Genomic DNA, 56,800 nt, shown 5'->3' on the forward strand with positions numbered 1-56,800 from the left:
GGCCTCGACGGTGACGTGCAGGTCTCGGATTTCAAGCGTTGCCATGGTGGCCTCAGGACTCCTGGGTGAGGGAGACGAGCACATCGTCCCCTTCGATCTTGACGGGGTATACGGGGACGGGGCGCGTCGCGGGAAGGCCGGACGGCTTGCCGGTGCGGAGGTCGAACGCGGAGCCGTGCAGCCAGCACTCGATCTGGCAGTCCTCCACCTCGCCCTCGGAGAGCGAGACGTTCGCGTGGGAGCAGATGTCGTGGATGGCGAACACCTCTCCCTCGGTCCGGACGACCGAGACCGGCGTGCCGTCGAGCTCCACCCGCTTCGGGGTGTCGTCCTCCAGCTCGCTCAGTCCGCAGGCGCGTACGAAGGCCATCAGACGGTGGCCTCCAGCTCGGCCTCGATCTTCGCGAGCAGACGCTCCTCGATGTCCGGGACACCGATCTGCTGGACCAGCTCGGCGAAGAAGCCGCGGACCACCAGACGGCGGGCCTCGTCGGCCGGGATGCCGCGGGCCATCAGGTAGAAGAGCTGCTCGTCGTCGAAGCGGCCGGTGGCGGAGGCGTGGCCGGCGCCGACGATCTCGCCGGTCTCGATCTCCAGGTTCGGCACCGAGTCGACGCGCGCGCCGTCCGTGAGGACCAGGTTGCGGTTCATCTCGTAGGTGTCGGTGCCCTCGGCCGTGGCCTCGATCAGCACGTCGCCGATCCACACCGCGTGCGCGTCGTCGCCCTGGAGGGCGCCCTTGTAGACGACGTGGGACTTGCAGTGCGGGACGTTGTGGTCGACCAGCAGGCGGTGCTCCTGGTGCTGGCCGGCGTCGGTGAAGTACAGGCCGAACAGCTCGGCCTCGGCGCCGGTGCCGGCGTAGGCGACGCGCGGGTGCAGACGTACGACGTCGCCGCCGAAGGTGACGACCACGGACTTGAAGCTCGCGTCCCGGCCGACGAGGGCGTTGTGCTGGGCCACGTGCACGGCCTTGTCGTCCCAGTCCTGGACGGAGACGACGGTGAGCTTGGCGCCGTCGCCGAGGACGTAGTCGACGTTGGCGGCGACGACCGCGTCACCGGTGTGGTCGATGACGACGACGGCCTCGGCGAAGGCCCCGAGCTGGATCACCTGGTGGCCGAAGGAGACCCCGCCCTCGCCGTGCACCGCGATGCGGATGGGCTCGGTGAGGACCGTCTCCTTGGGGACGGTGATCACGCCGGCCTTCTCGAACGCCGAGTAGGCCTGGGCGGCGATCCGGTCCACGGGGGTGCCCGCCCTGCCGAGGCGCGGGTCGTCGCGGTCGACGAGTTCGACGGTGACGCCCTCGGGTGCCTCGACGGCGACCTTGACGCCCTCGCCGGTGGCGACGGCGGTGCCGTCGTGCAGACCGCGCAGGCGCTCCAGCGGGGTGAACCGCCACTCCTCCTCGCGGCCGTGCGGGACCGGGAAGTCCGCGACGTCGAAGGACGGGGGCGCGCTCATGCGCGTGGCGACGGTCGACTCGGCGGCGACCGCGATCGCGCCCGCGGTGGTCGACCCCGCGGGGATGTTCTGAGCCTCAGCCATGGCTGTCGTAATGCTCGCTTTCCGTTACGTAAGGGGGCTGATGGGGTGCGGACCGGTGATTAGCCGACCGCGCCTTCCATCTGCAGCTCGATCAGCCGGTTGAGCTCCAGCGCGTACTCCATCGGCAGCTCCTTCGCGATGGGCTCGACGAAGCCGCGCACGATCATCGCCATCGCCTCGAACTCGGAGAGACCGCGGCTCATCAGGTAGAAGAGCTGGTCCTCGGAGACCTTGGAGACGGTCGCCTCGTGGCCCATGGACACGTCGTCCTCGCGGACGTCCACGTAGGGGTAGGTGTCCGAGCGGGAGATGGTGTCGACGAGCAGCGCGTCGCACAGCACGTTGGACTTGGAGCCGTGGGCGCCCTCGCCGATCTCGACGAGCCCGCGGTAGGAGGTACGGCCGCCGCCTCGCGCCACCGACTTGGAGACGATGTTGGAGGAGGTGTTCGGCGCCATGTGGACCATCTTGGAGCCGGCGTCCTGGTGCTGGCCCTCGCCCGCGAAGGCGATGGAGAGGGTCTCGCCCTTGGCGTGCTCGCCCATCAGGTAGACGGCGGGGTACTTCATCGTCACCTTGGAGCCGATGTTGCCGTCGATCCACTCCATGGTGGCGCCCTCGTAGGCGACGGCGCGCTTGGTGACCAGGTTGTAGACGTTGTTGGACCAGTTCTGGATGGTCGTGTAGCGGCAGCGGGCGTTCTTCTTGACGATGATCTCGACGACCGCGCTGTGCAGGGAGTCCGACTTGTAGATCGGGGCCGTACAGCCCTCGACGTAGTGCACGTAGGCACCCTCGTCGACGATGATCAGGGTCCGCTCGAACTGGCCCATGTTCTCGGTGTTGATCCGGAAGTAGGCCTGGAGCGGGATCTCGACGTGCACGCCCTTCGGCACGTAGATGAAGGAGCCGCCGGACCACACGGCCGTGTTCAGCGCGGCGAACTTGTTGTCACCGGCGGGGATGACGGTGCCGAAGTACTCCTTGAAGAGCTCCGGGTGCTCCTTCAGGGCGGTGTCGGTGTCGAGGAAGATGACGCCCTGCTCCTCCAGGTCCTCGCGGATCTGGTGGTAGACGACCTCCGACTCGTACTGGGCGGCGACACCGGCGACGAGGCGCTGCTTCTCGGCCTCCGGGATGCCCAGCTTGTCGTAGGTGTTCTTGATGTCCTCGGGCAGGTCCTCCCAGGACTCCGCCTGCTTCTCCGTGGAGCGCACGAAGTACTTGATGTTGTCGAAGTCGATGCCGGAGAGGTCGGAGCCCCAGTTCGGCATGGGCTTCTTCTCGAAGAGCTTGAGGCCCTTGAGGCGGAGCTTGGTCATCCACTCCGGCTCGGACTTCTTCGAGGAGATGTCGGTGACGACCTCCTCGTTGATGCCGCGCCGCGCAGAGGCACCGGCGGTGTCGGAGTCGGCCCAGCCGTATTCGTACTTGCCCAGGCCCTCGAGTTCGGGGTGGGCAGTCTCCGTGGGGAGAGTCATGCGGGGTTCCTCCCGGCCGTGCTTGCAGATGCGTTGTGGGAAATCTCGGGAATCTTGGGGATGAACGTCGTGCAGACCCCGTCGCCGTGGGCGATGGTGGCCAGTCGCTGGACGTGCGTTCCGAGCAGCTTGGAGAAGACCTCGGTCTCGGCCTCGCAGAGCTGCGGGAACTTCTCCGCCACGTGGGCGACCGGGCAGTGGTGCTGGCACAGCTGCTCGCCGACCGGTGCGCTGCGCGCCGTAGCAGCGTACCCGTCGGCGCTCAGGGCCCTGGCCAGGGCTTCGGTGCGCTCCTCGGGGGCGGCCGCCTCGATGGCCTCGCGGTAGGCGCCGGCCTGCTCGGCGATCCGCGCGCGGGCGAAGGCGACGACGGCCTCGTCCCCGCCGAACTGCTGCTGGATCCAGCGCAGGGCGTCGGCGGCGAGCGTGTCGTAGGACTGGTCGAAGGCGTCCCGGCCGCAGTCGGTGAGGGCGAAGACCTTCGCCGGCCGGCCGCGGGTGCGCGCTCCGTAGACCCGCTGCTCGCGGGGCTGTACGACGTCGTCGGCGGCCAGCGCGTCGAGGTGGCGGCGGACGGCCGCGGGGGTGAGTCCCAGGCGGTCGGCCAGCTCGGCGACGGTCGACGGCCCGTGGTCCAGGATGGACCGCGCGACGCGGTTGCGGGTGGACCGCTCACCGGTCGCGAGCTCCTCATGAGGAGTCCCCGTGGGGGTCTCCCGAGCCTCGCCGACGTTTTTCACAACGCCATTGTTGCGTAATTCCTCGAACACAGGCAAGCCGCGCCCGGTCCGCCCCGCGGTGCCCTGCGTCACTTAGGCATACCTAATCTGACCTGCGGAAACGATCACTGATCGATCAAAGCCCCGATTAAACCAGTGGCCCCGGCAGCCCGCTCCGGGGACACTGCAGGACCATGCCCACACCCCCTCCGACCGGCCCACTTGTCACTCGGGAGACCCTGGCGGCGCAGCTGCGGGACCTGGGTGTCGAACCGGGCGAAATCCTCCTCGTCCACTCCTCCCTCAGCTCCCTCGGCTGGGTGTGCGGAGGCCCCGTCGCGGTGGTCCAGGGCCTCCAAGACGCCCTGGGGCCGAACGGCACGCTCGTGGTCCCGACGCAGACCGGCGAGCTGTCCGATCCGGCGGAGTGGAGCCGTCCGCCGGTGCCGCGGGAGTGGTGGGAGACGATCCGCGCCACCCTGCCCGTCTACGACCCCCTGGTCACCCCCAGCCGGGGCCTCGGGGTGATCCCGGAGACCGTGCGCACCTGGCCCGGAGCGCTGCGCAGCGCCCATCCGCACACGTCGTTCGCGGCGCTCGGCCCACGGGCCGCGGAGATCGTCGAGGGGCACGCCGTCGACTGCCGGCTGGGCGAGCGCAGTCCGCTGGCCCGGCTGGAGCGGCTGGGGGCGCGGGTGCTGCTGCTGGGGGCCGGGTACGACGCGTGCACCAGCTTCCATCTCGCCGAGTACCGGATCCCGGCCCCGCTGGTGGAGGTCGGCCGGCCCGGCCCGCACGGGTGGGAGTCGGTGACCGAGGTGTCGATCGACTCCGACCGGTTCGACGAGCTGGGGCACGACTTCGAGCGGGACCGGCCCGTCGTACGGGGGAAGGCGGGCGCCGCCGACGTACGGCTGTTCCCGGTCGCGGACGCGGTCGCCTACGCCGAGCGCTGGCTGACGCTGCACCGCCCGCACGAGGAGGAGTTCTGACCCCCGGCCGCCCGGTGCGCGGTCGCTTTCGGCCGGTTCCGGTACCCGGCGGTCGGAGCGCCCGGCGGCGAACCTAGACTCTGGGGCCATGCGAACTGAGCCTGTCGTCCGGGTCCAGGCCCTGGTGAAGCGGTACGGGACGAAGACCGCGGTGGACGGCCTGGAGCTGACGGCCCGGGCGGGCGTCACCGCCGTCCTCGGACCCAACGGCGCCGGCAAGACGACCACGATCGAGATCTGCGAGGGGTACCGCACGGCGGATTCCGGCACCGTACGCGTGCTCGGCCTCGACCCGGTCGGACAGGCGTCCGAGCTGCGGCCCCGGATCGGGGTGATGCTGCAGTCCGGGGGCGTGTACTCGGGGGCGCGGGCCGACGAGATGCTGCGGCACATGGCGAAGCTGCACGCGTATCCGCTGGACGTGGACGCGCTGGTCGAGCGGCTCGGGCTCGGCTCCTGCGGCCGGACGACGTACCGCCGGCTCTCCGGCGGCCAGCAGCAGCGGCTCGCGCTGGCGATGGCGGTCGTCGGCCGCCCGGAGCTGGTCTTCCTGGACGAGCCCACCGCCGGTCTCGACCCGCAGGCCCGCCGCGCCACGTGGGACCTCGTCCGGGACCTGCGCACGGACGGCGTCTCGGTCATCCTGACCACGCACCACATGGACGAGGCCGAGCAGCTCGCCGACGACGTGGCGATCATCGACGGGGGCCGGGTCATCGCCCAGGGCTCCCCCGAGCAGCTGTGCCGCGGCGGCGCCGAGAACACCCTGCGCTTCAGCGGCCGCCCCGGCCTGGACGTCGCCTCCCTGCTCAAGGCGCTGCCCGCCGACTCCTCCGCGGCCGAGCTGACGCCGGGCTCGTACCGGGTGGTGGGCAAGGTCGACCCACAGCTGCTGGCGACCGTCACCTCGTGGTGCGCGCAGCACGGGGTGATGCCGGACCGGATCTCGGTCGAGCGGCACACCCTGGAGGACGTCTTCCTGGAACTGACCGGCAAGGAGCTGCGCTCGTGACCGCCACCGGCACCTACACCCCCCGGCCCGGCGCGGCCCCGCTCCCCCGCATGATCGCGGCGCAGGCGGCGCTGGAGACGAGGATGCTCCTGCGCAACGGTGAGCAGCTGCTGCTCACCGTGGTGATCCCGACGCTGCTGCTGGTGCTGTTCAGCAGCGTGGACATCGTGGACACCGGCGCGGGCGAGGCGGTGGACTTCCTCACGCCCGGGATCCTCGCCCTGGCCGTCATGTCCACGGCCTTCACGGGCCAGGCCATCGCGACGGGCTTCGAGCGCCGCTACGGCGTCCTCAAGCGGCTCGCGACCTCCCCGCTCCCCCGCTGGGGGCTGATGGCGGCGAAGACCGTGTCCGTGCTGGTCACCGAGGTGCTCCAGATGATCCTGCTGACGGCGATCGCCTTCGCGCTGGGCTGGGACCCGCACGGGAGCCCGCTCGCCGTCCTGCTCCTCCTCGTCCTCGGCACGGCGGCCTTCTCCGGCCTGGGCCTGCTGATGGCGGGCACCCTGAAGGCGGAGGCGACCCTGGCCGCCGCGAACCTGGTCTTCCTGCTGCTGCTCGTGGGCGGCGGGGTCATCGTCCCGCTGGACAAGTTCCCGCCCGCCGCCCAGGACGTCCTCGCCCTCCTCCCCGTCTCGGCCCTCTCCGACGGTCTGCGCGACGTCCTCCAGCACGGCGCGGCCATGCCGTGGGGGGACCTGGGGATCCTGGCGGTGTGGGCGGTGGCGGGGCTCGCGGCGGCGGGGCGCTTCTTCCGCTGGGAGTGAGGCGCCCGCGAGGGAGCCGGATCCGCTCGTGCAGGCGACCCTCGTGAAGGCGACCCTCGTGAAAGTGTGCACAAGCGGCGGCCTACGATGGTGGGCGTGCCAAACGTGACCCGTGCCGACGCCGTAGCGGCGCTGCGCAACCCGCTCGCCTTCATCGCCGAACGCTGGACCCCCGCACCCCGGACGGTTCAGCGGGCTGCCCTGTCCGCGCTGGTGATGTCGGTGATCATCGTGGTCACCGGCGGTGCCGTGCGCCTCACCGGCTCCGGCCTCGGCTGCCCGACCTGGCCCAAGTGCACGGCCGACTCGCTCACCGCGACCAGCGCGATGGGCTTCCACGGCGCCATCGAGTTCGGCAACCGCATGCTGACGTACGTCCTGTGCGCCGCCGTCGGCTGGGCGATCATCGCCGCGCGCTCGGAGAAGCCGCGGCGTGCGGGGCTGACCCGGCTGGGCTGGGCGCAGTTCTGGCTGGTGATGGGCAACGCGGTGCTCGGCGGGATCGTGGTGCTGGTCGGCCTCAACCCGTACACGGTCGCCGCGCACTTCCTGCTCGCCTCGGCGCTGATCGCGGTCGCCGTGGTGATGTGGGTGCGCACGCGGGAGGGCGACGGGGAGCCCCGGCCGCTGGTCGGCAAGCCGGTGCAGCAGCTGGTGTGGTTCCTGGTGCTCGCCTCGGCGCTGCTGATCGCGGTCGGCACGGTGGTGACCGGCGCGGGTCCGCACGCGGGTGACTCCAGCGAGGTCGAGCGGATGCCGCTGGACTGGGAGACGGTGGCCAAGCTGCACGCGGTGCTCGCGTGGATCGTGGTGACGCTGACCTTCGCCCTGTGGTTCATCCTCAAGGCGGTCGACGCCCCGCGCGGCCCGCTGAACCGCACCCGGGAGCTGTTCCTGGTGCTGCTGGCGCAGGGTGTCATCGGGTACGTCCAGTACTTCACGAACCTGCCCGAGGTGCTGGTGGGCCTGCACATGCTCGGGTCGGCGCTGGTGTGGATCTGGGTGCTGCTGGTGCTGCTGGCGCTGCGGGAGCGTCCGGCGGCGACGGCCGGGCTGCCGGGTCCGGCGGCTCAGGCCTCGGTCGGCTCGCACGCCTGACGTTCGGCTCAACTGCCGTTCAGCTCAGCCCGTAGACCCGGCGGGCGTTGCCCGCCGCCAGCATCCCCGCCACCCGCTGGGCGTCCGTCAGGGACCACGCGCCCTCGGCGACCCAGCCGCCCAGGACCCGGCCGAGGGCCTCGCGGAACAGCCGGGCGCCGACCACGTGCAGCTCGGGCAGCGCCTGTGCCCCGCTGGAGAACAGGATCTTGCCGAAGGGGGCCAGCTCCAGGATCTCCGCGAGGACCGTCGCGGCGCGGGCGCCGGTGCGCACGAGCGCGGCGCCGGAGTCGGTGTGGACGTGCGGGAACACGGCGGCGAGGTGGGCGGCCTGGCGGTGGTAGGGGTAGCCGTGCAGCAGGACCAGGTCGGTGCCGAGGCCGGCGGTGGCGCGCACGAAGCCGGTCAGCAGCACGGGGTCGGTGCGGTCGATGCGCAGGCCGGGTTCGCCCAGGCCGGCGTGGAGCTGGAGGGGCCGTCCCGAGGCGACGGCGATCCACAGCAGGTGCCGTAGCAGCACGGGGTCGCGCAGCTCGCCGCCGACGCGGCGGGCGGCCAGCCAGCGACCTGCCGCGCCCCGCACCTCACCGGGGCCGGGCGGCTCGGGCGCCAGGGCGAGGCCGTGCCGGACCCCGGCGACGGAGGTGAAGGCGACGGCGCCGACGGCGGCCGAGTGGACGGCCTCGGCGAGATTGGCGAGAAAGGCCTCGACGGTGCCGGAGGTGTCGGCGACCTGTTCGGCCAGCAGTTCGAGGCGGACGATCTCACGGGCGTCGGCGGCCCCCGCGGCGGCCAGCTCCTGGGGGTGGGTGAGGTCGCCGGGCAGTCCGGTGTCGACGAGGTACGTCGTGATGCCGCTGCCGCGCAGCAGTCTGCGGCCCGACTCCAGTACGCCGAGCTCACGCCGCCGGGCGAGATAGCGGGCGGGTGTGCAGTGCGGTTCCAGGCCGAGCAGCGGGGGGCACCAGCGGCGTACGGCGAATCCGGTCTGGGTGTCGAAGAGGGTCGTACCGGGGGCGGGCGGGCCCTCGGTACGGGCCAGCTGGGCCTCGAAGGTGCCGAGACCCAGCTCGGTTCTGAGCACGCCGTGGCAGTACTGGTCCACCAGGGACGGCGTTTCGATCATCGGGACTCCCGCGACTGGACCTCGTACCGATGAAGGTCCTAACGGGTGAACCCGGTGTCAGGTGTTGGGTCGGTCAGCCGTTGCTCGGTCCGCCCACCTGGATTCCGGCCATGCGGGTCCATTCGTACGGCCCGGTGCGCACCTTGGCCGCGAACTCGCCGTCGAAGGACTCGTGGACGGTGATGCCGGCCTTCTCCACGGCCTTCCCTGCGATCTCCACCGAGGGCGCCACCAGGTCGCCCCAGCCGCCGTCCTCGCCGACGAGGACGATCCGGGCCCCGCGTTCGCCGATGTACGCGACCTGGCCCTCGGCCCCGCCGTGCTGCTTCGAGAAGGCGCTGATCTGCTTGGCGAGCCGGGCGACCCTGCGCTCGTCCTTCGCGTCAACCTGCTGCGTGTCTGCCGTGTCTGCCATGGTCAGGATGCTACCGACGGGTAGATCGATCGGCGACGGCCGGGGTGAGTGACGCTCACCTCAGGGCTCATCTCAGGGCTCACCTCAGGAAGGGGTCCACCGCGATCGCCACGAACAGCAGCGAGACATAGGTGATGGACCAGTGGAACAGCCGCATCTCCTTCAGCTTCGCGCCCGTGACCTCGTCCTTCGCGCGGTTCTGCAGAGCGTGCGCCTCCCACAGCCACCAGCCGCCCGCCACCAGCGCGACGGAGGTGTAGAACCAGCCGGTGTAGCCGAGCGGGGTGAGCAGCAGCGACACCGCGACCATCACCCAGCTGTAGATCACGATCTGCTTGGCGACCACCTTGTTGGAGGCGACGACCGGGAGCATCGGGACGCCCACGCGCGCGTAGTCCTCACGGACCTTCATGGACAGCGGCCAGTAGTGCGGCGGCGTCCAGAAGAAGATGACCAGGAAGAGGATCAGCGGGGCCCAGGACAGCGAGTTGGTCACGGCCGACCAGCCGATCAGCACCGGCATGCAGCCGGCGATGCCGCCCCACACGATGTTCTGCGCGGTGCGCCGCTTGAGGATCATCGTGTAGACGACGACATAGAAGAGGAGCGCTCCGAGCGACAGCCAGGCGGACAGCCAGTTGACGGTCAGCCCGAACAGCAGGGTCGAGACCACCGCGAGGGTGACGCCGAAGGCCAGGCACTCGCGCGGCGAGACCATGCCGGTGACCAGCGGGCGCTGCGAGGTGCGGTCCATCAGGGCGTCGATGTCGCGGTCGATGTACATGTTCAGCGCGTTGGCGCCGCCCGCGGACAGATAGCCGCCGAGGCAGGTGAGCAGCACCAGGCCGAGGTCCGGCACACCCTGCTGCGCCAGGAACATCACCGGAACGGTGGTGATCAGCAGCAGCTCGATGATCCGCGGCTTGGTCAGCGCCACGAACCCCATGACCCGGGCCCTCAGCGGCCGCCGGCTCGGGCTCTGGCTCGTCCCGATCATCCCCACAGGACGGGATTCAACGGCCGTCACGCACACCCCTGACAGAGACTCCCAGCAAGCCTCCCCATGTGAATGCGGGGTAAAGGCTCGCGCGTACCACGCCACTGTAGACGTTGCCCATACCCCGGCCTTCGCGGGGGTGGGGTCGTGTTGGCAGGGGCCCCGGGGAGGGGTGTGCGGGGGGCTTCCGATGAGTCGTACTGGGGCTCGATTGAGCAGTCAGATGAGCGGCTCCGTATTCAAGTGCCAAGTGCGGTTCCGGCCAGCCGGCAGGCGGATCGCAGCAAGGCCCGGCAGTCTGGAATGACTCGAAAAAACGCACGTCCCCGCAGGGGTAGGCTCGACAGCGGCCGGTGGGCATCCAGTCCCCCGGCAGCCGGTGGGCGCGTGCCCGGAACAGCCGGTATTCGACATGTGGAGAGGAGCCCTGACCCAGGGTGAGCACCAAGCCGACCACCACAGACCTCGAGTGGACCGCATTGGACCAGCGGGCCGTCGACACCGCGCGTGTCCTGGCCGCCGACGCCGTACAGAAGGTCGGCAACGGCCATCCCGGTACGGCGATGAGCCTGGCGCCCGCGGCCTACACCCTCTTCCAGAAGGTGATGCGGCACGACCCGGCGGACGCCGACTGGGTGGGCCGCGACCGTTTCGTGCTGTCCGCGGGCCATTCGTCCCTGACCCTCTACACCCAGCTCTACCTGGCCGGTTTCGGCCTTGAGCTGGATGATCTGAAGACCTTCCGTACGTGGGGTTCGAAGACCCCGGGTCACCCCGAGTACGGCCACACAGTGGGCGTCGAGACCACCACCGGCCCGCTGGGCCAGGGTGTCGCGAACGCCGTCGGCATGGCGATGGCCGCCCGCTACGAGCGCGGTCTGTTCGACCCCGAGGCCCCGGCGGGCGAGTCCCCCTTCGACCACTTCGTGTACGTGATCGCGGGTGACGGCTGCCTCCAGGAGGGCATCTCCGCCGAGGCGTCCTCGATGGCCGGCCACCAGAAGCTGGGCAACCTGGTCCTGCTGTGGGACGACAACCACATCTCGATCGAGGGCGACACCGAGACGGCCGTCTCCGAGGACACCGTCAAGCGGTACGAGGCCTACGGCTGGCATGTGCAGCGCGTCGCCCCGAAGCCGGACGGCGACCTCGACCCGCACGCCCTCTACAACGCGATCGAGGCCGCGAAGCAGGTGACGGACAAGCCGTCCTTCATCGCGATGCGCTCGATCATCGCCTGGCCCGCCCCCAACGCGCAGAACACCGAGGCCGCGCACGGCTCGGCGCTCGGCGACGACGAGGTGGCCGCGACCAAGCGCGTCCTCGGCTTCGACCCGGAGCAGTCCTTCGAGGTCGCCGACGAGGTCATCGCCCACACCCGCGGGGCGCTGGAGCGCGGCGCGCAGGCGAAGGCCGAGTGGGAGAAGTCCTTCCAGCTGTGGCGCGACGACAACGCCGAGCGCGCCGCCGAGTTCGACCGGATCGCCGCGGGCGCGCTGCCGACCGGCTGGGAGGAGAAGCTCCCGGTCTTCGAGCCCGGCAAGGGCGTCGCCACGCGTGCCGCCTCCGGCAAGGTGCTCCAGGCGCTCGGCGCGGTGATCCCGGAGCTGTGGGGCGGCTCGGCCGACCTCGCGGGCTCCAACAACACGACGATCGACAAGACGTCGTCGTTCCTCCCCGCGGACAACCCGCTGCCGGAGGCGAACCCGTACGGCCGCACGATCCACTTCGGCATCCGCGAGCACTCCATGGCCGCGGAGATGAACGGCATCGCGCTGCACGGCAACACCCGTATCTACGGCGGCACGTTCCTCGTGTTCTCCGACTACATGCGCAACGCCGTCCGGCTCTCGGCGCTGATGCACCTGCCGGTGACGTACGTGTGGACGCACGACTCCATCGGTCTCGGCGAGGACGGTCCGACCCACCAGCCGGTCGAGCACCTGGCCTCGCTGCGCGCCATCCCCGGCCTGAACGTGGTCCGCCCGGCCGACGCCAACGAGACCGCGATCGCCTGGCGCGAGATCCTCAAGCGCCACACCAAGGTCTTCGGCAAGGGCGCCCCGCACGGCCTCGCGCTGACCCGCCAGGGCGTGCCGACGTACGAGCCCAACGAGGATGCCGCTCGTGGCGGTTACATCCTCTTCGAGGCGTCGAACGGCACGCCGGAGGTCATCCTCATCGCCACCGGTTCCGAGGTGCATGTGGCCGTCGGGGCGCGCGAGGCGCTGGAGGCCGACGGGGTGCCGACGCGTGTGGTGTCCATGCCGTCCGTGGAGTGGTTCGAGGAGCAGGACCAGGGGTACCGGGACGGCGTCCTGCCGCCGTCCGTGAAGGCCCGTGTCTCGGTCGAGGCGGGGATCGGTCTGACCTGGCACAAGTACGTCGGGGACGCCGGCCGCATCGTTTCCCTGGAGCACTTCGGTGCTTCGGCCGACGGCAAGGTCCTCTTCCAGGAGTACGGCTTCACTGCCGAGAACGTGGCCGCGAAGGCGCGGGACTCGCTTGAATTCGTCCGCGGGCTCGCCGACGCCCGGCGCTGACGCTCATATACGACACGTAGGAGATGTAATTCCATGACAGACGCACTGAAGCGCCTCTCCGAGGAGGGCGTCGCGATCTGGCTGGACGACCTGTCGCGCAAGCGGATCACGTCCGGCAACCTGGCCGAGCTGATCGACCAGCAGCACGTCGTGGGCGTCACCACCAACCCGTCGATCTTCCAGAAGGCGATCAGCGGCGGCGACGGCTACGAGCAGCAGCTCGCCGACCTCGCGGCCCGCAAGGTCACCGTCGAGGAAGCCATCCGCATGATCACCACGGCGGACGTCCGGGACGCGGCCGACATCCTGCGCCAGGTCTTCGACGCCACCGGCGGCCAGGACGGCCGGGTGTCGATCGAGGTCGACCCGCGCCTGGCGCACGAGACCCGGGCGACGGTCGCCGAGGCCAAGCAGCTGGCCTGGCTGGTGGACCGCCCCAACACGCTGATCAAGATCCCGGCCACCCGGGCGGGTCTGCCGGCGATCACCGAGGTCATCGGCAACGGCATCAGCGTCAACGTCACGCTGATCTTCTCGCTGGAGCGCTACCGCGAGGTGATGGACGCCTACCTGGCCGGTCTGGAGAAGGCCAAGGAGAAGGGTCTCGACCTCTCGCTGATCCACTCGGTGGCGTCCTTCTTCGTGTCCCGGGTGGACACCGAGATCGACAAGCGCCTGGACGCGCTGGGCACCGACGAGGCGAAGGCCGCGCGTGGCAAGGCCGCTCTCGCCAACGCCCGGCTCGCCTACGAGGCGTACGAGGAGGTGTTCGCCTCTGGCGACAATTCGGCACAGCCGACCGAGCGCTGGAGCAAGCTGGAGAGCGCCGGCGCCAACAAGCAGCGTCCGCTGTGGGCCTCGACCGGGGTGAAGGACCCGGCGTACAAGGACACCCTGTACGTCGACGACCTGGTCGCGCCGAACACGGTCAACACCATGCCGGAGGCCACCCTCCAGGCGACCGAGCAGCGTGGCGAGATCACCGGCAACACCGTCGCCGGGACGTACGAGCAGGCCCGTGCCGACATCGCGGCCGTGGAGCGGCTCGGCATCTCGTACGACGAGGTCGTGCAGCTGCTCGAGGACGAGGGCGTCGAGAAGTTCGAGGCTTCCTGGAACGACCTCCTCAAGTCCACCGAGGCGGAGCTGGAGCGCCTCGCTCCTTCGGAGGGCTGAGTCCTTGCCTCCCCTTTCCGGTTCCGGAGCGAATCCGCTGCGTGACCCCGCCGACCGACGGCTCCCGCGTATCGCGGGGCCGTCGGGCCTGGTCATCTTCGGCGTGACGGGCGACCTGTCCCGCAAGAAGCTGATGCCCGCCGTGTACGACCTCGCCAACCGGGGTCTGCTGCCGCCGGGTTTCTCGCTGGTCGGGTTCGCCCGCCGCGAGTGGGCGCACGAGGACTTCGCGCAGGAGGTCCACGACGCCGTCAAGGAGCACGCCCGCACGCCCTTCCGTGAGGAGGTCTGGCAGCAGCTCATCCAGGGCATGCGCTTCGTGCAGGGCACCTTCGACGACGACGACGCCTTCGAGCGGCTGCGCGCGACGATCGAGGAGCTCGACAAGGCCCAGGGCACGGGTGGCAACTTCGCCTTCTACCTGTCGGTGCCGCCGCGTTCCTTCCCGGTGGTCATCCAGCAGCTGAAGAAGCACGGGCTGGCCGACCAGACGAAGGACTCCTGGCGGCGCGCCGTCATCGAGAAGCCGTTCGGGCACGACCTGGCCTCCGCGGAGGAGCTCAACAAGGTCGTCCACGAGGTCTTCGCCCCGGACCAGGTCTTCCGCATCGACCACTACCTGGGCAAGGAGACCGTCCAGAACATCCTGGCGCTGCGGTTCGCCAACACGATGTTCGAGCCGATCTGGAACCGGTCCTTCGTGGACCACGTCCAGATCACGATGGCCGAGGACATCGGCATCGGCGGCCGGGCGGGCTACTACGACGGCATCGGCGCCGCCCGTGACGTCATCCAGAACCACCTGCTCCAGCTGATGGCGCTGACCGCGATGGAGGAGCCCGCCTCCTTCGACGCCGACGCGCTGGCCGCGGAGAAGACCAAGGTGCTCGGGGCGGTACGGCTGCCCGAGGACCTGGGCCGGGACACCGTGCGGGCGCAGTACGCGGCCGGGTGGCAGGGCGGCGAGAAGGCCATCGGCTATCTCGAAGAGGACGGCATCAACCCGCAGTCGAAGACCGACACCTACGCGGCCATCAAGGTCGAGGTGGACAACCGCCGCTGGGCGGGCGTCCCCTTCTATCTGCGCACCGGCAAGCGGCTCGGCCGCCGGGTCACCGAGATCGCGGTCGTCTTCCAGCGCGCCCCGCACTCCCCCTTCGACCACACGGCGACGGAGGAGCTGGGCAAGAACGCGATCGTCATCCGCGTCCAGCCCGACGAGGGCGTGACCGTCCGCTTCGGCTCCAAGGTGCCCGGCACCTCGATGGAGATCCGGGACGTGTCCATGGACTTCGCCTACGGCGAGTCCTTCACGGAGTCCTCGCCCGAGGCGTACGAGCGCCTCATCCTCGACGTCCTGCTGGGCGACTCGAACCTCTTCCCCCGCACGGAAGAGGTGGAGCTGTCCTGGAAGATCCTCGACCCGATCGAGCGGTACTGGGACGAGAACGGCCGGCCCGCGCAGTACCCGGCCGGCACCTGGGGGCCCGTCGAGGCGGACCAGATGCTCGAACGAGACGGACGGAGCTGGCGCCGGCCATGAAGATAGATCTCACGGACACCACCGCCAGCAAGATCAACAAGGCGCTGGTGCAGGGCCGCCGGGCGATCGGCACCCCGGCCGTGGGCATGGTGCTCACACTCGTCATCGTCACCGACGAGGAGAACGCGTACGACGCGCTCAAGGCCGCCAACGACGCCTCCCGCGAGCATCCCTCGCGCACGCTCGTGGTCATCCGGCGCGTCTCGCGCACGCCCCGCGACCGCACGCAGTCCCGGCTGGACGCCGAGGTGCGGGTGGGCGCGGACGCGGGCACCGGCGAGACGGTCGTGCTGCGGCTGCACGGCGAGGTGTCCGACCATGCCCAGTCGGTCGTCCTGCCGCTGCTGCTGCCGGATGCCCCGGTCGTCGTGTGGTGGCCGGTGAACGCGCCGCTGGACCCGGCCGCCGACCCGCTCGGCGCGCTGGCCCAGCGCCGGGTCACCGACACCTATGCCTGCGAGCAGCCGGTGCGCGAGCTGGGCGCCCGCGCCGACACCTACACCCCCGGTGACACGGACCTGTCGTGGACCCGCATCACGCCCTGGCGTTCGATGCTGGCCGCGGCGCTGGACCAGGTCACCTGCGAGGTGGAGTCGGTCGAGGTGGAGGGCGAGGAGTTCAACCCGAGCTGTGAGCTGCTGGCGATGTGGCTCGCGGACCGGCTGGACGTCCCCGTCCGGCGCTCGCTGTCCGGCGGGCCGGGGCTGACGGCCGTGCGCATGGCCACCAGCAGCGGGCCGATCACCCTGGACCGGGCCGACGGTTCGCTGGCCACGCTCTCCATCGAGGGCCAGCCCGACCGCGCGGTGGCGCTCAAGCGCCGCGAGACGGCCGAGCTGATCGCGGAGGAGCTGCGCCGGCTGGACCCGGACGACACCTACGCCTCCGCCCTGCGCTTCGGGGTGGAGCGGCTGAACGCGTCGGCCTCGGTGGCGGTGCCGGAACCGGCCGGGGTCGAGAAGGCCCGGGCCGCCCTGGAGAAGGCGGAGGCGGCGCTGGTGCAGGCCGGGGCCGCCGTGGAGCAGGCCGAGGTGGACGCCGAGGTGGACGCCGAGCCGGCCAAAGGAGAACCGGACGCCGGCGAAGGCCTTGCGGAAGCTCCCGGGGCGGAAGGGGCGACGCAGGCACCACTGACGTCGGCACCACTGAAGGCGGTCCCCTCCGGGCTGACCGGCAAGGCGGCGCGGTGAACGCCCCGCAGCTGGTCGTGCACCGCGACAAGGAGCTGATGGCGCAGGCCGCCGCGGCCCGCCTCATCACCCGGATCGTGGACGCGCAGGCCTCCCGGGGCTACGCGTCCGTGGTCCTCACCGGCGGCCGCAACGGCAACGGTCTGCTGGCCGCGCTGGCGTCCGCGCCGGCCCGGGACGCGATCGACTGGGGCCGGCTCGACCTGTGGTGGGGCGACGAGCGCTTCCTGCCCGAGGGCGACCCGGAGCGCAACGTCACCCAGGCCCGTGAGGCCCTGCTGGACGCCGTACCGCTGGACCCGAAGCGCGTGCACGCCATGCCCGCGTCCGACGGTCCGTACGGCGCCGACGTCGAGGCGGCCGCGGAGGCGTACGCGCAGGAGCTGGCCCGTGCGGCCGGCCCCGAGAACCATGGCACCGTGCCCACCTTCGACGTCCTGATGCTGGGCGTCGGCCCGGACACCCATGTGGCCTCGCTCTTCCCCGAGCTGCCGGCCGTTCGGGAGACCGAGCGCACGGTGGTCGGGGTGCACGGCGCGCCCAAGCCCCCGCCGACCCGGGTCACGCTGACCCTGCCGGCCATCCGGGCGGCCCGTGAGGTGTGGCTGCTCGCGGCGGGCGAGGACAAGGCGAACGCCGCGGCGATCGCCCTGTCGGACGCGGGGGAGATACAGGCACCGGCGGCGGGCGCCCGCGGCCGGGCCCGCACCCTGTGGCTGCTGGACCAGGCGGCGGCCTCTCAGCTGCCCAGGTCGCTGTATCCGCCGGCGTCTCCCTGAGATGCCGCGCTCACGGAACCCGTACGGTCAACCGCCGTACGGGTTCTGTGCGTTGTGGGCGTACGGCACGGTCGTCGGCGTCGGCCGCGGGGCCAGGTGGGCCGGGTGGACCGTCAGGCGGATGCCGTAGCGCTTCCGGAGGCGACGGGCCTCCAGCAAGGCGATCGCCGTGACCGTCACCGGTGCGCCCAGGATGAAGGCGACGCCCAGGCCCAGGCCCAGGCCGTGCAGGTCGCTGGTGACGAGGTCGGGGACGGCCATCAGCCAGGTCGTCACGGTGGCGAGCAGGGGCGGCAGGCACCGGTGGACGGCGGCGGTGCCGAAGAAGTTGCCGGTGAGCCGGACCGCTCCCGCGATCACGAAGAACGCCGTCCACAGGCCGAGGGCACTCAGGACGATCTTCGGGACGGTCCCGAGCATGTCCCCGGCGGCGAACAGCCCGAGGGCGGCGAACACCGCGGCGATGAAGAGTGCCAGCAGCTTGAGCGAGTCGAGGAGCCGCGTTCTCAGCCGGCGCACGGGGCCCCCGCGCCGCCACACCAGAAGCATCACGCCGACCGTGAGCGGGGTGATGCAGAGCAGCACCAGCGACGCGATCGCCGCGTTCCTCAGCAGCTCGTCGAAGGCGAACCCGCCCGCGGCGAAGGAGTAGACGCCGAGGGCCGCGACCGCCCCCATCACGACCCTGGCACGCTTGAGCCGCTCCACGGTCGGGTCCAGGGACTCCGGGATCCACGACGGGTGGAACACGGCCCGTGCCACGCGATGGGGCTTCAGGAAGGAGCCGGCCGTCAGACTGCCGTCGGTCCAGTTCCTGCGGTGTGCGCTGCCCACGTGACGGCCCCCGAGCGATCGTGTTCCTGACCGCCCGGGAGTCTACACACGGGATGTTGTCGGTTAACTGCCGCGCAGTTCGCGATACTTGGCCACGAGTGCGCGGGTGGAGGCGTCCAGGCCGGGGACGTCCGCGCCCTCCGTCAGCGCGGGTTCGACGCGCTTGGCGAGGACCTTGCCGAGCTCCACGCCCCACTGGTCGAAGGAGTCGATGTTCCACACGGCCCCCTGCACGAACACCTTGTGCTCGTAGAGGGCGACGAGCTGGCCGAGGACCGACGGGGTCAGCTCCGCGGCGAGGACGGTGGTCGTCGGGTGGTTGCCCTTGAACGTCTTGTGGGCCACCAGCTCCTCCGGCACCCCCTCCGCGCGCACCTCCTCGGGCGTCTTGCCGAAGGCCAGCGCCTGGGTCTGGGCGAAGAAGTTCGCCATCAACAGATCGTGCTGGGCCTTCAGTTCACCGCTCAGCTCGTCCACCGGGCGGGCGAAGCCGATGAAGTCCGCGGGGATCAGCCTGGTGCCCTGGTGGATCAACTGGTAGTAGGCGTGCTGCCCGTTGGTGCCGGGCGTGCCCCAGACGACCGGGCCGGTCTGCCAGTCGACCTCCTTGCCGTCCCGGCCGACGTACTTGCCGTTCGACTCCATGTCCAGCTGCTGGAGGTAGGCGGCGAACTTCGACAGGTAGTGGCTGTAGGGCAGGACGGCGTGGGACTGGGCGTCGTGGAAGTTGCCGTACCAGATGCCCAGCAGGCCGAGCAGCAGCGGCACGTTGGACTCGGCGGGGGCGGTGCGGAAGTGCTGGTCGACGAGGTGGAAGCCGTCGAGCATCTCGCGGAAGCGGTCCGGGCCAATGGCGATCATCAGGGAGAGGCCGATGGCGGAGTCGTAGGAGTAGCGGCCGCCGACCCAGTCCCAGAACTCGAACATGTTGGCCGTGTCGATGCCGAAGTCCGCGACCTTCTCGGCGTTGGTCGACAGCGCCACGAAGTGCCGTGCGACCGCCTTCGCCTCGCCGTCGAGGCCGTCGAGGAGCCAGGTGCGGGCCGAGGTGGCGTTGGTGATCGTCTCGATCGTGGTGAACGTCTTGGACGCGATGATGAACAGCGTCTCGGCCGGGTCCAGGTCGCGGGTGGCCTCGTGCAGGTCGGCGCCGTCGACGTTCGACACGAAACGGACCGTGAGGTCGCGGTCGGTGTAGCTGCGCAGCACCTCGAAGGCCATGGCCGGGCCGAGGTCGGAGCCGCCGATGCCGATGTTGACCACGTTGCGGATGCGCCGGCCGGTGTGGCCGGTCCAGGCCCCGGAGCGGACCCGGTCGGCGAAGTCGCCCATCTTCGCGAGCACGGCGTGCACGTGAGGCACGACGTTCTCCCCGTCGACCTCGATCACCGCGTCGGCCGGGGCGCGCAGCGCGGTGTGCAGGACCGCGCGGTCCTCGGTGGTGTTGATCTTCTCGCCACGGAACATGGCGTCCCGCAGGCCGAAGACGTCGGCTGCCGCGGCCAGTTCCCGCAGCAGCCTGAGCGTCTCGTCGGTGACGAGGTGCTTGGAGTAGTCGATGTGCAGGTCGCCGACCTGCAGGGTGTATCCGCTGCCGCGCTCGGGGTCGGCGGCGAACAGCTCGCGCAGCTGTACCTCGCCGAGTTCCTCCCGGTGCTTGGCCAGAGCCGTCCACTCGGGCGTCTGGTTGAGCCTCGTACGGCCGTCTGCGTTCATGTCGGACTTCAGCCCTTCCTTGCCTGTCCGTGCTGCTGTGCACGTGGTGCCCCGCCGGTTCCAACCTAGTTGATCAGCGCGTCACGCGAGCGGACGCGGAACCGTCCCGCGGGACAACAACAGGTACGTCAGCCCGGCCCGCGGGTATCAACGCGGCGACCGCGAGGGCGAAGAGCACGGCCGCGAGCAGCGCCGGAGTGTTCAGCCCGAGGGCGTCGGCGGCGGCTCCGCCGAGGAGCGCGCCGGTCGGCGCGCCGGACGTGGACGCCGTCCGGAACGCCGAGGCGATCCGGCCGGTCATGTGCTCGGGGCTGCGCTGCTGGATCAGGGTGACCTGGTTGACGTTCCACACCATGGTCATGGTCCCGAGCAGCAGCATGCCGGCGAGGAGCGCGCCGAGGCTGCGGACGGTGCCCAGGAGCAGCAGGGCGGCGGTCTGGACGGCGCCGGCGAGCAGCAGGGCGCGCGCCCGGCCGGTGCGCAGCGCGATCCGCTGGGCGACCAGGCCGCCGGCCAGGCCGCCGAGGGCGTAGGCCGTCATGGCGGCGGCGTATCCGGTGCTGTCCGCGTGCAGCCAGCGCGTCACGTGCAGGACCAGGGTGGCGATGAGGGCGCCCATGCCGATGTTGCACAGGAGGGTGGCCGAACAGATCGCGCGCAGGACGCGGTCCTGCCAGAGGTGGCGCAGTCCGTCGCCGATGTCCTTGCGCAGGGTGCTGCCCGAGGGGCGCGGCTCGCGCTCGGGCGGCCGGGTCCGCAAGGAGGCGACCAGGGCGGCGGCCAGCAGATAGGTGCCCGCGTCGGCGGCGAACGGCAGGAAGGCGCCGACGCCCAGCAGCAGGGGGACGAAGGGTCCGGCCAGCAGGCCGCCGGCCAGTTGCTGGCCGGTCATCAGCCGGGCGTTGGCGCCGCCGAGGGCCGCGCGGGGCACCAGGGAGGGCAGCAGGGCCGTGGCGGCGTTGTCGAAGAGGGTCTGGAGGGTGGTCAGCAGGAAGGCGAGGGCGAGCAGCAGCGGGACGGAGGCGTGGCCGAGGCCCACGGCGAGAGCGAAGGCGGCGACGAGCAGTCCCCGTACGGTGTCGACGGCCCACATCGCGCGCCGCTGGTCCACCCGGTCGGCGACGGCCCCGCCGACCAGGCCGAAGAGCAGCCAGGGGAGCTGGGCGCAGGCGGTGACGGAGGCGACGGCCAGCGGCTCGTCCGTGAGCCGCACGGCGAGCAGCGGCAGGGCGGTGGTCCGCAGCGCGTCCCCGAAGCGGGAGATCACGGCGGCGCTCCACAGCCGTCCGAAACCGCCGCGCCATGCGGGCGCCCGCACCTCCCCCGTCATGACTCCCCCTCCGGTTCCCCGGGTCACCGCGGAGAACGGGAACCCATGAGAAAACCGTAGAGGAGACCACTGACAACGGGTCCGGCCAGGCGCCTGTCGGGCACCCGGCCGGTGTCAACTCCTAGATCTCGCCCCGCAGTTTCGCGAGCGCCTCGGCGAGGATCGCCTCGCCGTCCGCGTCGCTGCGCCGCTCCCGCACATAGGCGAGGTGCGTCTTGTAGGGCTCGGTGCGCGGCGGGTCCGGGGGGTTCTCCCGGTCCTGTCCGGCCGGGAAGCCGCAGCGCGGGCAGTCCCAGGTGTCGGGAACCTGCGCGTCGCTGGCGAAGCTGGGCTGCGTCTCGTGCCCGTTGGAGCACCAGAAGGAGATGCGCAGACGGGGCGCGGACTCGCCCCGCTCGGCCTCGCCCATCGGCCCCGCCCCGACCCGGCTTCCTCGGATCGCGTTGCCACTTGCCACGGTCGTAACTCCCTGCGTGATGGTGCCGCAAAGCGAGTCGGCGTTTTCGCTTCGCTGCGAGCGCCTCAGTCTACGTAAGGCCCAACGCGCGTCCAGTGATTGGAGTTACAGCTCCCGCACCTAGACGCAAGCCCCATGATAGGCCGCGCTCAGCTGCGCGTACCGAACATGGGGCCTTACGTACGGATTGTGCGTGCCTGTGAGAGGCTGATCAGCTGCTCGTCTTCATCAGCATGCCCAGGACGATGATGCACGCGAACCAGAGCACACCGATCACCACGGTGATGCGGTCGAGGTTGCGCTCGGCGACCGAGGAGCCGCCGACGGAGGACTGCATGCCGCCACCGAACATGTCGGAGAGGCCGCCGCCCTTCCCCTTGTGCATCAGCACCAGCAGCATCAGCAGCAGGCTGAAGACGATCAGGGCGATCGAGAACCCCAAAACCACGGCTGGACCAACTTCCTCGGATCGGATAACGACAGTCGGACAACGACAGTCGAGTAACGACGGGGGCACGGCACCAGGGCCATGCCCCCGCAAGGGTACGACGGATCGCCGCTACCGCCTACTCACAGCTCGGCTCACCGGTCGAATCACTGGTCGCGGAAGCGCACGATCTTGACGAACTCGTCGGCGTCCAGCGAGGCGCCGCCGACCAGCGCGCCGTCGATGTCGGCCTGCGCCATGATCTCGGCGACGTTGCCGGCCTTGACGGAGCCGCCGTACTGGATGCGGACCTTGTCGGCCAGCTCCTGGTCGTACAGCTCGGCGATCCTGCCGCGGATGGCGGCGCAGACCTCCTGGGCGTCCCCGGCGCCGCAGACCTTGCCGGTGCCGATGGCCCAGACGGGCTCGTAGGCGATCACGACGGTCTCGGCCTGGTCGGCCGGGATGCCCTTCAGACCGCCCTCGACCTGGGCGAGGGTGTGGGAGACGTGGTTGCCCGCCTCACGGACCTCCAGCTCCTCTCCGACGCACAGGATCGGGGTGAGGCCGTGCTTGAAGGCGGCCTTGGCCTTGGCGTTGACCTGCTCGTCGGTCTCGGCGTGGTACTGGCGGCGCTCGGAGTGGCCGATCGCCACGTACGTGCACTTCAGCTTGGCGAGCATGGGTCCGGAGATCTCGCCGGTGTAGGCGCCGGACTCATGGGCCGAGATGTCCTGGGCGCCGTACTTGATGGCGAGCTTGTCGCCCTCGACCAGGGTCTGCACGGAGCGCAGGTCGGTGAAGGGCGGCAGGACGGCGACCTCGACGGCCTCGTAGTCCTTGTCGGACAGGGCGAAGGCGAGCTTCTGGGTGTGCGCGATGGCCTCGAGGTGGTTGAGGTTCATCTTCCAGTTGCCCGCCATGATCGGCGTGCGCGTGCTCATTAGGGTCAGTCCTCCAGTGCGGCGAGGCCGGGGAGCGTCTTGCCCTCGAGGTATTCGAGGGAGGCGCCGCCGCCGGTCGAGATGTGGCCGAAGGCGTTCTCGTCGAAGCCCAGGATGCGGACGGCCGCGGCGGAGTCGCCGCCGCCGACGACCGTGAAGGCCGAGGAGTCGAGGAGCGCCTGGGCGACCGACTTGGTGCCCTCGGCGAATTCGGGGTGTTCGAAGACGCCCATCGGGCCGTTCCAGAAGACGGTGGCGGCGTCGGTGATCTTCGAGGCGTACAGCTCGCCGGACGCCGGGCCGATGTCCAGGCCCATCCGGTCGGCCGGGATGGCGTCCGCGGCGACGGTGGTGGCGTCGGCCGGGGCCTTGGTCTTGAGGTCGGGGAAGGCGGGGGCGACCACCGCGTCGACCGGCAGGACCAGCTCGACGCCGGTCTTCTCGGCGCGCTCGATGTACTCCAGGACCGCGGGGATCTGGTCCTCCTGGAGGAGGGAGGCGCCGACCTCGTGGCCCTTGGCCTTGAGGAAGGTGAACGCCATGCCGCCGCCGATGAGGATGCGGTCGGCCCTGCCCAGCAGCTCGTCGATGACGGCGAGCTTGTCGGAGACCTTGGCGCCGCCGAGCACGACCACGTAGGGGCGCCGGACCTCGTCGGTGAGCTTCTTCAGGACGCCGACCTCGGTGGCGATGAGGTGGCCGGCGTAGTGCGGCAGCCTGGCCGGGAGGTCGTAGACGGAGGCGTGCTTGCGGTGCACGGCGCCGAAGCCGTCGCCGACGTAGACGTCCGCGAGCCGGGCGAGCTCGTCGGCGAAGGCGCCGCGCTCGACGTCGTCCTTGGAGGTCTCGCCCGCGTTGAAGCGGAGGTTCTCGATGACGGCGACCCGGCCGTCGGCGAGGCCGGCGACGGTCTCCTGGGCGGAGTCGCCGACGGTGTCGGTCGCGAAGGCCACGGCGGAGCCGAGGAGTTCACCGAGCCGGGCGGCGGCGGGGGCGAGCGAGAACGCCGGGTCCGGGGCGCCCTTGGGGCGGCCCAGGTGGGAGGCGACGACGACCCTGGCGCCCGCCTCGGCGAGGGCCTTGACGGTCGGCAGGACGGCGCGGATGCGGCCGTCGTCGGTGATGGTGGTGCCGTCCAGCGGCACGTTGAGGTCGGCGCGGACGAAGACCCGCCGGCCGGCCACTCCTTCGGCGAGGAGTTCGTCGATCGTCTTCATGAAAAGGGCTCCCGAGGGCTGGTGATGCTCCGTGATCGTAGACAGGGCGGTTCTGCACGTGACTCAGGGCCCGGGCGGCGCGTCCCTGCGCCGCCCGGGCCCTGCGTTCACACCGTGGTGCCTGATCCGACGATCAGAGCTGGCCGCCGACGAAGACCGTCAGGTCGACGAGGCGGTTGGAGTAGCCCCACTCGTTGTCGTACCAGCCGAGGATCTTCACCGTGTTGCCCTCCTGGACCATGGTCAGGGAGGAGTCGAAGGTGCAGGAGGCGGGGTCGCTGACGATGTCCGAGGAGACGATCTCGTCCTCGGTGTAGGCCAGGTAGCCCTTGAGGTCGCCGTCCTCGGAGGCCTTCTTGAACGCGGCGTTGACCTCGTCCTTGGTGACCTCGCGCTGGAGGGTGACCACGAGGTCGGTGGCCGAGCCGGTCGGGACCGGGACGCGCATGGCGATGCCGTCCAGCTTGCCCTTGAGCTGCGGGAGGACCAGGGCGGTGGCCTTCGCGGCGCCCGTCGTGGTCGGGATGATGTTCTCGGCGGCGGCGCGGGCGCGGCGCAGGTCCGAGTGCGGGAAGTCCAGGATGCGCTGGTCGTTGGTGTACGCGTGGACCGTCGTCATCAGACCCTTGACGATGCCGAAGTTCTCGTCGAGGACCTTGGCCATCGGCGCCACACAGTTGGTGGTGCAGGAGGCGTTGGAGATGACGTGGTGGTTCGCCGGGTCGTACTTGTCCTGGTTGACGCCCATCACGATGGTGATGTCCTCGTCCTTGGCCGGAGCCGAGATGAGGACCTTCTTGGCGCCGCCGGCGAGGTGCTTGGCGGCGTCGGCCTTCTTGGTGAAGATGCCGGTCGACTCGATGACGATGTCGACGCCGAGCTCGCCCCACGGGATGTCGGCGGGGTTGCGCTCGGACAGGACCTTGATGGTGTGGCCGTCGACGGTGATCGTGTCGGCGGTGTGCGACACCTCGGCCTTGAGGCGGCCCAGGATGGTGTCGTACTTGAGCAGGTGAGCGGTGGTCGCGGTGTCACCCAGGTCGTTGACAGCCACGATCTCGATGTCAGCACCCTGCTCCAGCAGCGCGCGGAAGTAGTTACGACCGATGCGGCCAAAGCCGTTGATGCCTACGCGGATCGTCACGAACCGATCTCCTCGTTGGTACGCCGGCCATGCGGTGCCGGCGAGCTGTATTTGGGATGTCCCCGACCGCCTACGACCCTACCTCTCCGAGGCCCCGTCGGTGACATCGACTTCGCCCATACACGGCAGGACGGTCCGTACCCGCCAGTAGGGGTACGGACCGCCCAGGCCTGAGGCGTTTTGCGCCCTTATTCCGTCACGGTGCGTGGAACACCATGAACCGGTGTGTCACTGATCAAGTGATGCGAGGGCCTTTCCGATGAGCGTTTTACGGTCCGCCGCGGAGGTCAGGTGCTCCAGGCCGAAGCCGAGCAGCACGGTGTCGTCGGTGGTGACCGCGCCGTACGTCTGGAACAGCGTTCCGGTGCGGGTCCAGTCCTTCAGGACGGCGGGGCTGCCCGCGGGCGGACCGGCGGCCCGCCAGGCGCCGAGCGAGGTCTCGAAGCCCTCGGTCTCGGTGGCCGTGTCGCCGATCACGAGCGAGGCGTCGTCGGCGAGGACGCCGTGGCCGCCGCTGCCGGGGTCGGTGACATAGCTGATCGAGACCTCGATGCTCCTGCCCGCGTAGGCGCTGAGGTCGAAGGAGACCTGCTGCCAGCCGTTGGAGGCGCCGGTGAGGGCGTTCCAGGAGCCGGTGGTGCCGGTCGCGGTGCAGGCGTTGTTCCCGAGGGTCAGGTAGTGCTTGAGCCACGGGTGGTCGGCGATGTAGAAGCCGGCGCCGCACTCCGCGGGGACCGTGGTGCTGGTCGCGCCGCCCTTCTCGGGGAGCGTGGTCCAGTCGTCGGCGCCGACGGTGCGGACCTCGACGATCGCGTTGTCGTAGCCGGGCTCGGTGTCCCACAGCAGCCGGGTGCGCAGGGTGGGCAGGGTGCCCGCGGCGACACCGCTGAGGTCGATGGTGCGGGTGAGGCGCTTGTAGGCGTCGTCGGTGTGCACCGCGGCGGCCATGTACGAGCCCGCGTACGGGCCGTACGGGTTGACCGTCCCGGAGAACTGCCCGGCGCCGGCGCCGGCGAACTGCGGATACGTGGCGGCCGGCAGTTCGTCGGAGGTGACCCCGTAGGTGCCGGCCTTGTCCAGCGGGTTGCCGGGGGCGGCGCCGAGGGCCCCGCCGGCGCCCGCGAGCGCGCCGGAGCCGGTGAAGCCGGTGGCCCCGGGGGTCGACGTACGGGAGTAGGCGCCCAGGTAGTACTGGCTGAAGTCGTCGGACGGGGTGCCGTCCCCGAGGTCGACCGTGCCGCCGGCCAGCTCGCCCGCCTCGATCAGCTTGCCGCCCTCGTTGAGGAAGGCGCGCAGTGCGAGCTGGGTCGGGTTGCCGGGGGTGCTCGCACCCGTGTAGTGGACGACGGTCCTGAAGTGGCTCAGCACGCCGAGCGCGTCGGGCACGCCCTGGGTGGCGACGTCCCAGACGAGGGCCTTGCGGCCGTTGGCCTTCAGGGCGTCGACGTAGGTCTGCGCCTGTGTGGCGGCCGCGCCCTCCTCGGCGACGACCAGCGTGTCGGCCTGGGGCCGTGCGGCGACCGTGTAGGTGAAGTGCGCGCTGGAGACCTTCTTGCCGGCCTTGGTGGCGCCGGTGAACCACACCTCGACCTTGTCGCCGGGCTTGCCGCCCCGCACCTTGGCCCGGTACTCGTCGAAGTACAGGTTGTCGTCCCCGCCGTAGGTCTCTCCGCCCTTCCAGGCCTTGAGCGCCCGGGACTGCGTACGGCCGCCGTTGACGCGGTAGGTGAGCTTCTTGTCGCGCAGCGCCTTCCGTGCGACGACGGAGACCTGCTGGTCCGCGCCGCGCGCGTACGAGGTGGTGAACGGGGCCGGGGTGAAGTCGGCGGCGCTCAGGCCGACCGAGGACTTCGGCTGGTCCGGGCGGGCGGCGGAGTCGGCGACGGAGAGCGCGAACGGGATGTTCTTGGTGAACTCCTGCTGGATCAGCTTCTCGTCGTCGGGGAAGTTGAAGACCGACTGGCAGTCGGAGGCGTTCCACTGGTCGTTCGGATCGATGTTCGACGCGGTCTGGCAGGTCGACATCTCCGGGGTGAACATCGCCGTGCCGTTGACGTTCGCCGCGTGGCCGTCCGCCTCGCCGTTGGTGGTGTACAGCTCCGAGGACACCTGCGGGTGGTAGCCCGGGATCGCGGAGTTGTCGGGGGTGCCGGCGAGCGTCTTGTAGAGGACGTCGTCCGGGGTGTCGGTGGCGACCTGCCAGCCGACGCCGTAGAGCAGCAGTTCGGCGGCGGAGTGGTAGTTGATGCCGTACGTGAACCCGATCCGCTTCTCGAAGGCGTCGAGCGCCTTGGTCTCGGGCTCGGAGCCGGCACTCGCGCCGCGGTAGGTCTGGCTGGTGGGGTTGGGGGACGAACCCTCGTCGTCGTAGCCCCACTTGTAGGGGAAGTTGCGGTTGAGGTCGACGCCGTCGCCGGTGGAGATCGCGCCGTCGCCGTTGACGTCCCGCAGGTTCTTGCGCCACAGGCGGTTGTCGGTGCTCTGGAAGGTGTAGTCGTAGCCGTCGGGGTTGGCCGACAGGACGAACCACAGCTCGGTGGAGTCGACGATCTTCTTGACGCGTTTGTCGGTCCGATAGTTGTCCAGGTAGTAGTGCATCAGCCGACGGGTCATCTCGGGCGTGATCCACTCACGGGCGTGCTGGTTGGACATGTACAGCACCGAGGGCTTGGAGCCGTCCTTGGCCTTCTTCGCGTCCTTGGTCAGTTTGAGCGCGAGGATGTCCTGGCCGCCCACCGTCTTGCCGAGGGAGACGACCTTGGTCAGGCCCGGGTTCTGCTGCCCGGTGCGGAGGATCTCCTCCTTCAGGCCGCCGCTGCCGCCGTAGGGGCGGAACACCCCGTCGGAGGCCGCCTCCACACGCTTCTCGGCCTTGGCCGAAAGTGTGTGCTCGGTGAGCGCGACGCCCTGCTTCTCGAGCTTGGCCGCCTGCTTGTCGGTGAGGTAGACCTCGACGGTGGCGGTGCCCTTCTCGGGCGCCTGCTCACCGAGTTCGTGCCCGTCCTGGCCGGCCGCCAGCAGCAGGGGTACCTGCTTCTTGGTGACCTCGGCCCGGAACACCTTGACCTCGTCCGGGTCGGGTTTCGCGGTGGATGCGGGCTGTGCCTGGGCGATGGGCGCGAGTGCCGCTCCGCCGAGCAGGAGTGCGCCGACGGCGAGGATCGATCTCGCTCTACGTCTCATGAACCCCCCTTGCGTAGGTTCGCCACAGCAGCGAACTCTGCCAGGCTCATGACAGTTCATGATCCAGTCAAGGGCGCCTCAAGGACAGCAAAACGCCGGTGATATCACCCTATTGGGTCACACCACCGGCGTCCCGAGAACGCCGTAAAGCGTTCTGAGCGTCCGTCAGCCCACGAGGTTGTCGGCCAGCTCCTCGCTGAGGTTGGCCTCCGTGCCCGGGATGCCGAGGTCGGAGGCGCGCTTGTCGGCCATCGCCAGCAGACGGCGGATCCGGCCGGCGACCGCGTCCTTGGTCAGCGGCGGGTCGGCGAGCGCGCCCAGCTCCTCCAGCGAGGCCTGCTTGTGCTCCATGCGCAGCCGGCCGGCCGCCGCGAGATGCTCGGGCACCTCGTCGGCGAGGATCTCCAGGGCGCGCTGCACCCGGGCCCCGGCGGCCACGGCCGCCCGGGCGGAACGGCGCAGGTTCGCGTCGTCGAAGTTGGCGAGCCGGTTCGCCGTGGCCCGCACCTCGCGGCGCATCCGGCGCTCCTCCCAGGCCAGCACCGACTCGTGCGCGCCGAGGCGGGTCAGCAGCGCACCGATCGCGTCGCCGTCCCGCACGACCACCCGGTCCACCCCGCGCACCTCGCGGGCCTTCGCGGCGATCGACAGCCGACGTGCCGCGCCGACCAGCGCGAGCGCTGCCTCGGGACCCGGGCAGGTCACCTCCAGGGAGGAGGAGCGGCCGGGCTCGGTGAGCGAGCCGTGCGCCAGGAACGCCCCGCGCCAGGCCGCCTCGGCGTCACAGGTCGCGCCGGAGACCACCTGCGGGGGAAGCCCGCGGATCGGTCGCCCGCGCCCGTCGACCAGACCGGTCTGGCGGGCCAGCTGGTCCCCGCCGGCGACCACGCGCACGACATAGCGCGAGCCGCGGCGCAGACCGCCCGGGGCCATCACGATCAGTTCAGAGCTGTGGCCGAAGATCTCGAGGATGTCCCGCTTGAGCCGGCGGGCCGCCATCGCCGTGTCCAGCTCCGCCTCGATCACGATGCGGCCGCTCACCAGGTGCAGGCCGCCGGCGAACCGCAGCACGGCGGAGACCTCCGCCTTTCTGCAGCAGGTCCGGGTGACGGGGAGCCGGGAGATCTCGTCCTTCACCGCTGCCGTCATCGCCATGGGCCGATCCTTCCATGCATCCGAAAAATACGGTCGTACGCGGCGGCGAGGAGCTCCGGGTCATGCCGGGGCGTTCCGTCGGTCCGGGCCACCTTCGCCAGCTCGACAGCGGCCCCGAACCGGGTGGCGGCATCGGTCAGGGAGTCGCGGTCGGGCACGGCGGCCTCGTCGGCCAGCACCACGTCCAGGGCGAGTTTAGGGGCGTGTCGTCCCAAAACCTCCAAATGACGCTGCGGGGAGAAGCCGTCGGTTTCTCCGGGCTGCGGCGCGAGGTTCAGCGAGAGTACCCGGCGCGCCTTGGTCTCGATGAGGGCGTCCAGCAGTTCGGGCACGAGAAGGTGCGGGATGACCGAGGAGAACCAGGACCCTGGGCCGAGGACCACCCAGTCCGCGTCCAGCACCGCCGCCACCGCCTCGGGGACGGCGGGCGGGTCGTGCGGCACGAGATGCACGGACTGCACCTCGCCGGGCGTGAGGGCCACGGTCGCCTGTCCGCGCACGGTGTCGACGTCCTCCGGCCGGCGCGGATCGTGCCCCTTGACCAGGGCCTGGAGCTCCAGCGGTACGGCGGACATGGGCAGCACCCGGCCGTGCGCTCCCAGCAGCTTGCCGACCAGGTCCAGGGCCTGGACATGGTCGCCGAGCTGCTCCCACAGGGCGACGATCAGCAGATTGCCGACCGCGTGGCCGTTGATCTCGCCCTGGGACTGGAAGCGGTGCTGGATGACCCGGGACCAGGTCTGGCCCCAGTCGTCGTCGCCGCACAGCGCGGCCAGCGCCTTGCGCAGATCGCCGGGCGGCAGCACGCCCAGCTCGTCCCTCAGCCGCCCGCTGGAGCCGCCGTCGTCGGCGACGGTGACCACGGCGGTCAGGTCACCGGTGATCCGGCGCAGCGCGGCGAGCGAGGCGGACAGGCCCATCCCGCCGCCCAGCGCGACGACCTTGGGCTGGGTGCCACGGCGGCGCGGCCTCGCGCCCCGGGCCTCGACCGGTCGGCTCGCGCGCCCCTCGGGGGGCATCCTGCGCAGTCGGCCCAGCCGCGGAGTACGTCCTGTCATTCCCGTCCCATGTCCCGGTGCACGACCACCGTCTCCACGCCCTCGGCCGCGAGACGCGCGGCGAGCTTCTCCGACATCGCGACCGAACGGTGCTTGCCGCCCGTACAGCCGACCGCGATGGTCACATAGCGCTTGCCCTCCCGCCGGTAGCCCGCGGCGATCAGCTGGAGGAGCTCCGCGTACCGGTCGAGGAACTCCTTCGCGCCGGGCTGGTTGAGGACGTAGGTGGCGACCTCGTCGTTGAGGCCGGTGTAGGGGCGCAGCTCCGGGACCCAGTGCGGGTTGGGCAGGAAGCGCATGTCCACCACCAGGTCGGCGTCGACCGGGAGGCCGTACTTGAAGCCGAAGGACATGACGGTGGCCCGCAGCTCGGGCTCCTCCTCGCCCGCGAACTGGGCGTCCATCTTGGCGCGCAGCTCGTGCACGTTGAGGCTGGAGGTGTCGATCACCAGGTCGGCGTCGCCGCGCAGCTCGCGCAGCAGTTCGCGCTCGGCGGCGATGCCGTCGACGATCCGGCCGTCGCCCTGGAGCGGGTGCGGGCGGCGCACGGACTCGAAGCGGCGCACCAGGGCGTCGTCGGAGGACTCCAGGAAGACGATCCGCCGGGTGACGTTCCTGGACTCCAGGTCGGCGAGGGACTCGCGGAGGTTGTCGAAGAAGCGGCGGCCGCGGACGTCGACGACGACCGCGATCCGCGCCACGTTGCCCTGGGAGCGGGCGCCCAGCTCCACCATGGTGGGGATCAGGGCGGGCGGGAGGTTGTCGACGACGAACCAGCCGAGGTCCTCCAGACACTTGGCTGCCGTCGAGCGGCCCGCCCCGGACATGCCGGAGATGATCACCAGCTCGGGGATGGCCGCCTCGGGGATCCCGGGCGGCGTGCTGTCCGTACTCACCTGTGCTCCGTCTTCGTGACCTGTGTCGTGTTCATGGGGCGCTGCGGTCAGCGCCTGGTCTCGCTCGTCCGTGGGGTGCGCGTCGTGCTCGTGCTCGGTCATGTCTCCTGCCCCCGTCGTTCTTCCGGGGCGCCCGCGGTCACGGGATCTCCGGGGGAACCCGCCGTCGTGCCGGGTTCCTCGTCTTCAATGATCTCTCCGGTCGCCGTGTTCACGGCGGGGGCGGGCGGAGCCGCCTGGAGGAGGGCCGCGGCGATCGTCTCGGCCGTCTTGCGGCCTATGCCCGGGACCTCGCAGATCTGGTCGAGGGTCGCGGCGCGCAGCTTCTTCACCGAGCCGAAGTGCTTGATGAGCGCCTGTTTGCGCGTCTCGCCCAGGCCCGGTACGTCGTCCAGGGGGCCGGAGCGCAGCCGCTTGGCCCGCTTGGTGCGCTGGTAGGTGATCGCGAAGCGGTGGGCCTCGTCGCGGACGCGCTGGAGGAGGTAGAGGCCCTCGCTGGTGCGGGGCAGGACGACCGGGTCGTCGTCGTGCGGCAGCCAGACCTCCTCCAGGCGCTTGGCGAGGCCGCAGACGGCGATGTCGTCGATGCCCAGCTCGTCGAGGGCGCGGCGGGCGGCCGCGACCTGGGGCCGGCCGCCGTCGACGACGACGAGCTGGGGCGGGTAGGCGAAGCGCTTGGGGCGGCCTTCGTCGTCCTTGAGGCCGGTGGCGAGGGGGGCTTCCCTGCCGTTGACGAGGATGGCGCCGTCGGTTTCGGTGCCGTCGGTTTCGGTGCCGTCGGGGAGGGGGCTCTCGGCGTCGGTCCACTCCCCCGTGCGCTCCTTCTCCGCGAGGTAGCGGCGGAAGCGGCGGGTGATCACCTCGTGCATGGAGCGGACGTCGTCCTGCCCCTCGAAGCCCTTGATCTGGAAGCGGCGGTACTCGCTCTTGCGGGCCAGGCCGTCCTCGAAGACGACCATGGAGGCCACGACGTCGTCCCCCTGGAGGTGCGAGATGTCGTAGCACTCGATCCGCAGCGGGGCGCTGTCCAGGTCCAGGGCCTCGGCGATCTCCTCCAGGGCACGCGAGCGCGTGGTCAGGTCGGAGGCGCGCTTGGTCTTGTGCAGGACGAGCGCCTGCTGGGCGTTGCGCTCCACGGTCTCCATCAGGGCCCGCTTGTCGCCGCGCTGCGGGATGCGCAGCGAGACACCCGAGCCGCGGCGGACGGTGAGCCATTCCTGGACGGGTTCGACCGGGTCGGGCAGGGCGGGGACGAGCACCTCCTTGGGGACGGCGTCGCCGGTCTCCTCGCCGTAGAGCTGCTGGAGGGCGTGTTCGACGAGGGCGCCGGTGGTGATCTCCTCGACCTTGTCGGTGACCCAGCCGCGCTGGCCGCGCACCCGTCCGCCGCGGACGTGGAAGATCTGGACCGCCGCCTCCAGCTCGTCCTCGGCGACCGCGATCAGATCGGCGTCGGTCGCGTCCGCCAGCACGACCGCGTTCTTCTCCATGGCCTTCCTCAGGGCCTCGATGTCGTCGCGCAGGCGGGCGGCCCGCTCGTACTCCATCTCCTCGGCCGCCTCCGTCATCTGCTTCTCCAGACGGCGGAGGTGGGTGCCGGTGCGGCCGGCCATGAAGTCGCAGAACTCGTCGGCCAGTTCGCCGTGGTCCTCGGCGGAGATCCGGCCGACGCAGGGCGCGGAGCACTTGCCGATGTAGCCGAGCAGACAGGGGCGGCCGGTGCGGGAGGCGTTCTTGAAGACGCCGGCGGAGCAGGTGCGCACGGGGAAGACGCGCAGCAGCAGGTCGACGGTGTCACGGATCGCCCACGCGTGCGCGTACGGCCCGAAGTAGCGGACGCCCTTCTTCTTGTGGCCGCGCATCACCTGCACGCGCGGGAACTCCTCGTTCATCGTCACCGCGAGGTAGGGGTAGCTCTTGTCGTCGCGGTACTTCACGTTGAACCGGGGGTCGTACTCCTTGATCCAGGAGTACTCCAGCTGCAGCGCCTCGACCTCCGTGGACACGACCGTCCACTCCACCGACGCGGCCGTGGTGACCATCGTGCGGGTGCGCGGGTGCAGGCCCGCGAGGTCCTGGAAGTAGTTCGCCAGGCGCTGGCGCAGGCTCTTCGCCTTTCCGACGTAGATCACCCGGCGGTGCTCGTCGCGGAACCTGTACACCCCGGGGGAGTCCGGGATCTGTCCCGGCTTGGGGCGGTAGCTGGAGGGGTCGGCCATGTCTCACACCCTACTGGCGCGGGGTGACACTCCGACGGCCCTGTGGACAACCATGGGCCGCCGTCGGCCGCCCTGTGGACAACGATGTTTCCGGACAGCCGGTCATGATCCGCCCGTACGGCGGACCCCCGTCGCCGTCGGTCGTGGCGGGCCCCGGGCGGTGCCCCGCCACGGGATCTCCCTCCACCGGGCGAGCCGCGGACACCGGCCAGACGCATGTGCCACTCGGACATCAGGTGTTGTCGGGACTTGGTCAACACGCTTCAATGCGGGGGAACTCGGGGCCCTGAAGGACGCCTTACGGATGTGAAGGAGCCCCCGGCGTCAGCGGGGAAGCCCCGACCCCTCACGCGCGGTCCGACCAGCCGTCGCGAGCTTTCACAGAAAGGCCCCTGCATGCCGCACGCCACACAGCACGCGGACGCCGCCGAGGACGTCGCCGTCGCGGAACTGGACACGGTCCTGCGGGGCGGCCCGTTCCATGTCGCGCTGCGTGCCGCGATCGCCGCCCGTGGACTGCCCCTGCAGCGCGTCCAGCACCATCTGTCGCGCCACGGGGTCAAGGTCGGCGTCACGAGTCTGAGTTACTGGCAGCAGGGCGCCCGGCGTCCCCAGCGTCCGGAGTCGCTGCGGGCCGTCCGCGCGCTGGAGGAGATCCTCCGCCTCCCGGACGAGTCCCTGATCCGGCTGCTGGAGGACCCGGGCGCGCCGACCGGCGCCCCGGCCGCCGCCGGGCAGCCCACGGGACGGTCCTACCGTTCCGTCCTGGAGGCCTCCGGCGTCCTTGAACGTCTGCACGCCGAACTGGAGTGCCCACTCGACGGTGGGCTGCACACCCTGGGCCACCACGAGCGCGTCCGCATCGGGGCGCGCCGCGAACTGCTGGGCCGCGAGTCGCAGCACATCGTGCGCGCCCACCGCGACGGCGTCGACCGCTTCCTCGCCGTCCACCAGGGGGATCCCGGCTGCACGCCCGAGCGGATGACCGTGCACGCCCTGGAGAACTGCCGCGCCGGACGGGTCCGCCGCCATCACGACACCGGTGTCCTGGTGGCCGAGCTGCTGTTCGACACCCGGCTGCGGGCCGGTGAGACGTTTCTCTTCCGCTACGCCATCGAGGACGGCACGGCCGGCGTCTGCCGGGAGTACGTCCGTGGTTTCGGCGCGGCGGGCGGCCAGTACGCGCTGCAGATCCGGTTCGCCGAACAGGCGCTGCCCGTGCGCTGTCACCGGTTCACCCAGCATTCGGCGGCGGCACCGCGCGGCGGCCGTCAGGAGCTGCCGCTCAGCCTCCGCCACTGCTCGGTCCACCTCGTCGAGCCCCGGGTGCGGTCGGGGATGGTGGGCATCGGCTGGGACTGGGAGTGAGCGGGGGCGGCGTTCGACGGGGGGTGACCGCCCGGACTCGTCCGTTTCGTCCCGCGCCGCCTCGGGGAGCGGGCAGACTCGGCATGCCATGAGCCATGAGCAGTCCGAAGTGTCCGCGAAAGGAACCGCCCCGTGATCGTCGTCGCCGGTGAAGCCCTCATCGACCTGGTACCGCGGGACACGGGTGCCCTCACGGCCCTGCAGCCGGCGCTCGGCGGCGGGCCCTTCAACACGGCCGTCGCCCTCGGCCGGCTGGGGTCGCCCACCGCCTTCTGCTCCCGGGTGTCGTACGACGCGTTCGGGGAGGCGCTGCTCGGCGGGCTGCGGGGGGCGGGCGTGGACGTCTCCGCCGTGCAGCGGGGCCCCGAGCCGACCACACTGGCGGTCGCCACGGTCGGCGACGGGGGCTCGGCGGCGTACTCCTTCTACGTCGAAGGGACCGCCGACCGTCTGTTCACCGCTCCGGCCGCCCTCCCCGCGGGGACGCGCGCGGTGTCGTTCGGCACCTGTTCGCTCGTGCTGGAGCCGGGTGCGAGCGCGTACGAGGAGCTGCTGGGGACCGCGGCCGGTCAGGGTGTGTTCACCGCGCTCGATCCGAACATCCGGCCGGGGCTGATCCCCGACGCCGATGCCTACCGGGCCCGGTTCAAGGGCTGGCTGCCCTCGGTGAACCTGCTCAAGCTCTCGGAGGAGGACGCCCTGTGGCTGGGCGGCACCCCGCACGAGTGGCTGTCGGCCGGGCCTTCGGCCGTCGTGATCACGCACGGCGCCGCCGGGCTGAGCGTCGTCACCGCGGACCACGCCGTGTACGCCGTCCCGGGCGAGCCGGTCGACGTCGTGGACACCATCGGGGCCGGGGACACCGTGAACGCGGCGCTGCTGCACGGCCTGGCGGTGCGGGACGCCCTGTCCCCGGCCGGTGTGGCGGGGCTGGGTGCCGAGGGCTGGCAGCAGCTGCTGGGGTTCGCCGCCCGCGCGGCGGCGGTCACCTGCTCCCGGGCGGGCGCGGAACCGCCGTACGCCTCGGAACTGGGCGACGCCCGGGCGGTCCGGGACTGAGGGCACGGCCCGTGCACCGAGCGGCGCCCCGCGGGAGGATCCCGGGGGCGCCGTCCTGAGGGTGAGGCCCGGTGGGCCCGCCGTACGGCTCAGGCCTTGCGGGCCCGGGTCGTCCTCTTCGCGGGGGCGGCCTTCTTGGCGGTCGCGGGGACCTTCTTCGTGACCGTGTTGTTGGTGGTCCTGGCGGCGGCCGTCTTCTTGGCCGCGGTCTTGCGCGGGGCCTGCACCGGTGCCGCGTCACTGATGCGGTCGGCGCCGAGGATCTCGCGCAGGAACTTGCCGGTGTGGCTGGCCGGGACCCCGGCGACCTCCTCCGGTGTGCCCTCGGCGACGACCAGGCCACCGCCCGCACCGCCCTCGGGGCCCATGTCGACGACCCAGTCGGCGGTCTTGATCACATCGAGGTTGTGCTCGATGACGATGACCGTGTTCCCCTTGTCGACGAGTCCGGCGAGGACCTTGAGGAGCTTGCTGATGTCCTCGAAGTGCAGGCCCGTGGTCGGCTCGTCCAGGACGTAGACCGTGCGGCCGGTGGAGCGGCGCTGGAGCTCGCTGGCGAGCTTGACGCGCTGGGCCTCACCGCCGGAGAGGGTGGTCGCGGACTGCCCGAGCCGGACATAGCCGAGCCCGACGTCCTTCAGCGTGTTGAGGTGGCGGGCGATCGCCGGGACGGCCTCGAAGAAGTCCGTGGCCTCCTCGATCGGCATGTTCAGCACGTCGGCGATGGACTTGCCCTTGTAGTGGACCTCCAGGGTCTCCCGGTTGTACCGGGCGCCGTGGCAGACCTCGCACGGGACGTAGACGTCCGGGAGGAAGTTCATCTCGATCTTGATGGTGCCGTCGCCCGCGCAGTTCTCGCAGCGGCCGCCCTTGACGTTGAAGGAGAAGCGGCCGGGCAGATAGCCGCGGACCTTCGCCTCGGTGGTCTCGGCGAACAGCTTGCGGACGTGGTCGAAGACACCGGTGTACGTGGCCGGGTTGGAGCGGGGGGTGCGGCCGATGGGCGACTGGTCGACGTGCACGACCTTGTCGACGAGGTCGTCGCCGTCCACGCGGGTGTGCCGTCCCGGGACGTTCCTCGCGCCGTTCAGCTCGCGGGCCAGGTGGGTGTACAGGATGTCGTTGACCAGGGTCGACTTGCCGGAGCCGGAGACACCGGTGACGGCCGTGAACACGCCGAGCGGGAAGGACACGTCGATGTCCTGGAGGTTGTTCTCGCGGGCGCCGTGCACGGTGAGCTGCCGGGAGGGGTCGCGCGGGCGCCGGATGTCCGGCAGCGGGATCGACTTCTTGCCGGCCAGGTACTGACCGGTCTGCGACTCCGCGTTGGCGAGCAGTTCCTTCAGGGAGCCGCTGTGCACGACCTTGCCGCCGTGTTCGCCGGCGCCGGGGCCGATGTCGACGATCCAGTCGGCGACCTTGATGGTGTCCTCGTCGTGCTCGACGACGATGAGCGTGTTGCCCATGTCGCGCAGCCGGACCAGGGTCTCGATGAGCCGGTGGTTGTCGCGCTGGTGCAGGCCGATGGACGGCTCGTCGAGGACGTAGAGCACGCCGACGAGTCCGGAGCCGATCTGGGTGGCCAGGCGGATGCGCTGGGCCTCGCCGCCGGAGAGCGTGCCGGCCGCGCGGTTGAGGGAGAGGTAGTCGAGGCCGACGTCGACGAGGAAGCGCAGTCGTTCGTTGACCTCCTTCAGGACGCGTTCGGCGATCTTCTTGTCGCGGGCGTTGAGCCTCAGCTCGCCCAGGAAGTCCGCGCAGTCGCTGATGGACATCGCGGAGACCTCGGCGATGGACTTCTCCATGACGGTGACCGCGAGGACGATCGGCTTCAGCCGCGTGCCCTGACAGGTGGGGCAGGGCACCTCGCGCATATAGCCCTCGAAGCGCTCGCGGCTGGCGTCGCTCTCGGCCTCGCCGTGCCGGCGCTTGACGAACGGGACGGCGCCCTCGAAGGGCGTGGTGTACACGCGCTCACGGCCGTAGCGGTTCCTGTAGCGGACCTCGATCTGCGTCTTGTGGCCGTACAGCAGGGCCTTCCTGGCGCGCTGGGGCAGGCCCGCGAAGGGGATGTCGGTCCTGAAGCCCAGCGCGTCCGCGAGGGCGCCGATCAGCCGGCCGAAGTAGTCCTTGGTGTGGCCGTGCGACCAGGGGTGGATGGCTCCCTCGTCGAGGGACTTGTCCTCGTCCGGGACGATCAGCTCGGGGTCGACCTCCATGCGCGTGCCGATGCCGGTGCACTCGGGGCAGGCGCCGAAGGGCGAGTTGAAGGAGAAGGAGCGGGGCTCCAGCTCCTCGAAGGACAGGTCGTCGTACGGGCAGTAGAGGTGCTCCGAGAACATGCGCTCGCGCTCGGGGTCGTCCTCGGCAAGGTCGACGAAGTCGAGCACGACCATGCCGCCGGAGAGGCCGAGGGCGGTCTCCACGGAGTCGGTGAGGCGGCGCTTGGCGGAGTCCTTGACCGTGAGGCGGTCGACGACCACCTCGATGGTGTGCTTCTCCTGCTTCTTCAGCGTGGGCGGGCTGGAGAGCTGGATCGTCTCGCCGTCCACGCGCGCACGGGAGTAGCCCTTGGTCTGGAGATCGGCGAAGAGGTCGACGAACTCCCCCTTGCGCTCGCGCACCAGCGGCGAGAGCACCTGGAAGCGGCTGCCCTCGGGCAGCTCCAGGACCCGGTCGACGATGGCCTGCGGCGACTGGCGGGAGATCGGGCGGCGGCACTCGGGACAGTGCGGCTTGCCGATGCGCGCGAAGAGCAGACGCAGGTAGTCGTAGACCTCGGTGATGGTGCCGACCGTCGAGCGCGGGTTGCGCGAGGTCGACTTCTGGTCGATGGAGACGGCCGGCGAGAGACCTTCGATGAAGTCGACGTCCGGCTTGTCCATCTGGCCGAGGAACTGGCGGGCGTACGAGGAGAGCGACTCCACGTACCGCCGCTGCCCCTCGGCGAAGATGGTGTCGAAGGCCAGCGAGGACTTGCCCGACCCCGACAGGCCCGTGAAGACGATGAGCGAGTCGCGCGGCAGGTCGAGCGAGACATTCCTGAGGTTGTGCTCGCGCGCGCCACGGACGATGAGACGGTCGGCCACGCCGGTCCGCACCTTTCTTGCTGGAGAAGCTGGAGAGGAGTGACAGGGGCGGGGCCCCCGTCGTTCTCAGACTAGGGGGAGCCACTGACAGCGCCGGTCCGGATGCACCGGTTCACAACGATCCCCGGTCATCCAGCATGCCCGATGCCGCCACCGACCATATAGCACGCACATTCGATTTTGGGCCGTGGTCCGCCACCTTCACCCGAAGGAGTGGTGGCACTAAGGTCAGCAGCATGATTGATCACGCTCATGACCTGGCGTCTGTACGTGAAGCGACCGACCGGCTCCTCACCGCAGTCGGCAAACTGGACGACGCGGCGGTGGCGGAGCCGTCGCTGCTGCCCGGCTGGAGCCGGGGTCACGTCCTCGCCCATCTCGCCCGTAACGCGGACGCCCTCGTGAACGTCTTCGAGGGCCGCCCCATGTACGCCGACGCGAGCGTCCGCGACGCCGACATCGACCGGGACGCCCCGCGCCCCCTGGAGGTCCAGCTCGCCGACGTGCGGGAGAGCGCGGCCCGCTTCCAGGCGGCCGCGGCCGTGCCCGCCGACTGGTCCCGCACGGTGGAGCTGCGCAACGGCGTCACCGACCATGCGGCCCGGGTGCCCTTCAGACGCTGGGGGGAGGTCGAGCTGCACCACGTCGACCTCGGCATCGGCTATGCGCTGGAGGACCTGCCGCAGGAGTTCACCGAGCGGGAGACCGACTTCCTCGCGGACCGCTTCGCCGGACACCCCGACGTGCCGCCGACCCGGCTGACAAACGGCACGCGCGCGTGGCGCACGGGACGGGAGGCCGACGACCCCGAGGTGATCGTCACCGGAGCCCCGGCCGACCTCCTGGGCTGGCTCGCCGGACGCCGCGACGGATCCGGGCTGACCGTGTCCGGCGGTCCGCTCCCGGCCCTGCCCCCGCTATAGGCTGGCCGTCATGACGTACAGCGGAGAGGTGACGGTCGGCGGCCCGGCGGACGTGCACGAGCTCAAGGACCTGATGATCACCAAGATCGCGGTCGGCCCGATGAACAACAACGCCTATCTGCTGCGCTGCCGGGCCACGGACGAGCAGTTGCTGATCGACGCGGCCAACGACGGACAGGCGCTGCTCGGGACGATCGGTGACGACGGCATCGCGTCCGTCGTCACCACCCATCGGCACGGCGACCACTGGCAGGCGCTCGCCGAGGTCGTGGCGGCCACGGGCGCGCGCACCTACGCGGGCCGGGAGGACGCCGAGGGCATCCCCGTGCCGACCGACGTCCTGCTCGACGACGGCGACACCGTCCGGGTGGGGAACGTCGAGCTCACCGCGCGGCACCTGGTCGGACACACACCGGGCTCGATCGCGCTCGTCTACGACGACCCGCACGGGCATCCCCATGTCTTCACGGGCGACTGCCTGTTCCCGGGCGGCGTGGGCAACACCTGGAAGGATCCGGAGGCGTTCGCCAGCCTGATCCACGACGTCGAGACGAAGATCTTCGCCGTGCTGCCGGACGAGACGTGGGTCTACCCGGGCCACGGCAACGACACCACGCTGGGCGCGGAGCGGCCGCATCTGCCGGAGTGGCACGCGCGCGGGTGGTGAGTTCGCGTTCGGCACAGGGGCACGGGTGGTGAGTTCCTGACACTGGGGCGCGCGGAGTCGTTCGCGCGCCCCGTGTGAATCGTGCGCACGCGCCGACGCCTCGCGCGCGCTCCCCCCACACCTGGTTGCGCGGTCAACTGGTCTCAGCCCCGCGCGGGATGACGGCTCCGGCGCGGAATGGGCCGCCGGTCTTCGATCCCCGCCCTCGGCCGGCGGCCCAGGCCCCGACTTCGCGCACCTGTTCACGAGAACGCAACACCCGTTCCCACCATGCGGACAAACACGGGGTTGACGTGGACAAACACGGGTTTCGCTGCCACTCTCCCGCCATGCACCTCGCCCCTCGTGTTCTGCGCCGCGCCGCCGCCGGCGCCACCGTCGCCCTCCTCGCGACCGCGGTCGGCTGCGCCCCGCAGCCCGAGGCCGACGCGTCCGCCACGTCCTCCGCCTCGGCGGGAAAGACCTGCGCCAAGGGCGAGTTGGCGACCAAGACCTCGGGAAAGCTGACGATCGCCACCGACGAACCGGCGTACGAGCCCTGGTTCAAGGACGACAAGCCGTCCAACGGCGAGGGCTTCGAGTCGGCGGTGGCGTACGCCGTGGCGCAGCAGCTCGGGTACGACAAGAGCGCCGTCGTCTGGCAGAGCGTGCCGTTCAACAAGGCCTTCGCGCCGGGTGAGAAGACCTTCGACTTCGACATCAACCAGGTGTCCGTCAGCGCCGAACGCAAGAAGGCGGTGGACTTCTCCTCCGGCTACTACGACGTCCGCCAGGCCGTCATCGCACTGAAGGGCAGCAAGGCCGCGAAGGCGAAGAGCATCGCGGACCTCAAGGGCCTCAAGCTGGGCGCCCAGGTCGGCACCACCAGCCTCGACTACATCGACGACCTGGTGAAGCCGAGTCAGCAGGCCGCCGTCTACGCCAAGAACGACCAGGCCAAGTCCGCCCTGAAGAACGGCCAGGTGGACGCGATCGTGGTCGACCTGCCCACCGCGTTCTACATCACCTCCGCCGAGGTGACGAACGCCCAGATCGTCGGCCAGTTCGAGAACCAGGGCGGCACGCCCGAGCAGTTCGGGCTCGTCCTCGACAAGGGCAGCGCCCTCACCTCGTGCGTGACGGACGCCGTGGACGCCCTCCGCGAGGACGGCACCCTGGCGAGGATCGAGCAGCAGTGGCTCTCCGACGCCGTCGACGCCCCGGTGCTCAAGTGACGGTCACGAAGGAGGAGTCCGGCCAGGAGGGTGCGGACGACCAGGGGGACATGTCCGGCGGCGGTGACGCCTACGTCCCGTCGCAGCGGCGGCTGGACCGCGAGCGCTACCGTCGCACACGGGCCCGTCGCGCGACGGCCGTCGCCGCCCTGTCGACCCTGGTCACCGCCGTCGTCCTCTATCTGATCGTCGTCGGCGCGCCCGGCTGGCCCCGTACCAAGGAGACCTTCTTCAGCGGGCAGTACGCGCGCGAGGCGTTCCCCAAGGTCCTGGAAGGGCTCTGGCTGAACGTCCGGCTGCTGTTCGTCTGCGGAGTGGCCGTCCTCGTCCTCGGCATGCTCATCGCCGTGGCCCGCACCCTGCGCGGTCCGGTGTTCTTCCCGCTGCGGGTGCTGGCTGCCGCGTACACGGACTTCTTCCGCGGACTGCCGCTGATCATCAACCTGATGATCGTGGTCCTCGGCGTTCCCGCGCTGCGGCTCCAGGGCGTGACGGTCGACCCGGTGCTGCTCGGCGGTACGGCGCTGACCCTGACGTACTCGGCGTACGTCGCAGAGGTGTTCCGCGCCGGCATCGAGTCCGTGCACCCCTCGCAGCGCGCGGCGGCCCGCTCCCTCGGCCTGTCCAACCGTCAGGCGCTGCGGTACGTCGTACTCCCCCAGGCGGTGCGCCGCCAGGTGCCCCCCTTGCTGAACGACCTGGTGTCCCTCCAGAAGGACACCGGTCTGGTGTCGATCGGCGGTGCCATCGACGCCGTGCGCGCGGCGGACATCATCGTGGGCCGCAGCCTCAACTACACGCCGTACATCGTGGCGGGGCTGGTCTTCGTCGCGCTGACCATTCCGATGACCCGCTTCACGGACTGGGTGACGGCCCGGATGGACGGCCGGCGGGCCCAGGGAGGAACGACATGAGCGACGCCCCGGTGCTGCGGATGGAGTCCGTCCGCAAGACCTTCGGCGGCTCGGTCGTCCTGCGGGACGTCGACCTGGAGGTCGCCCCGCACACGGTGACCGCGCTGATCGGCGCCTCCGGCTCCGGCAAGTCCACGCTGCTGCGCTGCGCCAACCTCCTGGAGGACATCGACGACGGCGCGATCTGGCTGGACGGCGAGGAGATCACCGACCCGCGCACCGACCAGGACGCGGTACGGCGCCGTATCGGCGTGGTCTTCCAGTCGTACAACCTGTTCCCGCACATGACCGTGCTGGAGAACATCACGCTGGCCCCGCGCCGGGTGCACGGCGTGGCGCGCGCGGAGGCCGAGGAACGCGCCAGGGAGCTGCTGGAGCGCCTCGGGCTGGGCGCCCGGGCGGGTGAGTACCCCGACCGGCTCAGCGGCGGACAGCAGCAGCGTGTGGCGATCGCGCGCGCCCTCGCCGTACGTCCCCGGCTGCTGCTGCTCGACGAGATCACCGCCGCGCTCGACCCTGAACTGGTCGGCGAGGTCCTGAACGTCGTCCGCGACCTGAAGGGCGACGGCATGACCATGGTGCTGGCCACGCACGAGATGGGCTTCGCCCGCGAGGTCGCCGACCAGGTCTGCTTCCTGGACGGCGGGGTCGTGCTGGAGCGCGGTACGGCCGAGCAGATCTTCGGCGACCCGCGGCAGGAGCGCACCCGGCGCTTCCTGCGGCGGATCGTGGAGGCCGGCCGGCTGTGATCACCGGCGGGCGCAGGCGGCGCCGGTAAGGGGCGTGCTCCAGGAGACCGGTGCTTACGTGTCGGCCTTCCCCGTCCCCGCCAGCGCGGCGACCCGCTCGACCCCGAACACATATCCCTGCACCCCGCATCCCGCGATGACCCCGTCCGCGCGCAGGGAGACGTACGAGTGGTGGCGGAAGGACTCCCGCTTGTGGATGTTGGAGATGTGGACCTCCAGCACCGGCAGGCCGTCGCAGGTGTTGAGCGCGTCCAGGATCGCCACGGACGTGTGCGAGTAGGCGCCCGGGTTGATCACGATGCCGCAGTGGTTCAGGCGCGCCTCATGGATCCAGTCGACGAGTTGCCCCTCGTGGTTGGACTGGCGGAAGTCCACCGTGCCGCCGTGGGCCGCCGCCGCCTTCACGCACAGCGCCTCGACGTCGGCGAGCGTGTCGGACCCGTAGATCTCCGGCTGGCGCTGACCCAGGAGGTTCAGGTTGGGGCCGTTCAGGATCATGATCGGGGCGGTGGCCAGGGTGTGCGGCACGGTTCCTCCGGTCCGTTCGGGGCGGTCCGTCGGGAACCGCCGCTCGGACCCGGTCTATCACGGTGGAACGGCGCGCCGGGAAGTCGCCCGGGTCTCCCGCCGACCCTCCGGTCACCCCCGTGCGCCCCCGTAACCGGTCGTCACCATGGGTAGTTGACGCGGCATGCACGATGTACGCACCGTAAGGGCGCCCTCCATGCCACGGCTCGCCACCGCCTCGCTGGCGGGGACGGCCATCGAGTTCTACGACTTCTTCGTCTACGGCACCGCGGCCGCGCTGATTCTCGGGCCGCTGTTCTTCCCGACGTTCTCGCCGCTGGCCGGGACGCTGGCCGCGTTCGCGACGTTCGGCGTGGGCTTCGTGGCGAGGCCGCTCGGATCGGTGCTCTTCGGGCACATCGGGGACCGCCGCGGCCGGCGTCCGGTGCTCGTCGCCTCCCTGCTGCTGACCGGGGCGTCCACGGTCGCGGTCGGCTGCCTGCCGACGTACGGCAGCATCGGGGTGGCCGCGCCCCTGCTGCTGCTCGTGCTGCGGTTCCTGCAGGGGCTGGGGCTCGGCGGGGAGTGGGGCGGCGCGGTGCTGCTCACGGCGGAGCACGCGCCGGCCGAGCGGCGCGGGCTGTGGTCGAGCTTTCCGCAGGTCGGGCCGGCGGTCGGCTTCGTGCTGGCCAATGGGGTGGTGCTGGTGCTGTCGGCGACGCTGACGGAGGCTCAGTTCGCCGCGTGGGGATGGCGGGTGCCGTTCTGGGCGGCCGGGGTGCTGGCGGTGCTCGGGCTGTGGCTGAGGTCGTCGCTCCCGGAGAGCCCCCGGTTCCTGGAGATCGGCGAGCACGCGCGCGTGCCGCTGGCGGAGGTCGTGCGCGAGCACTGGCGGCTGGTCCTGCTGACCGCCGGCGGGCTGGCCGTCGGGTACGCGATCTTCTACGCCGTGACCACCTGGTCCCTCGCGTACGCCACCGAACGCCTCGGGGTGAGCCGCACCGTGATGCTGGCCTGCATCATGGGCGCGGTGGTGGTGAAGGGCGCGCTGACGCCGGTGGCGGCGATGCTGGGCGACCGTTTCGGACGGCGGCCCCTGTGTCTCGTGGGCTGTGCGGCGGCGGCGCTGTGGATGCTGCCGATGGTGGCGCTGCTGTCGACCGGCGCTCCCCTGCCGATGTTCCTCGGGTTCCTCGGGGCGCTCCTCGCGTTCGTCACGATGTTCGGGGTGATCGCGGCCTATCTGCCCGAGCTGTACGAGCCGAGGGTGCGCTGCACGGGCGCGGCGGTCGGCTACAACCTCGGCGGTGTCCTCGGGGGTGCGCTCACCCCGATCGTGGCGACGGCGCTGGCGGAGCACTCGGGGCGGGTCCCGTGGGGGGTGGGCGCCTATCTCACGGTGATCGCGCTGGTCAGCCTGGGCTGCTTCGCGCTGCTGCCGGAGACGCGGCCGGTGCGGCTGACGGCCGTGCAGCCGGTCCTGGAGTGAGCCGTGCCCGTCAGGGGTTGATCGCCAGTTCCAGGTAGGCCAGGAACAGGACGAGGTGCACACCGCCCTGGAGCGGGGTGGCCCGTCCCGGCACCACGGTCAGGGAGCTGACCACGACGGTCAGCGCGAGCAGCACCATGTAGGTGGCGCCCAGGCCCAGGACGAGGGGGCCGGAGAGCCAGATGGAGGCGAGGGCGACCGCGGGGATCGTCAGGCCGATGCTGGCCATGGCGGAGCCGAGCGCGAGGTTGAGGCTGGTCTGCACCCGGTCGCGGCGGGCGGAGCGCAGGGCGGCGATGGTCTCGGGAAGCAGCACGAGCAGGGCGATGACCACGCCGACGACGGCCTGGTGCAGTCCGGCCGCCTCCACCCCGGACTCGATCGTGGGCGAGACGCCCTTCGCCAGGCCCACCACCCCGATCAGGGCCAGGCCGAGCAGGCCGAGGCTGATCAGTGCGGCCCGTGAGGACGGGACTCCCGCGTGGTCGTCGGCGGTGATCACTTCTCCCTGGCGGGTGACCGGCAGGAAGTAGTCGCGGTGCCGGACGGTCTGGGTCGCCACGAACAGGCCGTAGAGGATCAGCGAGGACAGTGCGGCGAAGGTGAGCTGGACGGAGGAGAACTCCGGTCCCGGTTTGCTGGTCGTGAAGGTCGGCAGGACCAGGCTGAGGGTGGCGAGCGTCGCCACGGTGGCCAGCGCGGCGCCCGTGCCCTCGGGGTTGAACACGGCTGTGCCGTGCCGCAATGAGGCGACGAGGAGACAGATGCCGACCACGCCGTTGCAGGTGATCATCACGGCGGCGAAGACCGTGTCCCGCGCCAGGGTCGCGGACTTGTCGCCTCCGTCCACCATCAGGGTCACGATCAGGGCGACCTCGATGACCGTCACGGCGATCGCGAGGACCAGCGAGCCGAAGGGTTCGCCGACCCGGTGGGCGACGACCTCGGCATGGTGCACGGCGGCCAGGACGGATCCGGCGAGGACGACCGTGACCAGCACGACGACCGCCACAGGCAGGTCGCGTCCCCAGGTCAGGACCAGGAGCACCACGGCCAGCACCGGCACGAGGGTCGTCCACCGGGTGGTGAGCGTCCTGAGCCGAGCGATCATGCAGCGATCGTCGCAGAGCTGTCGGGGCTTCGCATTCCGGCTCCTGCGGCCGGTGCGGCCCTCGCGTCACTCGAACGCGGTGACGTCCTCGACGTCGCAGTCGGTGAAGGACGGGGGCTTGGTGCAGAGCGCTGCCATCCGCTCGGCGAACTTGCTCGTCTCGGGGGATGCGCTGTTGCGCATGGCCTCCTCGTAGGAGTCGAACTCGACCACGACCAGGTAGCGGCCCGGCCGGCTCCGGTCCTTGAGGACGAGGCGCCGCACGGGGCCGCCGGCGCCGTCCCCGAGTGCTTGGTCCCCCTCCTCGGCGAGTGCGCGCATCTCGTCGATCCGGTCGGTCTCGAAGTCGATGATCTGGACGAACTTCTGTGAACTGCTCATGGTGCCTCCGCCCGTAGCGGGCGCCCCTGGTGCGGGCGCCCGTGTCCAAAGGAAGCACCGGGAGCGGCGGTCGGCAATGTGCCGCGCGCCGCCGACCGGGCTGGTTGTTCCTACGTCGTCCGTGGTCAGGCCTGGATGCTGTCCTTCGGAGCGCCTTCGCTCTCCGTTCGCGCCGCCTCGGCCGCCGCCTGCTTCTTCGAGGCGCGCAGGCTGGTGATCGTGGTGACGATCAGGACGGCGCAGATGACGCCGAGCGAGACCGGGATGCTGATCTCGGGGACGTGGACGCCGGATTCGTGCAGTGCGTGCAGCACCAGTTTGACGCCGATGAAGCCCAGGATGATCGACAGGCCGTAGCTGAGGTGGACCAGCTTCCTCAGCAGGCCTCCGATGAGGAAGTACAGCTGCCGCAGGCCCATCAGCGCGAAGGCGTTGGCCGTGAAGACGATGTACGGGTCCTGCGTGAGGCCGAAGATCGCGGGGATGGAGTCCAGCGCGAACAGGACGTCGGTGGTGCCGATCGCGAGCATCACGACGAGCATCGGGGTCATGACCCGCTTGCCGTTCTGCTCGATCCACAGCTTGGTGCCGTGGTAGCGGTCGGCGACGCCGAACCTGCGCTCGGCCGCCTTGAGTAGCTTGTTCTCCTCGAACTCCTCGTCCTCCTCGTCGGCCCGGGCCTCCTGGATGAGCTTCCAGGCGGTCCAGATGAGGAAGGCGCCGAAGAGGTAGAACACCCAGGCGAAGCTGGCGAGGATCGCGGCGCCCGCGGCGATGAAGACGGCCCGCAGGACCAGGGCTATGAGGACGCCCACCAGCAGGACCCGCTGCTGGTACTGCGACGGGACGGCGAACTTCGCCATGATCAGGACGAAGACGAAGAGGTTGTCGACGCTGAGCGACTTCTCGGTGATGAAGCCGGCGAAGAACTCTCCGGCGGGCTGACCGCCGCCGAAGACGAGCAGGCCGAGACCGAAGAGCCCGGCCAGGGCGATCCAGACGACGGTCCAGATACCGGCTTCCTTGATCGACACGTCATGCGGCTTACGGCCGATGAAGAAGTCGACCGCGATCAGGGCGGCCAGACCCACGATGGTGAGAACCCATAGGTTCAGGGAAACATCCACTGCGCCTCCGGCAGTACGTAACGGCAGGTAATCAGCGTCGTCGCGCTGCCGGAGGTCTCTTCCACCCGATCCCCGGCGGGACGGGCCGGCGTCCCGGGATCCACTTCGATCCGTATTGACGGGTGCGCCGCAGCAAGGGAGTACTCCCCTCCGTACGGAAAACAGTACCCAATCACCAAGGAAAGGTAAAGGGGTAAGTAAAAGAAAGACCAAGTCACCAGGTCGGAGTGGCTTTACGTGTGCTTGGTACGCGCGATCGCGACCTGGGCCAGCACCTGCTGGAGCACCTCGCTGCCGGGCGGCACGAGAGCCGGTTCATAGGTCCAGGCATGCCCCACCCAGGGGTCCGCGAGGTGGTCGTCGGGCACCGGGGTCAGCCGGAGCAGCCCCCGCCACAGCGGATCCAGCAACGGACCGTAACCGGAGGCGTCCTCCCGGTCGGCGACCAGCATCAGATGGACACCCACGGCGGGACCCTCGTCCGCGAGGTACCGGAGCTGGTTGACGGCACGGTCGTCGAAGCCGTGCGGGAAGTCGTTGACGACGAGGAGCTGCTGGGAGGTGTCGAAGCCGGGCGGGAGGGAGTCTGCGGCCCCGCCGCGCACCGCCATCTGCACCAGGTCCACACGCTGGGTCAGCCGGCCCAGGACATCCGCCACCCCCGCCGCGCCGGCGGCCGGCGGGGCCGCGAGCACCCCGGCCCGGACGAGCGGTGCGAGCGCCTGCGCCCCGGAGCCCGCCGGGTCGACGACGTGCACGGTGAACTCGCCCGCCGGATACACCGCCAGCAGCCGGGCGGTGTGCGCCACGGCCGACACCAGGGCGAGGTGCCGCAGTTCGTGGGAGTCGGTGAACGGCTCCTCGGCCGATCCCGGGCCACCGCTGTCGATCCACAGGCCGCGCTCCAGCGGGAGACGGACCAGCATCGGGATGCGCAGCGGGTCGCTCTCGGGCAGCTGGAGGTCGCCCAGGCGCAGCGCCATGGGCATCTCCATCGGGACGCGGTAGGCGTGCCAGACGGGGTTGTCCCAGCGGGCGTAGGCCGGGGGCAGCGCCGGTTCGACGACGTCGGACTCGGCGCCGAGCTGGACGAGGTCCCGCTCCAGGGCCTGCCGGGCCTGGTCGACGAGCTGGATGTGCCGGGCCTGGGCCGCCTCGCGGGCCGCGTCCCCCTGGCCGCCGATCCTGCTGCGGGGGTCGGACAGGACCTGGTCCAGCTCCTTCTCCATACGGGTGTCGGCGAAGTCGACGGCGCTGCGGTAGGCGGCCGTGGTGCGGGCCAGGTCCTCGAACATGCCCCAGACCTGGTTGTAGAGCCGCTCCTCCATCGACCAGCCGGTCGCGTCGCCCGCGACGGGCGGGGCGGGCTGCCCCGGCTGGGCCGGCGGCGCGGTGGGCGGGGGCGGCGGCGGAGCGGCGTTCCGCCTGCCGGGGTGGACGTAGTCGACGGGGCCGCCGGTGGCGGGCGAAGTCGGTGGAACCGGCTGCGGGGTGGTGGGATCCGCCGGTGCCGCACCCGTGGGAACGGGGTCCGTCGGCCCGCTCGTCGGCCCGCTCGTCGGCACGGAACCCGTGGGTGCGCCGGCCGGGTAGCCGGTCGTGCCCTGCGCCCCGTACACGGAGCCGTTCTGGTCCGGGCCGAGGGCGGACGCGGCCGCCTGCCGGGAGCGGTCGCCGTCGGGCGTACGCGGGGGCGGGGCCGGGACCGAGCGGGCCAGCCCCTGGGCCACGGCCTCGTTGATACCGGCCGCGAGCTGCTGCGCCTGCGGCAGGCCCTGGTCGGTGAGGAGTTCGGCGAGGCCGCCCGCGTACCCCTGGCCGACGGCCCGCACCTTCCAGGCGCCCTGGCGGCGGTAGAGCTCCAGGGCGACGACCGCCGACTCGGCACTCAGACCGGTGACGGTGTACCCGGCGATCTCGGTGCCGTCCAGACCGGTCACCTTGACGGCGGGGGGCGGCACGGAGCCGAAGCTGACCGGGCCTCCCCCGTCGCCCATGGGCAGGGAGAGCAGGATGTTGACCCGGTGCACGCTCGCCGGCATGGCGTCCAGGTCCACCGCGAGACGGTGATCGGCCGCCGCCTGCCGGGAGACCTCCAGACCGGGCAGGGTCGGGGAGCCCGGGTGGGCGATCCATTCGACGCCCTGCGCCCTGCCGTTCTCGTCGCTGAGCGTGGCCGCGGCCACGACCGGCGTGCCGGCCGAGATCCTGATCTCGAGGCGAACCGTGGAGAGCGGGTGGTTCTGCCCCCGCACCAGCTCGGCCGTCATCGCCTGTCCCCCTGTGTCGCGTGGTGTTGTCGTGTCGGTCGGCCGGGGCCTGCTACAGGAGCGGCACGAGCGCCGGCATCAGGTCCTGGAAGGTACGGCCGTTGGCCGGGGCGCCGAGGGCCGTCATCGTCCAGCCCGCGCCCGAGCGGTGCACCTTGGCCATGATCTGGGCCGTGTAGGCGCCGCCGCCCGCGAGCGTGTAGCGCGCCAACTCCTGGCCGTTGGTCTCGTCGACCAGGCGGCAGAAGGCGTTCTGCACCTCCTGGAAGGTCTGGCCCGTGAAGGAGTTCACGGTGAAGACGATCTGGTCGATGTGGACCGGGACGCGCGCGAGGTCGACGAGGATCGCCTCGTCGTCGCCGCCCTGGCCGACACCGCCGACGAGGTTGTCACCGGTGTGCCGGACGGAGCCGTCGTCGCTCACCAGGTGACGGAAGAACACGACGTCGACGGGCTGCTTGTCCGCGAACAGCACGGCGGAGGCGTCGAGGTCGATCTCCCGCGTACGGGAGCCGAACAGGCCACGCCGCGGGGCCGCCTGCCAACCGAGACCCATACGGACCGCGGTCAGGCTGCCCCCGTCGTTCTTCTGCAGACTGATGGCCTGGCCCTTGGTCATGTTGACGGTCACGGGCTGATTCCCCTCTCGAACTGTCCCCTGTTGCCGCGGAGTCCGCGGTTGCGGAAAACCCTACGCACAGCCACTGACAGTGCCGTACCCGGGCACGCACTTTGTGTCGGTCTTGCAACACTGCGCGTCGCGGCCCGGGCAGGGCGACCGCACGGGTCCGTCAGGCCAGACCCGCCTCCCTCATCTGTCGCAGCTCCTTCTTCATCTCGGAGACCTCGTCGCGGATCCGGGCGGCGACCTCGAACTGCAGGTCCGCGGCGGCGGCCCGCATGCGCTCCGTCATCTCCTCGATCTGCTCGGCGAGTTGGGCCGCCGGACGGTCGGTGGGGACCGCCTCCTTGGCCTTGCCCCTGGCGGACTTGGACGTGGTGCCGGTGGCCGCCCTGGCCGCCTTGTCGCCGAGGGAGGGCACGGGAGCCTTGGTGCCGCGTCCGTCCTTCTTCGCCCGGTAGCCCGTGCCGAGCAGCTCCTCGGTGTCGACCTCCTCGCGGGCGATCTGCGCGACGATGTCGTTGATCTTCTTGCGGAGCGGCTGCGGGTCGATGCCGTTCGCCTTGTTGTAGGCGATCTGCTTCTCGCGGCGGCGGTTGGTCTCGTCGATGGCCCGCTCCATGCCGGGCGTGATCTTGTCGGCGTACATGTGCACCTGGCCGGAGACATTGCGCGCCGCGCGGCCGATGGTCTGGATCAGCGAGGTGCCGGAGCGCAGGAAGCCCTCCTTGTCGGCGTCGAGGATCGCCACCAGGGAGACCTCGGGCAGGTCGAGACCCTCTCGCAGGAGGTTGATGCCGACCAGGACGTCGAACTCCCCCGCGCGCAGCTCGCGCAGCAGCTCGATGCGGCGCAGGGTGTCGACGTCGCTGTGCAGATAGCGCACCTGGATGCCGAGTTCCAGGAAGTACTCCGTGAGGTCCTCGGCCATCTTCTTGGTGAGCGTGGTGACCAGGACACGCTCGTCCTTCTCCACGCGGGCCCGGATCTCGTGCACCAGGTCGTCGATCTGGCCCTCGGTGGGCTTGACGACCACCTCGGGGTCGACGAGGCCGGTGGGGCGGATGATCTGCTCGACGACGCCGTCCCCGCGGGAGAGCTCGTACTTGCCGGGCGTCGCCGACAGATACACGGTCTGCCCGATGCGGCCCTGGAACTCCTCCCACTTCAGGGGACGGTTGTCCAGGGCGGAAGGCAGCCGGAAGCCGTGGTCGACCAGGGTGCGCTTGCGGGAGGCGTCGCCCTCGTACATCGCGCCGATCTGCGGCACGGTGACATGGGACTCGTCGATGACGAGCAGGAAGTCGTCCGGGAAGTAGTCGAGCAGGGTGTTCGGCGGGGAACCGGGCGAGCGGCCGTCGAAGTGCATCGAGTAGTTCTCGACACCGGAGCAGGAGCCGATCTGGCGGAGCATCTCCAGGTCGTACGTGGTGCGCATGCGCAGCCGCTGAGCCTCCAGGAGCTTGCCCTGCTTCTCCAGTTCGGCCAGGCGCTCCCCCAGCTCCTTCTCGATGTCGTTGGCGGCCCGCTCCAGGCGCTCCGGCCCCGCGACGTAGTGGGTGGCCGGGAAGACGTACAGCTGCTCGTCGTCGCTGATGATCTCGCCGGTGAGGGGGTGCAGCGTGGACAGGGCCTCGATCTCGTCACCGAACATCTCGATGCGGACGGCGAGCTCCTCGTAGACCGGGAAGATCTCGATGGTGTCGCCGCGCACCCGGAAGGTGCCGCGGGTGAACGCCAGGTCGTTGCGTGTGTACTGGATGTCCACGAAGCGGCGCAGCAGGTCGTCGCGGTCGATCTCCTCGCCGACCTTCAGCGGGACCATCCGGTCCACGTACTCCTGCGGCGTGCCGAGGCCGTAGATGCAGGACACCGAGGCGACCACGACGACGTCCCGCCGGGTGAGCAGCGAGTTGGTCGCGGAGTGGCGCAGCCGCTCGACCTCCTCGTTGATCGAGGAGTCCTTCTCGATGTAGGTGTCCGACTGCGGTACGTACGCCTCGGGCTGGTAGTAGTCGTAGTACGAGACGAAGTATTCGACCGCGTTGTTCGGGAGGAGTTCGCGGAATTCGTTTGCCAGCTGGGCGGCCAGGGTCTTGTTCGGCGCCATCACCAGGGTGGGCCGCTGGAGCTTCTCGATCATCCACGCGGTGGTGGCGGACTTGCCGGTGCCGGTCGCGCCGAGGAGGACGACGTCCTTCTCGCCGGCTTCCACGCGCTGGGCGAGCTCGGCAATGGCCGTCGGCTGGTCGCCGCTGGGCTGGTAGGGGCTGACGACCTCGAAGGGCGCCACCGTGCGTTCGATGTGAGAGACGGGCCGCATGCCATCCACCGTACGACCCCCCACTGACAACGGGACCGGATCAGCGGTTTCGTGCGGGCGGCCCCCGGGTCCGGGGGCGGGATCAGCGGTTCTGCGGGGCGCGGGACTCGCGGTGGGAGACCTTGCGGCGGGGCCGCAGCACCGGGCGGCGGGCGGAGTGCTGCACGCTCGGGTGCGCCGGGACGCCGGGCTTGTGTTCGACGGGGGTCCAGCGGGGCTTGCCCACCATCAGCGGGTCGAACATCACGACGACGCCGGCGAGCACCAGGAAGGCGAGGGGGCCGATCAGCATCGGCGCGAGGAGGGTCGCGGGAGAGTCGCCCTCGGCCGGGGTGCCGGTGGTGTGCAGGTGGACGCTCAGCGCGGCCATGCCCGTGTAGTGCATGCCGGTGACGGCGAGCCCCATGACGAGGCTGGCGCCCACGCTCCACAGGAAGCCTCTGACCTGTCCGGCCGACCACAGCGCCGCGGTGGCCGCGGCCATGGCTATCGCGACGGAGACGCCGACGGTGAACGTGTTGTACTCCAGCTTGCCGTCGAACCGCATCCCGGCCATGCCGAGGTAGTGCATGGACGCGATGCCCAGGCCGGTGATGGTGCCGCCGGTGAACAGGGCGGTTCCGGTGGCGCCCCGGTAGCCGACGATGAAGACCCCCACGCCCACCATGAGGATGGCGACGCCGAGGCTGGCGTAGGTCGTGGGCTTGTCGTAGTGGATCGGGGCGCCCTTGACCGTGAAGCCCATCATCGCGATGAAGTGCATGGTCCAGATGCCCGAGCCGATCGCCGCGGAGCCGAGGGCCAGCCATCCGGGGCGCCAGGAATGGGCGACGAGCAGGGCTCTGGTGGTGCAGCGCAGGCCGAGCGCACCGCCGAGGCAGGCCATGAGGTAGGCCACCAGCGGGGTGACGATTCCGTAGCTGAATCCGTCGACCGTGCCTTGCATGCGCGGTTGCCCTTCCGCCCTGTTGCTTGCTTTTTTCCTGTACGCGCCCCTCCCAGGACCGCGCTAGCGGTCAAGGCTGAGAGAGAGTATGACTCCCACCGGAATGGTCGAACGATTTTCCGGCAAAGAAACACGTCCTTGCCGCACATGTGCGGCAGCGGTGAGCGGCCTCGATCGCCTTCCTCTTTCACCCTCCGGTCATCCCGCACCCCCTCCGTCGTCGACTCTGTGCTGTCACAGTTGAGCGGTACGTGAGCATCGACGCGAGGAGTACGCATGCACGCGCGCACAGTAGCCGTTTCGGCCACCGCGCTCCTGGGTGCCGTCGCCCTTCTGCTCCCCGTCCACGACGCCCGGGCGGGCATCGCCACCCACGCCGTGGTCGTCGCCCACCGGGGTGCCTCGACGCTGGCGCCGGAGAACACCCTGGGCGCCGTCGACGAGGCCGCCGCCCTGGGCATCGTCTGGGTGGAGAACGACGTCCAGCGCACCAAGGACGGCGAGCTCGTGGTGATCCACGACGACAGCCTCCGCCGTACGACGAACGTGGAGGAGGTGTTTCCCGGCCGGGCACCCTGGAAGGTGAAGGACTTTACGGCGGCCGAGATCGCCCGGCTGGACGCGGGAAGCTGGTTCGGCGCGATGTACACGGGCACGCGCGTGCCCACTCTGAAGCAGTACATGCAGCGCGTGGAGCACCATCACCAGAAGCTACTGCTGGAGATCAAGAACCCCGAGCTGTATCCGGGCATCGAGCAGCAGACGCTGAAGCTGCTGACCAACGAGGGCTGGCTCGACCAGCAGCACGTGAGCGGCCGGCTGATCGTGCAGAGCTTCAGCGCCGACAGCCTGCGCACGGTGCACGAACTCAAGCCCGCGGTGCGGACCGGTCTGCTGGGTGCGCCGGCCGAGGCGGACCTGGCCCGGTACGCGGTCTTCGCCGACCTGATCAACCCCTCGCACACCGCTCTGTCCCGGAGCTATGTCGACGCGGTGCACGCGCTGAAGGGACCGCACGGCAGGCCGATGAAGGTCTTCGTCTGGACGGTCGACGACGCCACCAGGGCGAGGACCGCTGCCCGGTACGGGGTCGACGGTGTGATCACCAACAAGCCCGACGTGGTGCGCAGGGCCCTGTACCGGTACTGACCCGGCATGGCGGTGGCGTTGTCAGTGGCGGGTCGTACGGTGGGGCGCATGAACAGTCTTGGGCGGGACGGACAGCAGGTCGTCTGGGCCGTGGTCGGCACCGACATCGGTCCGTTGCTGCTGGCCGCGACCCGCGAGGGCCTGGTCAACGTCGTGTTCCACGCCACGGAGGCGGTCCGTGACCAGGCGCTCGGCAGGCTCGCGAGCCGCCTGGGCACCGAGCCCGTCGAGGCGCCCGGCTCTCCGCTGCTGGCCGAGGCGATACGCCAGGTCGACGCCTATTTCGCGGGTGAGCGGCACACCTTCGAGCTGCCCCTGGACTGGTCGCTGATCTCGGGCTTCAACCGCCAGGTTTTGCGCGAACTCGCCTCCGGAGTGCCGTACGGCGCGGTCGTCGGCTACGGCGATCTGGCCCGGCGGGTCGGGCAGCCGGGGGCGGCACAGGCGGTGGGCACGGCGATGGGCGCCAATCCGCTGCCGGTCGTCGTGCCGTGTCATCGGGTCGTCGAGAGCGACGGCGGCATCGGCGGGTTCGGGGGCGGTCTGGAGACCAAGCGGAAGCTGCTCGCGCTGGAAGGGGTTCTGCCCGAGCCGCTGTTCTGAGGGTCTCCGGGGTACCGGGCTCCGCGTCGGCGGGGGTCGCGTCCGCCATGCGTCGCGGGCCGGTGGCGTCCCCCACAGGCGGCCGGGGTTTGGCCGGGTGCGCCGCCCGCCAGAGATGAGGGAAGGCCCGAGGACAGGAGACAGGCGCATGGTGCTGGTGGTGTCGGAAGAGGTGCGGGAGGCGGTCGACGCGCGTCGACCCGTGGTGGCTCTGGAGTCCACGATCATCGCTCACGGGCTGCCGCGCCCACGCAACCTCCAGGTGGCGCGGGAGCTGGAGGCCGCCGTCCGCTCGGAGGGCGCCGTTCCGGCGACGATCG

50 protein-coding genes (2 of these 50 only partly in view) are annotated in these 56,800 nt (G+C 70.7%); 20 read left to right on the plus strand and 30 right to left on the minus strand.

The genetic code is table 11. The features are described from left to right. The 5 genes in view from sufC to ACYQ8Q_RS11970 are tightly spaced (at most 59 nt apart) and all read right to left on the minus strand, a layout consistent with a single transcriptional unit that may run on beyond the window. On the minus strand, positions 1–45 hold the beginning of the coding sequence (gene sufC / locus ACYQ8Q_RS11950; protein WP_055636906.1) for a Fe-S cluster assembly ATPase SufC. The gene continues 720 nt to the left of window position 1, outside the view; only the first 45 of its 765 coding nucleotides appear in the window; its start codon is at positions 43–45; its stop codon lies off the left edge, out of view. 7 nt (positions 46–52) lie between these two features. Further along, positions 53–370: a non-heme iron oxygenase ferredoxin subunit gene (locus ACYQ8Q_RS11955; protein WP_340381383.1), complete on the minus strand. Its 318-nt coding sequence runs from the start codon at positions 368–370 to the stop codon at positions 53–55. Then, positions 370–1,551: a Fe-S cluster assembly protein SufD gene (gene sufD / locus ACYQ8Q_RS11960; protein WP_460064333.1), complete on the minus strand. Its 1,182-nt coding sequence runs from the start codon at positions 1,549–1,551 to the stop codon at positions 370–372. Before sufD ends, ACYQ8Q_RS11955 begins: the two co-directional genes overlap by 1 nt. 59 nt (positions 1,552–1,610) lie before the next feature. Further along, on the minus strand, positions 1,611–3,032 hold the full coding sequence (gene sufB / locus ACYQ8Q_RS11965) for a Fe-S cluster assembly protein SufB (protein ID WP_055636903.1): 1,422 nt from the start codon (positions 3,030–3,032) through the stop codon (positions 1,611–1,613). After that, positions 3,029–3,772, minus strand: coding sequence for a helix-turn-helix transcriptional regulator (locus ACYQ8Q_RS11970; RefSeq protein WP_460064336.1), 744 nt, complete (start codon positions 3,770–3,772; stop codon positions 3,029–3,031). The genes sufB and ACYQ8Q_RS11970 overlap by 4 nt, the downstream gene beginning before the upstream one ends. A gap of 173 nt (positions 3,773–3,945) precedes the next feature. Here ACYQ8Q_RS11970 and ACYQ8Q_RS11975 point away from each other — a divergent pair, with 173 nt between their 5' ends. The 4 genes from ACYQ8Q_RS11975 to ACYQ8Q_RS11990 all read left to right on the plus strand — a co-directional run bounded on the left by ACYQ8Q_RS11975 (position 3,946) and on the right by ACYQ8Q_RS11990 (position 7,620). Continuing rightward, positions 3,946–4,743 (plus strand): AAC(3) family N-acetyltransferase, encoded by a 798-nt coding sequence (locus tag ACYQ8Q_RS11975; RefSeq protein WP_460064338.1) that lies wholly within the window; start codon positions 3,946–3,948, stop codon positions 4,741–4,743. An 88-nt stretch (positions 4,744–4,831) separates the two neighbouring features. Then, positions 4,832–5,755, plus strand: a complete 924-nt coding sequence (locus ACYQ8Q_RS11980) for an ABC transporter ATP-binding protein (RefSeq protein ID WP_460064340.1) — start codon at positions 4,832–4,834, stop codon at positions 5,753–5,755. Between the two features lie 50 nt (positions 5,756–5,805). Then, positions 5,806–6,522, plus strand: coding sequence for an ABC transporter permease (locus ACYQ8Q_RS11985; protein WP_460073273.1), 717 nt, complete (start codon positions 5,806–5,808; stop codon positions 6,520–6,522). Between the two features lie 87 nt (positions 6,523–6,609). Beyond that, positions 6,610–7,620 (plus strand): COX15/CtaA family protein, encoded by a 1,011-nt coding sequence (locus tag ACYQ8Q_RS11990; RefSeq protein WP_460064342.1) that lies wholly within the window; start codon positions 6,610–6,612, stop codon positions 7,618–7,620. Between the two features lie 19 nt (positions 7,621–7,639). Here ACYQ8Q_RS11990 and ACYQ8Q_RS11995 read toward each other — a convergent pair whose 3' ends face one another. From ACYQ8Q_RS11995 to ACYQ8Q_RS12005, 3 genes are all read right to left on the minus strand, one after another. Continuing rightward, a complete protein-coding gene (locus ACYQ8Q_RS11995) occupies positions 7,640–8,746 on the minus strand; it encodes an amidohydrolase family protein (protein WP_460064343.1) in 1,107 nt (368 codons plus the stop codon). Positions 8,747–8,819: 73 nt separating this feature from the next. Next, on the minus strand, positions 8,820–9,161 hold the full coding sequence (locus ACYQ8Q_RS12000) for a hypothetical protein (RefSeq protein ID WP_460064345.1): 342 nt from the start codon (positions 9,159–9,161) through the stop codon (positions 8,820–8,822). A 79-nt stretch (positions 9,162–9,240) separates the two neighbouring features. Beyond that, positions 9,241–10,158, minus strand: coding sequence for a heme o synthase (locus tag ACYQ8Q_RS12005; protein ID WP_460064346.1), 918 nt, complete (start codon positions 10,156–10,158; stop codon positions 9,241–9,243). 437 nt (positions 10,159–10,595) lie between these two features. Between ACYQ8Q_RS12005 and tkt the strand changes: the two genes are divergently transcribed. From tkt to pgl, 5 genes are read left to right on the plus strand one after another with little or no spacing between them, the layout of a single operon-like run. Continuing rightward, positions 10,596–12,701 (plus strand): transketolase, encoded by a 2,106-nt coding sequence (gene tkt / locus ACYQ8Q_RS12010; protein WP_460064347.1) that lies wholly within the window; start codon positions 10,596–10,598, stop codon positions 12,699–12,701. Between the two features lie 33 nt (positions 12,702–12,734). Continuing rightward, positions 12,735–13,877, plus strand: a complete 1,143-nt coding sequence (tal, locus tag ACYQ8Q_RS12015; RefSeq protein WP_460064349.1) for a transaldolase — start codon at positions 12,735–12,737, stop codon at positions 13,875–13,877. A gap of 4 nt (positions 13,878–13,881) precedes the next feature. Further along, positions 13,882–15,420, plus strand: coding sequence for a glucose-6-phosphate dehydrogenase (gene zwf / locus ACYQ8Q_RS12020; protein ID WP_460064351.1), 1,539 nt, complete (start codon positions 13,882–13,884; stop codon positions 15,418–15,420). After that, positions 15,417–16,610, plus strand: a complete 1,194-nt coding sequence (opcA, locus tag ACYQ8Q_RS12025) for a glucose-6-phosphate dehydrogenase assembly protein OpcA (protein WP_460064353.1) — start codon at positions 15,417–15,419, stop codon at positions 16,608–16,610. The genes zwf and opcA overlap by 4 nt, the downstream gene beginning before the upstream one ends. Beyond that, complete coding sequence (pgl, locus tag ACYQ8Q_RS12030) at positions 16,607–17,389, plus strand: 6-phosphogluconolactonase (RefSeq protein ID WP_460064355.1); 783 nt, start codon at positions 16,607–16,609, stop codon at positions 17,387–17,389. The genes opcA and pgl overlap by 4 nt, the downstream gene beginning before the upstream one ends. A gap of 27 nt (positions 17,390–17,416) precedes the next feature. On the opposite strand, the gene ACYQ8Q_RS12035 is transcribed toward pgl, so the two are convergent. From ACYQ8Q_RS12035 to uvrC, 13 genes are all read right to left on the minus strand, one after another. Further along, positions 17,417–18,223 (minus strand): hypothetical protein, encoded by an 807-nt coding sequence (locus tag ACYQ8Q_RS12035; protein WP_460064357.1) that lies wholly within the window; start codon positions 18,221–18,223, stop codon positions 17,417–17,419. Between the two features lie 63 nt (positions 18,224–18,286). Then, on the minus strand, positions 18,287–19,939 hold the full coding sequence (gene pgi, locus ACYQ8Q_RS12040) for a glucose-6-phosphate isomerase (RefSeq protein WP_460064359.1): 1,653 nt from the start codon (positions 19,937–19,939) through the stop codon (positions 18,287–18,289). Positions 19,940–20,012: 73 nt separating this feature from the next. Further along, a complete protein-coding gene (locus ACYQ8Q_RS12045; RefSeq protein ID WP_460064360.1) occupies positions 20,013–21,269 on the minus strand; it encodes an MFS transporter in 1,257 nt (418 codons plus the stop codon). Between the two features lie 121 nt (positions 21,270–21,390). Continuing rightward, on the minus strand, positions 21,391–21,726 hold the full coding sequence (locus tag ACYQ8Q_RS12050; RefSeq protein ID WP_078649359.1) for an RNA polymerase-binding protein RbpA: 336 nt from the start codon (positions 21,724–21,726) through the stop codon (positions 21,391–21,393). A gap of 211 nt (positions 21,727–21,937) precedes the next feature. Continuing rightward, the gene (secG, locus tag ACYQ8Q_RS12055) at positions 21,938–22,174 is read right to left on the minus strand and encodes a preprotein translocase subunit SecG (RefSeq protein WP_079061483.1); all 237 of its coding nucleotides are present in this window, start codon (positions 22,172–22,174) and stop codon (positions 21,938–21,940) included. 146 nt (positions 22,175–22,320) lie between these two features. Beyond that, a complete protein-coding gene (gene tpiA / locus ACYQ8Q_RS12060) occupies positions 22,321–23,097 on the minus strand; it encodes a triose-phosphate isomerase (protein ID WP_460064363.1) in 777 nt (258 codons plus the stop codon). 5 nt (positions 23,098–23,102) lie between these two features. Then, entirely contained in the window at positions 23,103–24,314 is a 1,212-nt protein-coding gene (locus ACYQ8Q_RS12065; protein ID WP_460064364.1) for a phosphoglycerate kinase, read from the minus strand. Between the two features lie 133 nt (positions 24,315–24,447). Further along, the gene (gene gap, locus ACYQ8Q_RS12070) at positions 24,448–25,458 is read right to left on the minus strand and encodes a type I glyceraldehyde-3-phosphate dehydrogenase (RefSeq protein WP_055634811.1); all 1,011 of its coding nucleotides are present in this window, start codon (positions 25,456–25,458) and stop codon (positions 24,448–24,450) included. Positions 25,459–25,686: 228 nt separating this feature from the next. Next, positions 25,687–28,641, minus strand: a complete 2,955-nt coding sequence (locus ACYQ8Q_RS12075) for a M14 family metallopeptidase (protein ID WP_460064365.1) — start codon at positions 28,639–28,641, stop codon at positions 25,687–25,689. 165 nt (positions 28,642–28,806) lie between these two features. After that, a complete protein-coding gene (whiA, locus tag ACYQ8Q_RS12080) occupies positions 28,807–29,796 on the minus strand; it encodes a DNA-binding protein WhiA (RefSeq protein WP_055634810.1) in 990 nt (329 codons plus the stop codon). Next, positions 29,787–30,854, minus strand: coding sequence for a gluconeogenesis factor YvcK family protein (locus ACYQ8Q_RS12085; RefSeq protein ID WP_358987468.1), 1,068 nt, complete (start codon positions 30,852–30,854; stop codon positions 29,787–29,789). Before ACYQ8Q_RS12085 ends, whiA begins: the two co-directional genes overlap by 10 nt. Continuing rightward, complete coding sequence (gene rapZ, locus ACYQ8Q_RS12090) at positions 30,851–31,852, minus strand: RNase adapter RapZ (protein WP_460064366.1); 1,002 nt, start codon at positions 31,850–31,852, stop codon at positions 30,851–30,853. Before rapZ ends, ACYQ8Q_RS12085 begins: the two co-directional genes overlap by 4 nt. Further along, complete coding sequence (gene uvrC / locus ACYQ8Q_RS12095) at positions 31,849–33,969, minus strand: excinuclease ABC subunit UvrC (RefSeq protein ID WP_460064368.1); 2,121 nt, start codon at positions 33,967–33,969, stop codon at positions 31,849–31,851. The genes rapZ and uvrC overlap by 4 nt, the downstream gene beginning before the upstream one ends. Before the next feature lie 396 nt (positions 33,970–34,365). Between uvrC and ACYQ8Q_RS12100 the strand changes: the two genes are divergently transcribed. Next, a complete protein-coding gene (locus ACYQ8Q_RS12100; RefSeq protein WP_460064370.1) occupies positions 34,366–35,337 on the plus strand; it encodes a hypothetical protein in 972 nt (323 codons plus the stop codon). 132 nt (positions 35,338–35,469) lie between these two features. Continuing rightward, positions 35,470–36,396, plus strand: a complete 927-nt coding sequence (locus tag ACYQ8Q_RS12105; protein WP_460064372.1) for a carbohydrate kinase family protein — start codon at positions 35,470–35,472, stop codon at positions 36,394–36,396. A gap of 89 nt (positions 36,397–36,485) precedes the next feature. Here ACYQ8Q_RS12105 and uvrA read toward each other — a convergent pair whose 3' ends face one another. Next, positions 36,486–39,485, minus strand: a complete 3,000-nt coding sequence (uvrA, locus tag ACYQ8Q_RS12110) for an excinuclease ABC subunit UvrA (protein ID WP_460064374.1) — start codon at positions 39,483–39,485, stop codon at positions 36,486–36,488. Between the two features lie 236 nt (positions 39,486–39,721). Between uvrA and ACYQ8Q_RS12115 the strand changes: the two genes are divergently transcribed. The 5 genes from ACYQ8Q_RS12115 (at position 39,722) to ACYQ8Q_RS12135 (ending at position 43,952) form a co-directional block, all read left to right on the plus strand. Further along, complete coding sequence (locus tag ACYQ8Q_RS12115; protein ID WP_460064376.1) at positions 39,722–40,408, plus strand: maleylpyruvate isomerase family mycothiol-dependent enzyme; 687 nt, start codon at positions 39,722–39,724, stop codon at positions 40,406–40,408. A gap of 10 nt (positions 40,409–40,418) precedes the next feature. Then, entirely contained in the window at positions 40,419–41,075 is a 657-nt protein-coding gene (locus ACYQ8Q_RS12120) for an MBL fold metallo-hydrolase (protein WP_460064378.1), read from the plus strand. A 329-nt stretch (positions 41,076–41,404) separates the two neighbouring features. Continuing rightward, entirely contained in the window at positions 41,405–42,289 is an 885-nt protein-coding gene (locus ACYQ8Q_RS12125; RefSeq protein ID WP_460064380.1) for an ABC transporter substrate-binding protein, read from the plus strand. Next, positions 42,286–43,203, plus strand: coding sequence for an amino acid ABC transporter permease (locus ACYQ8Q_RS12130; RefSeq protein ID WP_460064381.1), 918 nt, complete (start codon positions 42,286–42,288; stop codon positions 43,201–43,203). Before ACYQ8Q_RS12125 ends, ACYQ8Q_RS12130 begins: the two co-directional genes overlap by 4 nt. Continuing rightward, on the plus strand, positions 43,200–43,952 hold the full coding sequence (locus ACYQ8Q_RS12135; RefSeq protein ID WP_460064382.1) for an amino acid ABC transporter ATP-binding protein: 753 nt from the start codon (positions 43,200–43,202) through the stop codon (positions 43,950–43,952). Before ACYQ8Q_RS12130 ends, ACYQ8Q_RS12135 begins: the two co-directional genes overlap by 4 nt. Positions 43,953–44,006: 54 nt before the next feature. Here ACYQ8Q_RS12135 and aroQ read toward each other — a convergent pair whose 3' ends face one another. Further along, entirely contained in the window at positions 44,007–44,480 is a 474-nt protein-coding gene (gene aroQ / locus ACYQ8Q_RS12140; protein WP_460064383.1) for a type II 3-dehydroquinate dehydratase, read from the minus strand. Positions 44,481–44,676: 196 nt separating this feature from the next. On the opposite strand from aroQ, the gene ACYQ8Q_RS12145 reads away from it, so the two are divergent. Further along, positions 44,677–45,948, plus strand: a complete 1,272-nt coding sequence (locus ACYQ8Q_RS12145) for an MFS transporter (protein WP_460064385.1) — start codon at positions 44,677–44,679, stop codon at positions 45,946–45,948. Positions 45,949–45,958: 10 nt separating this feature from the next. Here the strand turns inward: ACYQ8Q_RS12145 and ACYQ8Q_RS12150 are convergent, their stop codons facing one another. The 7 genes from ACYQ8Q_RS12150 to ACYQ8Q_RS12180 all read right to left on the minus strand — a co-directional run bounded on the left by ACYQ8Q_RS12150 (position 45,959) and on the right by ACYQ8Q_RS12180 (position 54,728). After that, a complete protein-coding gene (locus ACYQ8Q_RS12150) occupies positions 45,959–47,059 on the minus strand; it encodes a calcium:cation antiporter (RefSeq protein ID WP_460064387.1) in 1,101 nt (366 codons plus the stop codon). Between the two features lie 66 nt (positions 47,060–47,125). Beyond that, a complete protein-coding gene (locus ACYQ8Q_RS12155) occupies positions 47,126–47,440 on the minus strand; it encodes a hypothetical protein (protein ID WP_460064389.1) in 315 nt (104 codons plus the stop codon). Positions 47,441–47,565: 125 nt separating this feature from the next. Then, on the minus strand, positions 47,566–48,567 hold the full coding sequence (locus ACYQ8Q_RS12160; RefSeq protein WP_460064390.1) for a TerC family protein: 1,002 nt from the start codon (positions 48,565–48,567) through the stop codon (positions 47,566–47,568). A 233-nt stretch (positions 48,568–48,800) separates the two neighbouring features. Continuing rightward, a complete protein-coding gene (locus ACYQ8Q_RS12165) occupies positions 48,801–50,837 on the minus strand; it encodes a TerD family protein (RefSeq protein ID WP_460064392.1) in 2,037 nt (678 codons plus the stop codon). 52 nt (positions 50,838–50,889) lie between these two features. Beyond that, positions 50,890–51,468, minus strand: a complete 579-nt coding sequence (locus tag ACYQ8Q_RS12170) for a TerD family protein (protein WP_055636494.1) — start codon at positions 51,466–51,468, stop codon at positions 50,890–50,892. Between the two features lie 160 nt (positions 51,469–51,628). Further along, positions 51,629–53,782: an excinuclease ABC subunit UvrB gene (gene uvrB, locus ACYQ8Q_RS12175; RefSeq protein WP_460064395.1), complete on the minus strand. Its 2,154-nt coding sequence runs from the start codon at positions 53,780–53,782 to the stop codon at positions 51,629–51,631. Positions 53,783–53,864: 82 nt separating this feature from the next. Beyond that, the gene (locus tag ACYQ8Q_RS12180; protein ID WP_460064397.1) at positions 53,865–54,728 is read right to left on the minus strand and encodes an MHYT domain-containing protein; all 864 of its coding nucleotides are present in this window, start codon (positions 54,726–54,728) and stop codon (positions 53,865–53,867) included. A gap of 276 nt (positions 54,729–55,004) precedes the next feature. Here ACYQ8Q_RS12180 and ACYQ8Q_RS12185 point away from each other — a divergent pair, with 276 nt between their 5' ends. The 3 genes from ACYQ8Q_RS12185 to ACYQ8Q_RS12195 form a co-directional block, all read left to right on the plus strand. Beyond that, positions 55,005–55,877 carry a glycerophosphodiester phosphodiesterase gene (locus tag ACYQ8Q_RS12185; protein ID WP_460064399.1) on the plus strand — a complete coding sequence of 291 codons (873 nt, stop codon included), beginning with the start codon at positions 55,005–55,007 and terminating at the stop codon, positions 55,875–55,877. A 48-nt stretch (positions 55,878–55,925) separates the two neighbouring features. Then, the gene (locus ACYQ8Q_RS12190; protein WP_460064401.1) at positions 55,926–56,480 is read left to right on the plus strand and encodes a methylated-DNA--[protein]-cysteine S-methyltransferase; all 555 of its coding nucleotides are present in this window, start codon (positions 55,926–55,928) and stop codon (positions 56,478–56,480) included. A gap of 148 nt (positions 56,481–56,628) precedes the next feature. Further along, positions 56,629–56,800, plus strand: partial view of a pseudouridine-5'-phosphate glycosidase gene (locus tag ACYQ8Q_RS12195; RefSeq protein WP_460064402.1) — the 5' portion only. The gene runs 737 nt beyond the window's last position; 172 of the gene's 909 nt are visible here — the first part of the coding sequence; the start codon lies at positions 56,629–56,631; its stop codon lies off the right edge, out of view.

It is taken from the genome of Streptomyces sp. YKOK-I1 (assembly GCF_054660435.1).

Bases quoted from the DNA above. Each gene is read 5' to 3' on its own strand.
- ACYQ8Q_RS11955 (WP_340381383.1), bottom strand. From the start codon at position 370: ATGGCCTTCGTACGCGCCTGCGGACTGAGCGAGCTGGAGGACGACACC.
- sufD (WP_460064333.1), bottom strand. From the start codon at position 1,551: ATGGCTGAGGCTCAGAACATCCCCGCGGGGTCGACCACCGCGGGCGCG.
- sufB (WP_055636903.1), bottom strand. From the start codon at position 3,032: ATGACTCTCCCCACGGAGACTGCCCACCCCGAACTCGAGGGCCTGGGC.
- ACYQ8Q_RS11975 (WP_460064338.1), top strand. From the start codon at position 3,946: ATGCCCACACCCCCTCCGACCGGCCCACTTGTCACTCGGGAGACCCTG.
- ACYQ8Q_RS11980 (WP_460064340.1), top strand. From the start codon at position 4,832: ATGCGAACTGAGCCTGTCGTCCGGGTCCAGGCCCTGGTGAAGCGGTAC.
- ACYQ8Q_RS11985 (WP_460073273.1), top strand. From the start codon at position 5,806: ATGATCGCGGCGCAGGCGGCGCTGGAGACGAGGATGCTCCTGCGCAAC.
- ACYQ8Q_RS11990 (WP_460064342.1), top strand. From the start codon at position 6,610: ATGGTGGGCGTGCCAAACGTGACCCGTGCCGACGCCGTAGCGGCGCTG.
- ACYQ8Q_RS11995 (WP_460064343.1), bottom strand. From the start codon at position 8,746: ATGATCGAAACGCCGTCCCTGGTGGACCAGTACTGCCACGGCGTGCTC.
- ACYQ8Q_RS12000 (WP_460064345.1), bottom strand. From the start codon at position 9,161: ATGGCAGACACGGCAGACACGCAGCAGGTTGACGCGAAGGACGAGCGC.
- ACYQ8Q_RS12005 (WP_460064346.1), bottom strand. From the start codon at position 10,158: ATGATCGGGACGAGCCAGAGCCCGAGCCGGCGGCCGCTGAGGGCCCGG.
- tal (WP_460064349.1), top strand. From the start codon at position 12,735: ATGACAGACGCACTGAAGCGCCTCTCCGAGGAGGGCGTCGCGATCTGG.
- opcA (WP_460064353.1), top strand. From the start codon at position 15,417: ATGAAGATAGATCTCACGGACACCACCGCCAGCAAGATCAACAAGGCG.
- pgi (WP_460064359.1), bottom strand. From the start codon at position 19,939: ATGAACGCAGACGGCCGTACGAGGCTCAACCAGACGCCCGAGTGGACG.
- ACYQ8Q_RS12045 (WP_460064360.1), bottom strand. From the start codon at position 21,269: ATGACGGGGGAGGTGCGGGCGCCCGCATGGCGCGGCGGTTTCGGACGG.
- tpiA (WP_460064363.1), bottom strand. From the start codon at position 23,097: ATGAGCACGCGCACGCCGATCATGGCGGGCAACTGGAAGATGAACCTC.
- ACYQ8Q_RS12065 (WP_460064364.1), bottom strand. From the start codon at position 24,314: ATGAAGACGATCGACGAACTCCTCGCCGAAGGAGTGGCCGGCCGGCGG.
- ACYQ8Q_RS12075 (WP_460064365.1), bottom strand. From the start codon at position 28,641: ATGAGACGTAGAGCGAGATCGATCCTCGCCGTCGGCGCACTCCTGCTC.
- whiA (WP_055634810.1), bottom strand. From the start codon at position 29,796: ATGGCGATGACGGCAGCGGTGAAGGACGAGATCTCCCGGCTCCCCGTC.
- ACYQ8Q_RS12085 (WP_358987468.1), bottom strand. From the start codon at position 30,854: ATGACAGGACGTACTCCGCGGCTGGGCCGACTGCGCAGGATGCCCCCC.
- rapZ (WP_460064366.1), bottom strand. From the start codon at position 31,852: ATGACCGAGCACGAGCACGACGCGCACCCCACGGACGAGCGAGACCAG.
- uvrC (WP_460064368.1), bottom strand. From the start codon at position 33,969: ATGGCCGACCCCTCCAGCTACCGCCCCAAGCCGGGACAGATCCCGGAC.
- ACYQ8Q_RS12100 (WP_460064370.1), top strand. From the start codon at position 34,366: ATGCCGCACGCCACACAGCACGCGGACGCCGCCGAGGACGTCGCCGTC.
- ACYQ8Q_RS12115 (WP_460064376.1), top strand. From the start codon at position 39,722: ATGATTGATCACGCTCATGACCTGGCGTCTGTACGTGAAGCGACCGAC.
- ACYQ8Q_RS12120 (WP_460064378.1), top strand. From the start codon at position 40,419: ATGACGTACAGCGGAGAGGTGACGGTCGGCGGCCCGGCGGACGTGCAC.
- ACYQ8Q_RS12125 (WP_460064380.1), top strand. From the start codon at position 41,405: ATGCACCTCGCCCCTCGTGTTCTGCGCCGCGCCGCCGCCGGCGCCACC.
- ACYQ8Q_RS12135 (WP_460064382.1), top strand. From the start codon at position 43,200: ATGAGCGACGCCCCGGTGCTGCGGATGGAGTCCGTCCGCAAGACCTTC.
- ACYQ8Q_RS12145 (WP_460064385.1), top strand. From the start codon at position 44,677: ATGCCACGGCTCGCCACCGCCTCGCTGGCGGGGACGGCCATCGAGTTC.
- ACYQ8Q_RS12150 (WP_460064387.1), bottom strand. From the start codon at position 47,059: ATGATCGCTCGGCTCAGGACGCTCACCACCCGGTGGACGACCCTCGTG.
- ACYQ8Q_RS12155 (WP_460064389.1), bottom strand. From the start codon at position 47,440: ATGAGCAGTTCACAGAAGTTCGTCCAGATCATCGACTTCGAGACCGAC.
- ACYQ8Q_RS12165 (WP_460064392.1), bottom strand. From the start codon at position 50,837: ATGACGGCCGAGCTGGTGCGGGGGCAGAACCACCCGCTCTCCACGGTT.
- uvrB (WP_460064395.1), bottom strand. From the start codon at position 53,782: ATGCGGCCCGTCTCTCACATCGAACGCACGGTGGCGCCCTTCGAGGTC.
- ACYQ8Q_RS12180 (WP_460064397.1), bottom strand. From the start codon at position 54,728: ATGCAAGGCACGGTCGACGGATTCAGCTACGGAATCGTCACCCCGCTG.
- ACYQ8Q_RS12185 (WP_460064399.1), top strand. From the start codon at position 55,005: ATGCACGCGCGCACAGTAGCCGTTTCGGCCACCGCGCTCCTGGGTGCC.
- ACYQ8Q_RS12190 (WP_460064401.1), top strand. From the start codon at position 55,926: ATGAACAGTCTTGGGCGGGACGGACAGCAGGTCGTCTGGGCCGTGGTC.